The sequence below is a fragment of the Mesorhizobium australicum genome, assembly GCF_900177325.1.
GTDB lineage: Bacteria > Pseudomonadota > Alphaproteobacteria > Rhizobiales > Rhizobiaceae > Mesorhizobium_A > Mesorhizobium_A australicum_A.
The window spans coordinates 3,945,083-4,002,753 of sequence record NZ_FXBL01000004.1; the positions used below are offsets into that span (position 1 = coordinate 3,945,083).

At 65.2% G+C, this 57,671-nt stretch carries 46 protein-coding genes (2 of these 46 running past the window's edge); 26 read left to right on the top strand and 20 right to left on the bottom strand.

Annotated elements, in window-relative coordinates; genetic code table 11:
* Positions 1-233, bottom strand: the 5' portion of a protein-coding gene (locus B9Z03_RS22020) for a thiamine pyrophosphate-binding protein (RefSeq protein ID WP_085466173.1). It extends 1,396 nt beyond the left edge of the window; the window shows 233 of its 1,629 coding nt (coding positions 1-233); its start codon is at positions 231-233; the stop codon falls past the left edge of the window.
* 262 nt (positions 234-495) lie between these two features.
* On the opposite strand from B9Z03_RS22020, the gene B9Z03_RS22025 reads away from it, so the two are divergent.
* Together B9Z03_RS22025 and B9Z03_RS22030 are read left to right on the top strand one after the other, a co-directional pair.
* Positions 496-1,791, top strand: a complete 1,296-nt coding sequence (locus tag B9Z03_RS22025; RefSeq protein WP_244561812.1) for a C4-dicarboxylate TRAP transporter substrate-binding protein — start codon at positions 496-498, stop codon at positions 1,789-1,791.
* A 188-nt stretch (positions 1,792-1,979) separates the two neighbouring features.
* Positions 1,980-3,938, top strand: coding sequence for a TRAP transporter large permease subunit (locus B9Z03_RS22030; protein ID WP_210191380.1), 1,959 nt, complete (start codon positions 1,980-1,982; stop codon positions 3,936-3,938).
* A 36-nt stretch (positions 3,939-3,974) separates the two neighbouring features.
* Here the strand turns inward: B9Z03_RS22030 and B9Z03_RS22035 are convergent, their stop codons facing one another.
* The 4 genes from B9Z03_RS22035 to B9Z03_RS22050 are packed head-to-tail and all read right to left on the bottom strand — an operon-like array spanning position 3,975 to position 7,723.
* Entirely contained in the window at positions 3,975-4,778 is an 804-nt protein-coding gene (locus B9Z03_RS22035; protein WP_085466175.1) for an IclR family transcriptional regulator, read from the bottom strand.
* Positions 4,775-5,605 (bottom strand): SDR family NAD(P)-dependent oxidoreductase, encoded by an 831-nt coding sequence (locus B9Z03_RS22040; RefSeq protein WP_085466176.1) that lies wholly within the window; start codon positions 5,603-5,605, stop codon positions 4,775-4,777. The genes B9Z03_RS22035 and B9Z03_RS22040 overlap by 4 nt, the downstream gene beginning before the upstream one ends.
* A gap of 1 nt (position 5,606) precedes the next feature.
* Complete coding sequence (locus tag B9Z03_RS22045) at positions 5,607-6,596, bottom strand: acyl-CoA dehydrogenase family protein (protein WP_085466177.1); 990 nt, start codon at positions 6,594-6,596, stop codon at positions 5,607-5,609.
* Positions 6,593-7,723, bottom strand: a complete 1,131-nt coding sequence (locus B9Z03_RS22050) for an acyl-CoA dehydrogenase family protein (protein ID WP_085466178.1) — start codon at positions 7,721-7,723, stop codon at positions 6,593-6,595. The genes B9Z03_RS22045 and B9Z03_RS22050 overlap by 4 nt, the downstream gene beginning before the upstream one ends.
* Positions 7,724-7,982: 259 nt before the next feature.
* Between B9Z03_RS22050 and B9Z03_RS22055 the strand changes: the two genes are divergently transcribed.
* The 18 genes from B9Z03_RS22055 (at position 7,983) to B9Z03_RS22140 (ending at position 33,063) form a co-directional block, all read left to right on the top strand.
* On the top strand, positions 7,983-9,125 hold the full coding sequence (locus tag B9Z03_RS22055; protein WP_085466179.1) for an acyl-CoA dehydrogenase family protein: 1,143 nt from the start codon (positions 7,983-7,985) through the stop codon (positions 9,123-9,125).
* A gap of 1 nt (position 9,126) precedes the next feature.
* A complete protein-coding gene (locus tag B9Z03_RS22060; protein WP_085466180.1) occupies positions 9,127-10,050 on the top strand; it encodes an acyl-CoA dehydrogenase family protein in 924 nt (307 codons plus the stop codon).
* Positions 10,047-10,853, top strand: coding sequence for an enoyl-CoA hydratase/isomerase family protein (locus tag B9Z03_RS22065; protein WP_244561813.1), 807 nt, complete (start codon positions 10,047-10,049; stop codon positions 10,851-10,853). The genes B9Z03_RS22060 and B9Z03_RS22065 overlap by 4 nt, the downstream gene beginning before the upstream one ends.
* 23 nt (positions 10,854-10,876) lie before the next feature.
* Positions 10,877-12,490 (top strand): AMP-binding protein, encoded by a 1,614-nt coding sequence (locus B9Z03_RS22070; RefSeq protein ID WP_085466182.1) that lies wholly within the window; start codon positions 10,877-10,879, stop codon positions 12,488-12,490.
* Between the two features lie 235 nt (positions 12,491-12,725).
* Entirely contained in the window at positions 12,726-13,664 is a 939-nt protein-coding gene (locus tag B9Z03_RS22075) for a LysR family transcriptional regulator (RefSeq protein WP_085466183.1), read from the top strand.
* Between the two features lie 138 nt (positions 13,665-13,802).
* Complete coding sequence (locus B9Z03_RS22080) at positions 13,803-15,701, top strand: bifunctional sugar phosphate isomerase/epimerase/4-hydroxyphenylpyruvate dioxygenase family protein (protein ID WP_085466184.1); 1,899 nt, start codon at positions 13,803-13,805, stop codon at positions 15,699-15,701.
* Positions 15,702-15,879: 178 nt separating this feature from the next.
* Positions 15,880-18,261 carry a phosphoketolase family protein gene (locus B9Z03_RS22085; protein ID WP_085466185.1) on the top strand — a complete coding sequence of 794 codons (2,382 nt, stop codon included), beginning with the start codon at positions 15,880-15,882 and terminating at the stop codon, positions 18,259-18,261.
* A gap of 80 nt (positions 18,262-18,341) precedes the next feature.
* Complete coding sequence (locus B9Z03_RS22090) at positions 18,342-20,147, top strand: acetate/propionate family kinase (protein ID WP_085466186.1); 1,806 nt, start codon at positions 18,342-18,344, stop codon at positions 20,145-20,147.
* Positions 20,148-20,202: 55 nt separating this feature from the next.
* Positions 20,203-20,802 (top strand): ANTAR domain-containing response regulator, encoded by a 600-nt coding sequence (locus B9Z03_RS22095; RefSeq protein WP_085466187.1) that lies wholly within the window; start codon positions 20,203-20,205, stop codon positions 20,800-20,802.
* Between the two features lie 2 nt (positions 20,803-20,804).
* On the top strand, positions 20,805-22,043 hold the full coding sequence (locus B9Z03_RS22100; RefSeq protein ID WP_085466188.1) for a CmpA/NrtA family ABC transporter substrate-binding protein: 1,239 nt from the start codon (positions 20,805-20,807) through the stop codon (positions 22,041-22,043).
* Between the two features lie 384 nt (positions 22,044-22,427).
* Complete coding sequence (locus B9Z03_RS22105; protein ID WP_244561814.1) at positions 22,428-23,699, top strand: CmpA/NrtA family ABC transporter substrate-binding protein; 1,272 nt, start codon at positions 22,428-22,430, stop codon at positions 23,697-23,699.
* A gap of 68 nt (positions 23,700-23,767) precedes the next feature.
* Positions 23,768-24,664, top strand: a complete 897-nt coding sequence (ntrB, locus tag B9Z03_RS22110; RefSeq protein WP_085466190.1) for a nitrate ABC transporter permease — start codon at positions 23,768-23,770, stop codon at positions 24,662-24,664.
* 11 nt (positions 24,665-24,675) lie between these two features.
* Positions 24,676-25,476 carry an ABC transporter ATP-binding protein gene (locus B9Z03_RS22115; RefSeq protein WP_085466191.1) on the top strand — a complete coding sequence of 267 codons (801 nt, stop codon included), beginning with the start codon at positions 24,676-24,678 and terminating at the stop codon, positions 25,474-25,476.
* Between the two features lie 5 nt (positions 25,477-25,481).
* Positions 25,482-27,932: a nitrite reductase large subunit NirB gene (gene nirB / locus B9Z03_RS22120; RefSeq protein WP_085467811.1), complete on the top strand. Its 2,451-nt coding sequence runs from the start codon at positions 25,482-25,484 to the stop codon at positions 27,930-27,932.
* 3 nt (positions 27,933-27,935) lie between these two features.
* Positions 27,936-28,265, top strand: a complete 330-nt coding sequence (gene nirD / locus B9Z03_RS22125) for a nitrite reductase small subunit NirD (RefSeq protein ID WP_085466192.1) — start codon at positions 27,936-27,938, stop codon at positions 28,263-28,265.
* Entirely contained in the window at positions 28,262-30,943 is a 2,682-nt protein-coding gene (locus B9Z03_RS22130) for a nitrate reductase (protein WP_085466193.1), read from the top strand. Before nirD ends, B9Z03_RS22130 begins: the two co-directional genes overlap by 4 nt.
* Positions 30,915-32,387, top strand: a complete 1,473-nt coding sequence (gene cysG / locus B9Z03_RS22135) for a siroheme synthase CysG (RefSeq protein ID WP_085466194.1) — start codon at positions 30,915-30,917, stop codon at positions 32,385-32,387. The genes B9Z03_RS22130 and cysG overlap by 29 nt, the downstream gene beginning before the upstream one ends.
* A gap of 100 nt (positions 32,388-32,487) precedes the next feature.
* On the top strand, positions 32,488-33,063 hold the full coding sequence (locus tag B9Z03_RS22140; RefSeq protein WP_085466195.1) for a DoxX family protein: 576 nt from the start codon (positions 32,488-32,490) through the stop codon (positions 33,061-33,063).
* A gap of 65 nt (positions 33,064-33,128) precedes the next feature.
* Here the strand turns inward: B9Z03_RS22140 and B9Z03_RS22145 are convergent, their stop codons facing one another.
* Positions 33,129-34,112: a zinc-dependent alcohol dehydrogenase family protein gene (locus tag B9Z03_RS22145; RefSeq protein ID WP_085466196.1), complete on the bottom strand. Its 984-nt coding sequence runs from the start codon at positions 34,110-34,112 to the stop codon at positions 33,129-33,131.
* 148 nt (positions 34,113-34,260) lie between these two features.
* On the opposite strand from B9Z03_RS22145, the gene B9Z03_RS22150 reads away from it, so the two are divergent.
* Together B9Z03_RS22150 and B9Z03_RS22155 are read left to right on the top strand one after the other, a co-directional pair.
* Entirely contained in the window at positions 34,261-35,091 is an 831-nt protein-coding gene (locus B9Z03_RS22150) for a universal stress protein (RefSeq protein ID WP_085466197.1), read from the top strand.
* 100 nt (positions 35,092-35,191) lie between these two features.
* The gene (locus B9Z03_RS22155; RefSeq protein ID WP_085466198.1) at positions 35,192-36,733 is read left to right on the top strand and encodes a bifunctional aminoglycoside phosphotransferase/ATP-binding protein; all 1,542 of its coding nucleotides are present in this window, start codon (positions 35,192-35,194) and stop codon (positions 36,731-36,733) included.
* Between the two features lie 19 nt (positions 36,734-36,752).
* On the opposite strand, the gene B9Z03_RS22160 is transcribed toward B9Z03_RS22155, so the two are convergent.
* The 9 genes from B9Z03_RS22160 to B9Z03_RS22200 all read right to left on the bottom strand — a co-directional run bounded on the left by B9Z03_RS22160 (position 36,753) and on the right by B9Z03_RS22200 (position 46,591).
* Entirely contained in the window at positions 36,753-37,136 is a 384-nt protein-coding gene (locus tag B9Z03_RS22160; RefSeq protein WP_085466199.1) for a phasin family protein, read from the bottom strand.
* An 81-nt stretch (positions 37,137-37,217) separates the two neighbouring features.
* A complete protein-coding gene (locus B9Z03_RS22165; RefSeq protein ID WP_085467812.1) occupies positions 37,218-39,020 on the bottom strand; it encodes a PHA/PHB synthase family protein in 1,803 nt (600 codons plus the stop codon).
* A gap of 72 nt (positions 39,021-39,092) precedes the next feature.
* Positions 39,093-40,013: an NAD(P)H-dependent flavin oxidoreductase gene (locus tag B9Z03_RS22170; RefSeq protein WP_085466200.1), complete on the bottom strand. Its 921-nt coding sequence runs from the start codon at positions 40,011-40,013 to the stop codon at positions 39,093-39,095.
* A 63-nt stretch (positions 40,014-40,076) separates the two neighbouring features.
* On the bottom strand, positions 40,077-41,243 hold the full coding sequence (locus B9Z03_RS22175; RefSeq protein WP_176247594.1) for an ABC transporter substrate-binding protein: 1,167 nt from the start codon (positions 41,241-41,243) through the stop codon (positions 40,077-40,079).
* A gap of 27 nt (positions 41,244-41,270) precedes the next feature.
* Positions 41,271-42,317, bottom strand: coding sequence for a branched-chain amino acid ABC transporter permease (locus tag B9Z03_RS22180; protein WP_085466202.1), 1,047 nt, complete (start codon positions 42,315-42,317; stop codon positions 41,271-41,273).
* Positions 42,317-43,189 (bottom strand): branched-chain amino acid ABC transporter permease, encoded by an 873-nt coding sequence (locus B9Z03_RS22185; protein ID WP_085466203.1) that lies wholly within the window; start codon positions 43,187-43,189, stop codon positions 42,317-42,319. Before B9Z03_RS22185 ends, B9Z03_RS22180 begins: the two co-directional genes overlap by 1 nt.
* A complete protein-coding gene (locus B9Z03_RS22190; protein ID WP_085466204.1) occupies positions 43,189-45,033 on the bottom strand; it encodes an AMP-dependent synthetase/ligase in 1,845 nt (614 codons plus the stop codon). Before B9Z03_RS22190 ends, B9Z03_RS22185 begins: the two co-directional genes overlap by 1 nt.
* A complete protein-coding gene (locus tag B9Z03_RS22195) occupies positions 45,030-45,806 on the bottom strand; it encodes an ABC transporter ATP-binding protein (RefSeq protein ID WP_085467813.1) in 777 nt (258 codons plus the stop codon). The genes B9Z03_RS22190 and B9Z03_RS22195 overlap by 4 nt, the downstream gene beginning before the upstream one ends.
* Positions 45,803-46,591 carry an ABC transporter ATP-binding protein gene (locus B9Z03_RS22200; RefSeq protein ID WP_085466205.1) on the bottom strand — a complete coding sequence of 263 codons (789 nt, stop codon included), beginning with the start codon at positions 46,589-46,591 and terminating at the stop codon, positions 45,803-45,805. The genes B9Z03_RS22195 and B9Z03_RS22200 overlap by 4 nt, the downstream gene beginning before the upstream one ends.
* A gap of 292 nt (positions 46,592-46,883) precedes the next feature.
* Between B9Z03_RS22200 and B9Z03_RS22205 the strand changes: the two genes are divergently transcribed.
* Genes B9Z03_RS22205 through B9Z03_RS22215 form a run of 3 tightly spaced genes read left to right on the top strand, consistent with a single transcriptional unit; the run spans position 46,884 to position 49,972 of the window.
* On the top strand, positions 46,884-47,696 hold the full coding sequence (locus tag B9Z03_RS22205) for an enoyl-CoA hydratase/isomerase family protein (protein ID WP_176247595.1): 813 nt from the start codon (positions 46,884-46,886) through the stop codon (positions 47,694-47,696).
* Positions 47,693-48,394, top strand: a complete 702-nt coding sequence (locus B9Z03_RS22210) for a TetR/AcrR family transcriptional regulator (protein WP_085466207.1) — start codon at positions 47,693-47,695, stop codon at positions 48,392-48,394. The genes B9Z03_RS22205 and B9Z03_RS22210 overlap by 4 nt, the downstream gene beginning before the upstream one ends.
* A gap of 39 nt (positions 48,395-48,433) precedes the next feature.
* Positions 48,434-49,972, top strand: a complete 1,539-nt coding sequence (locus B9Z03_RS22215; RefSeq protein WP_085466208.1) for a class I adenylate-forming enzyme family protein — start codon at positions 48,434-48,436, stop codon at positions 49,970-49,972.
* A 381-nt stretch (positions 49,973-50,353) separates the two neighbouring features.
* On the opposite strand, the gene B9Z03_RS22220 is transcribed toward B9Z03_RS22215, so the two are convergent.
* Both B9Z03_RS22220 and B9Z03_RS22230 read right to left on the bottom strand, forming a co-directional pair.
* The gene (locus B9Z03_RS22220; protein ID WP_244561815.1) at positions 50,354-51,175 is read right to left on the bottom strand and encodes a hypothetical protein; all 822 of its coding nucleotides are present in this window, start codon (positions 51,173-51,175) and stop codon (positions 50,354-50,356) included.
* Positions 51,176-51,511: 336 nt separating this feature from the next.
* Positions 51,512-54,031 carry a DEAD/DEAH box helicase family protein gene (locus tag B9Z03_RS22230; protein ID WP_085466210.1) on the bottom strand — a complete coding sequence of 840 codons (2,520 nt, stop codon included), beginning with the start codon at positions 54,029-54,031 and terminating at the stop codon, positions 51,512-51,514.
* Between the two features lie 444 nt (positions 54,032-54,475).
* Between B9Z03_RS22230 and B9Z03_RS22235 the strand changes: the two genes are divergently transcribed.
* A complete protein-coding gene (locus tag B9Z03_RS22235) occupies positions 54,476-54,832 on the top strand; it encodes an endonuclease domain-containing protein (RefSeq protein WP_085466211.1) in 357 nt (118 codons plus the stop codon).
* A 181-nt stretch (positions 54,833-55,013) separates the two neighbouring features.
* On the opposite strand, the gene B9Z03_RS22240 is transcribed toward B9Z03_RS22235, so the two are convergent.
* The 3 genes in view from B9Z03_RS22240 to B9Z03_RS22250 are tightly spaced (each overlapping or abutting the next) and all read right to left on the bottom strand, a layout consistent with a single transcriptional unit that may run on beyond the window.
* Positions 55,014-56,513, bottom strand: coding sequence for a sugar ABC transporter ATP-binding protein (locus B9Z03_RS22240; protein WP_432417011.1), 1,500 nt, complete (start codon positions 56,511-56,513; stop codon positions 55,014-55,016).
* A complete protein-coding gene (locus B9Z03_RS22245; protein WP_085466213.1) occupies positions 56,510-57,610 on the bottom strand; it encodes an SMP-30/gluconolactonase/LRE family protein in 1,101 nt (366 codons plus the stop codon). Before B9Z03_RS22245 ends, B9Z03_RS22240 begins: the two co-directional genes overlap by 4 nt.
* Positions 57,607-57,671, bottom strand: the final stretch of a protein-coding gene (locus B9Z03_RS22250) for an ABC transporter permease (RefSeq protein ID WP_085466214.1). Its footprint extends 2,059 nt past the window's final position; only the last 65 of its 2,124 coding nucleotides appear in the window; its start codon lies off the right edge, out of view — the gene reads right to left on this strand; the stop codon is at positions 57,607-57,609. Before B9Z03_RS22250 ends, B9Z03_RS22245 begins: the two co-directional genes overlap by 4 nt.

Below are 57,671 nucleotides of genomic sequence, written 5' to 3' on the forward strand. Positions count from 1 at the left end.
GGGCCGTGCGTGACGGTGGCGAAGCCGACCTTGCCGGACACCGACGCGTAGCCCAGCGCCATGAGTGCAGCGCCGTTCTCGTTGGCGGCTGCGACGAAGCTGCCCGCGTGGGCGCGCACGAAACAGTCGATCAGATAGACGTTGGCGTCGCCGGTGACACCGAACAACGCTCCGACTTCAGCCTGAGCGAGGGCGCGCGCGAGCGCTTCGTAGACCTTTATCGTCGTAACCATGATCGAAAACCCTCTCGCTCTCCGGCCAATGCCCACGCAGATGGTTATCGGCACAACATAGTAGTCTCACTATATGGACATCTCACATCCATTCTCGACTGCCGGATACGAATGTCGCAAAGCCGCATTCTCTCCACCATTCCTGCTATATTGCGCGCGATGCCGTCCAGTCCAGCAAAAGAACCTGGCTGCAGGAGATGTCTGGTCAATGCGCGAGCGCATCCGATTGAACTGGGATTGTCCCACATCGTAGGAGATGATAGTGGAATACTTGTCGCGTATGGACGCGCGGCAGATTTTTGACGTTTGCCGTTTGTGTCGGCGGGAGGAACACATGATTGACAAGACATTCTGGACTGGCCTGTCGGCGTCCGCGCTTCTGGTGGGAGGCGTCCTTCTAGGTGGTTCGGCCGCGGCGGCCGACAAAGCGTGGCTGGAGAAGCTTGAACCGAGGGTCCTGAAACTGGCCGACTTCTCGGGCGATCAGAATGCCAATTTCGGCCGCGCGATGGTCGAATGGGAGCAGGCGGTGACCAAGTTCACGAATGGCAAGATTACGTTCGAGAACTACTGGTCGTCGTCGCTGTTGAACGCGGTCAATACGCTCGACGGCGTGGGCGACGGCGTTGCCGATATTGGCCTCATCATCCCCACCTATTACCCGCAGAAACTGCCGGTCGGCGCTTGGCTCTTTGGCCTCGGCGGCGCGCTCAGCGGTTCGACCGTTCATGACGTAGCAGCCGGCGGCGCCGCAGCACTGGAGACGGTCCTCACCCTTCAGCCCCTTACCGACGAATACGCCTCGCACAACCTCAAAGTCATGCAGGCCACCTCCACGCCGGCCTACAACCTGCTGTGCAACAAGCCCATCTCCTCGCCTGAGGAGGCTGCCGGCAAGCGTGCGCGCGCGATCGGCGCGGTATGGTCCGATACCGTCACGGCGCTTGGCATGACCCCGGTCAGCATCGCCTGGAACGAGTCTTACGAAGGCCTCCAGCGCGGCGTGTTTGACTGCATGGTCATCAACCCCAACCAATATGTCGACGGATTGATTCTCAAGGATGTGGCGCCGGAATACGTGCCTGTGACGATGGCGCAGCTGCAGGCCTCGACATGGGTGATGAATCTTGAGGCTTGGAACAGCTTCCCCGTCGAACTGCAGAACTTCATGACCGAGGAATCCGTCCGCGCCGCCGCCAACATCTGGAAGGGCTACCTCCAGATCGAGGCCAAGGCGGGCGACCTCATTGCCGCGGGCAAGGAAGTGCACACCAACGACGTTTCCAAGCTCGAGCCCCTCGCCAAGGCGCAGCGCGAGGCGGCCGTCGCGAAGCTCGCGAGCGTTGCACCGCCGACCGTCACCGACGCGCAAGGCGTCGTAGACAACTACCTGAAGCGCATCGCCTATTGGACCGACGCGCTCGTTGCTGAAGGCTACCCGGTCGCCGACCGCACGCCTGAAGCCATCCTGAAATCCTTTGCCGGCCTGCGCGACGTCGACCTTTCGGACTTTTCCAAGAAATTCAACGACGAGGTCACGCCCAAGCTGAAGAAGTAGTCGCGGCTTGTCCCGGTCGACCCCGCCTTGCAAATTGCGGGCGGGGCCGATCCACTTCGGCGCCTCGCGGCGCCGGATTCCTTACTTTGCATTGGAGGGCCGACCACGTGATGTCCGAGACCAAGCACCACATCAGTGAGCCGTCCTTGCCGACAAGGCTTCCTGTCGCCCTCCGGATCATCGACCGCATGAGCGGTCTGGCGTCGTTCGGCGCGGGCGTGGCGCTCGTATTGCTCGTTCTCAACATCTGTGTCGATGTCGTCGGCCGCACCTTTTTCCACACGCCATTCCCCGGCACGCTGGAATACACAGCCTACTGGTGGATGCCGGCGCTCACCCTGCTGGCTTTTGCCGTTACCGAGAGGGGACAGGAGCACATCAAGGTCACGATCATGCTCGATGCGCTTCCCTTGCGCATGCGACAGCTGGTGGAAGGATCGTTCGGCATTGTGGCCGTGCTGCTGACAGCCGCCCTCGCCTACTACACGCTGGTCGATGCCTTGCAGAGCGCCCGGGTCGGCCAGACGACTCCTTCAGCTCCGCCCGTCCCGATCTGGCCTTTTAAGTTTGTCGCGGTCGTCGGTCTCGCCCTGCTGACGCTCCAGGCCGCGGCCACCACCTATCGCTACTTCGCCCGCTACCTTGCGCGCGAGCGCGATGTTCACGAATTCTCCGACATCCAGGCGACCGGCGCGCCCGCTCCGCGCAAGCACAGGATCGGCGGTTTCGTTTTTTTCGCCGGGCTACTGGTCGCGGCTGCGGCCGTGCTGACAATGGCCTTCGGCGACCTGCCCAAGGAGATGATCGGCGCGATGGTCATCATCCTCAGCATCGTGCTCCTGCTGATGGGAATACCAGTCGGAATCGCGATCCTGGGGGCCGCGGTCGTCGGGCTGTGGTCGCTCAGTGGACTGCGCGTCGTGACTTCGACGCTGAAGGCGGTGGCCTTCGATGGCGCGGCATCCTGGTCATACAGCGTCATCCCGATGTTCATCCTGATGGGCATGATCCTGTGGAAGTCCGGCCTGACCACCTCGGCCTTCGAGACGGCGCGCCGCTGGCTCGGCTGGATGCCCGGCGGTCTCGCGGTAGCGACCAATTTTGCCGGCGCCATTCTGGCGGCAAGCAGCGGAAGCACGATCGGGATCACCTACGCGCTTGGCCGCGTCTCGATCCCCGAGATGCTGAGGTCCGGCTACAGCCCCCAGCTTGCCGTGGGCAGCGTCGCAGCGGCCGGCACACTGGGCCAGATCATCCCGCCCAGCCTCCTGCTCGTGGTCTATGCCGGCGCGGCGTCCGTTCCCGTCGGCCAGCAGTTGCTCGCCGGCGTGGTGCCAGGCCTGATCCTCGCGGCCGCCTTCGCGCTGCTAATCGTCGTGATGGTGATCCTGAAGCCGTCCATGGCGCCGCGCGCGGATATGACCGGCATCAGCTGGGGGATGCGGTTCGAGTCTCTCGGCAATCTTCTTCCGATCGCAGTCGTCGTGGCGATCATCATCGGAGGACTCTTCGCCGGTATCTTCACGGCGACCGAGTCCGGCGTCTTCGGCATGCTCGCCGCACTCGTCTTCGGAACGATCCATCAACTTCGCAGCGGTGATTCATGGCGGCAGATCGGGGTGACCCTGCGCGAATCGATTGTCGGGACGCTCACCGGGACCGCCTCGGTCTTCCTGCTGATTATCGGGGTCGTGGTTCTGACCCGGGCCATGGCGCTGAGCCAAGTGCCGAATACGCTCGCCACAGTCATCGTCGACATGGGGTTGGATCGTGTCGAACTGCTGCTGATCCTGATTGTCGTCTATCTCGTACTCGGCATGTTCATGGACACGCTGGCGATGATGCTCCTGACCATTCCAGTCCTGTTGGCCCCGCTCAAGGCAGTTGGGGTCGATCCGCTCTGGTTCGGCGTGTTCCTCGTGGTGATGGCCGAGGTCGGACTGCTGACGCCACCCCTCGGCATCCTTTCCTTCATCGTGCACCGGATTGCGTCCGATCCGGCCACGAATCTGGGAAGGCGCATCTCGCTCGCCACCGTCTTCGTGGGGGTGATGCCGTTTGCCCTTACATCGATCTTCGTGGTGCTGCTGCTGATCGCAATACCCGACATCGTGACTTGGCTGCCGGGCGCGAGCGCTTCGCAATAGGTCGGCGACCAGTCGAGAGGCAGCGCAAGAGAATTGTCAGGCGTCCTTCGAACGCACGGCGTTGATCTCCTGGCGCAGGATCTGCGCCCAGTGCGCGACTCCCTTCTCCTCAATCTGGTTGGCGAGGCCAGCAATGCTCAGGGCGAGGTAAGGCGCTTCCGGAACCACCATTCCGATGCCTATGACGTCCCTGGCGACGTTGCCACGGCTGACGGAGTATCCGGTCGCCAGCGTCTGATCGACGAGCTCGCGGACCTTGTCTTCCGTCAGTGTCGAATAGGCCGTCAGGTAGGGCGCGATCGTCTTGATCACGTTCTCGCGCAACTCCTCGTCCAACGCAGCAAGCAGAGCTGTCGCGCCGGCGCCAACCCCCAGGAAACGGCGCTGGCCGACTTCGACCGGGATAACCCTGACGACGGAGTTGCCCTCTGTCTTCAGAACGCAAGTCGCCTCGATGCCGCTGCGGCTCAGCAGATAAGCGGTGACGCCCGTCTTCTGGGCGACGCGATCGACCACCACGCGCCATTTGGCCAGATCGAGCGCGCTCTCGTTGAATGTCAGGCCGAGCTCATATGTCAGCTGGCCGATGAGATAGCGACGGCGCTCCGTATCGTGTTTTACCAGCCCTTCGTCGACCAGGCATTTCAGGATGCGATGGGTCGTGGAACGCGGCAACCCCAGCGCCTGCGTCACGTCTGCGAGGCTGGCGCCCTGCGTACCGCCGCGTCCGATGCGCCGCAGGATGGCGGCCGCGCGCCGGACCGCCTGTGTGCCGTCGGTATTGCCCTCTCCGGCCGACCTACCGGCGATGCCGGCAGCAGCGGGTGATCGTGATCTCATTCGAGTTCGCTCGCATGGCTCCGGGACCGTCCCGAATGCGTCCAGTCCGGTGTGACCGAACGGCGCTCTGCAGACAAGGCCTCCTCGGTCAGGAACTTCGTTGTGCTCCAACCGCCGTCCACCGCGAGAACCTGCCCGTTGATCCAGGATGACGCCGGCGACGATAGGAAAAAGATGGCTTGCGCGACGTCCTCGGGGGTGCCGAGACGCGTCGCGGGCGTCATGTCGACATTCATGCGCCGGAATCGTTCGTCCGCCATGCGGTGAGCCGTCATCGGCGTCGCGACCACGCCGGGTGCGACCGCGTTGGTGCGAATGCCCGAGGAGCCATACTGGCAGGCCAGGTGTGTGGTCAGGCCGTTTATGCCGGCTTTTGCCGCGGAATAGGCGCCGCCACGCAGACCGCCGACAAGGGCGTATGTCGAGCTGACATTGACGATCGTCGCCTCCCGGCCAAATATCTTGAGCGCCTCGCGGCAAAAGCGGAAGGGCGAACGGAGCATCACGTCGAGGAAGAGATCCAGTGTATCGTCGTCGGTCTCATGCACTGGCTTGGGGCTGCCGATTCCGGCGTTGTTGACCAAGTGATCGAGCCGGCCGAATCGTTCGATTGCGAGTTCGACAGCACGACGCGGCGTATCGTCGTCGCGCACGTCGGCCGACAGCGTGACGACCGGCACAGCGCCACCCGCTAGCTCCTTTTCCATCGCGGCGTTCTTTTCGGGGTCTCTCGCCACGCCGACGACCGCGATGCCGGCCTCGACGAACATTCGCGATGTCGCGAGACCGATGCCACTGGATGCTCCGGTGATGAGGGCCACGCGCATCTCAGTTCCTTTCCGGGACGACGGATAGAGGGGCAAGTGGTGCCGGCAGATCGAGGATGTCCGCGGCGGCGCCCAGTCGCGACAGCACATGCGCATGCTTCAGATAATGATGTGCGTCGGCCTCGGCCGAGAAGCCGATGCCGCCGTGAACCTGGATCGACAGCCTCGCATTCGTCAACGCGATGCCTGGCGCGAGCCGGCGCAGCGCCGCGACCTGGAACCCGGCGTCCTCACGTTCGTCGCGTAGCGCGATCGCGGCCATGTCGAGTTGGCATGACAGCATTTCCGCGCCAATGGCCATGTTGGCGCAATGATGCTTGATCGCCTGGAAGCCGCCGATCGGCTGGCCGAACTGCTGTCGAACCTGTGCGTAGGTTACGGCCAGATCGCGCGCGGCCTCGGCGATGCCGAGCAGCTGCGCGCTGACCAGCAGGTCGGCAATCGCAAGCAACGGCTGCTCCGCCGAGCCCGCGATCATGCCGTCTGCCCGACGCGGCATCCTGTGCGCAGCCGCGCCCTGGCCCGGTGTCGCCTCTTTACGCACTGCAACGGCATCTATTGCGCAGAGTTCCAGCTCGCGCGCTCCGAAGACAAGCGCGATTTCCGCCTCGCCGGGTTCCGGGAGAAGGACCGTGTCCCCGGACTGGATCCCCGCGCAAACGAAGGTCTCGCCCGCAATGATCTGGTCGGCGAGATCTCCCTGTCCGGCGGCGCGCGCCAGCCGGGCGCCGAGGGCCATGGCGAGCGATCCGGACGAGATTACATGCCGGCCGAACAGCACGTGGACGAGCGCCTCCTCGACGAGACTGAAACCCGCCCCACCCTCTTCTTCCGTGAGCGCGAGGCCGAAGGTCCCGAACGCCGCTGCCTCGCTGAGGTCATCCGGTTTCCCCTTTCGCCGCCGGGCGACGGGATAATGGGCGCGCAGCATGCCCACGGCCGCGTCGATGATCTGGCGCTGTTCCTCGCCGTGGTTCAGGTCGCACGTCATGGGTGCCTGGTCCTGGGCAGGCCGAGGATGCGTTCGGCGATGATGTTGCGCTGGATCTCCGCAGTGCCGCCGGCGATCGTCTCGCTGTAGGATTCGAGATAATCGTGAGTCCAAGAGCCCTCAACTAGTGCGTCCGGACCGAGAATGTCCATCGCCGCGCGATGGACGCGCTGCGCGAGTTCGGCGAAGCACAGGCGCACAAGCGAACCGTCGGAAGATGTCGCCGGGTCGCGAAGCATTGTCCGGTAGGTCATGGCGCGCATGGCGGCCGCTTCGGCCCGCAAGGTGGCGAGCCGGTCCGCCATTGACGAGCCGCGCGGCGGCGAGGCCAGATCGATCAGATCCTCAACCTTCACCGAAAGTTCGAGCTGGAGACCGATCGCGGCGATCTTGCGCTCGAAGGCAAGCGTGTTCATGGCGACCCGCCAGCCGTCGTGGAGATCGCCCACGACGTTCGACAAGGGGATGCGGACATTGTCGTAGAAAACCTCGGCGAAATGGACCGCGCCGGCCATGTTCTCGATCGGGCGAACGGTTATGCCCTCGCTCTTCATGTCGCAGATCACCCAGGACAGGCCCTGATGACGCTTCGATCCCGGCTCGGTGCGGATCAGCAGTTCCTGATAGTCGGCGATGTCGGCGAAGCTGGTCCAGATCTTGTGTCCGTTCACCACGAGATGATCGTCCTCAACCCGGCCGTTCGTCCCGAGCGAGGCGAGATCCGATCCGGATCCGGGCTCCGAGAACCCCTGGCACCAGATCGACTGGCCGGCCAGGATGCGCGGCAGGTGAAACGCCTTCTGCTCATCGGAACCGCAGGCAATGAGTGTCGGTCCGGCATGGTTCAGCGCGACGAAGGTGCAGTCGAGCACGGAAGGCGCCCGGGCTCGCGCATATTCCTCATACCATATGATCAGCCTTTCCTGAGAGAGGCCGCGGCCGCCATATTCGTCCGGCCAGCTGATGCCTGACCAGCCGGCCGCGTGGCATCGGGCGAGCCACGCGAGCGCGAAATCCCGCGCCGGCCGCCCACTGTGTGGCGCACGATCCCTCGGCACGTTGGCGAGCAGCCATTCCCGCGCCGTGCGGCGGAACGCGTGGTCCTGAGGGCTAAACGATATCTGCACGCCGATCTTTCCGTACGGGTCGTCTTCAAGCGGGCGCCGGCGAGTACTGGTCGGCGCGACAAGAAGGCTCAATGTCCCAATATGCGATACATATGTCAATCCAGGAGAGTTGCTTTCCCATTCGTTCAGTAGGCAATGAGGCTTAGAAAAGAGGGCCAATTTTCCACATTCCCTTGACACATCGACGCCAAATCGGCAATTTCCGCGCGGAGCGAACGCCAATCAAAACAGTCTCACTAAGTGGACACTTGGAAGCAGCATGGATATCGAATGGACTGCGGACGACCATGCATTCCGGGATCGAGTCCGCGCCTTTCTGAGGACCGAGTTGCCTTCGGATTGGGAGGAAATCTCCCGCCACGGCCCCGGCTCACGCGAGCAGACGGAGTTCAGCCTGAAGTTCTGCCCGAAATTGGCGGAGGCTGGTCTGCTCGTTCCTCATTGGCCGCGCGAATGGGGTGGCGATGACCGCACGACCTGGGAGCATTTCATCCTGGGCGAAGAGATGTGGGCGGCGGGAGAGCCACGCGGCGCGCAATACATGAACGTCAACTGGATCGGCCCGACACTGATGCGCTTCGGCTCGCCGGAGCAGAAGGCACGTTACGTGCCCGAGATGGCCGCCGGCCGCGCGATCTGGTGTCAGGGATTCTCCGAACCGGACGCCGGCTCGGACCTCGCCCGGCTGCGCACGCACGCCGTACGCGACGGCGATCATTACGTCATCAACGGTTCCAAGATCTGGACCTCCTATGCAGGCATGGCACAGAACTGTTTCCTGCTCGCCCGCACCGGTGCCGGCAAATCGGCAATCGCGATCTTCCTGATCGACATGTCGACGCCCGGTATCGAGGTTCGTTCCATCCCTAGCCTGATCGGCCACGGCGACATTCACGAGGTGTTTTTAAGCGACGTGCGGGTGCCAGTGGGCGCGCGGCTTGGTGAAGAGGGCGAGGCCTGGTCGATCATCAACTATTCGCTCGCCAACGAGCGCGTCGGCATCCCTCGCTATGAGTTGGCAAGCCGCGTCCTCGACCGGATGGTCGACGAACTGCGACGGCGAGGCATGGTCGAGGATCCAATCGTCCAGGCGAGGGCGGGGTCGGCGGCGGCGGCCTGCGAGGCGGCACGACTGCTCGTCTATCGCACCGTCGATATGCGTGCGCGCGGCGAGGCGGTGGGCGCCGAAGCCAGCATAGCCCGTGTGGCTGTAATCGAAGCGGATCACGTCGTGACCGACTTCGGAATGGAGTTCCTGCCGGATACCTTCTCCGGCAACGGCCACCCGGCTTTCCTCGCACATCACGAGCGCGCCATCGTCACCGGCATCGCAGCCGGCGCCGCCGAAATCCAACTCGGCCTCATCGCCCGGCGCTGGCTCGGCCTGCCCAAGGGTGACTAGAGTGCGCTTCGATCCGAATGCAGACCAGGCCGCTTTCCTCTCGGTTCTGGAACAGATGATGGCGTCTCCGGAAGCAGCCTGGCGGACGTCGCTGGACTGGTCGCGCCATGTATGGTCGGGCGAGCTCGATGCGATGCTGGAGAGCAGCGGCTTCCTGGACTGCGCACTCGAAGAGACGCTCGGATTGCCTGCGGCAACAGCGATGGTCTTTAGCGTGGCGGGCCTGCCGGTGCTGGTCGAATGTGCGGCCTCGTCGATGCTGCGCCCTCGGTGGGCGGCCGACCTGCCGCGTCCCATTGCCGTGCTGGAACAGGGACGCGACGGGTTGGCGCCGTTCATGCCAACGGCGCGATCGGTGATTTTGATCGGCGACGACACCGTTGAGGCAGCGACGCTTGAACACGGCGACGTCGAGACCGTCGAGAGCCTTTATGCCTATCCGATGGGACGCCTGCGGGACGGCGCGCGCCTCGACTGGCGCTGGCTGGACGACGACGCGGAGCGGATGAGGCGGATTTGGCGCGTGGCGCTCGCCGCCGAACTCGCCGGAGTTCTCAAGGGCGGGCTGGACGCGGTCGTGACCCATGTCTCCCACCGGCACCAGTTCGGCAGGCCGCTCGGCAGCTTCCAGGCGATACAGCATAGGCTGGCGGGCGCGGCGGTTAAGATCGACGCTGCCTATTGGCTTGCGCTGAAAGCGGCGCAGACGGTCGATGCCGCTGACGCCTCGATGGCCTTAGGCTTTATCCAGGAAGCCTCGACGAAGATCGTATTCGACCTGCATCAGTTCATGGGGGCAATGGGGCTGACACTCGAACATCCGTTGCACCGCTGGACCTATCGCGCCAGGCTCTTGCGAGCGAGCATGGGCGGCGGTGCGTCGAACATGCGGTCCCTATTCGACAAGCGATGGAGCGTGACGTGAGCGACGTACCCTATTTCGATACGCTCCTGTTGTCTCGTCGGGAACGCGTGCTGACACTTGCGCTGAATCGCCCGGCAGTCCTGAACGCGTTCAATGCCACGATGCACGTCGAGATTATCGAAGCGCTGCGGTTTGCGGATCGTGACGAGGCATCGGACGTCATTCTTCTGACGGGAGTCGGCCGAGCTTTCTCGGCCGGCGGCGATCTCTCGCGGATGGAAGAGTGTATTACCAATCCGGCCGAATTCGACCGCGACGCTTCGGACGCCAAGCGGCTCGTCTTCGCCCTACTGGACATCGAGAAGCCGGTCGTGGCGAAGGTAGGTGGCCACGCGGTCGGACTAGGTGCCACGATCGCGCTGCTGTGCGACGTGATCTTCGCCGCTGACAGCGCAAGGATCGGCGACCCCCATGTCGCTGTTGGACTGGTCGCCGGCGACGGCGGCTGCGTGATCTGGCCGCAATTAATCGGCTTCTCGCGCGCCAAGGAGTATCTGTTGACCGGCGACCTAATTCCCGCGGCGGAAGCAGCCGAAATGGGACTGATAAATCACTGCGTGCCACTTGCTGAACTTGACGGGCGCGTCGACCAATTCTGTGACAGGCTCGCCGCCGGTTCGGCCCAGGCGATCAGGGGCACCAAGGCCACCGTCAACCTCGAACTCAAGCGGATTGCCCACGGTATCATGGACGCCGGGATCGCATACGAGTCGATGTCGGTGCGTTCAGAAGACCACAAACGGGCGGTCGCCGCCATGAAGGCGAACCTCAACCGTCGGTCGGAACCGAGCGGCAGAGCCTGATGGATGCATCCGGAACTGCAAGAATGAACCTACTCGATAAAAGACATCAGGAGATCGGCAAAAATAGGCGGCTGGCGCCCTCTTCCGCTCGCCCCCTCGGTCAAATCGCCATCGAAAAGACGCGTCAGGATCCCGAACGTCTGGTGCTGGTGGAAGGGACCTGCCGGATATCTCGAGCGCAGATGTTGGACAGCGCGCTGCGGCTCGGCGGCGCCCTCTACGCGCGAGGCCTGCGCCCCGGCTCCGCCATCGCCTTCCAGTTGCCCAATTGGTGGGAAGCCAGCGTGATCAACCTGGCCGCGTCGCTGTTCGGATTGAGGCTCGTGCCCCTTCTCACCTTCTATCGCGAGGCAGAACTCTCAATCATGCTTGCGGCCTGCGGTGTCGAGGCAATATTCGTGCCTGCGTTCCACCGCGGAGTTGACTATCCCGCTCTCGTCGCACGCCTCGACGATCGGCCGGCCCATGTCCTGACGGTGCGCGGCGATCCCGCTTCGGCGGATGACTTCAAGCAGCTCATCCGGCATGAGGCAGGCGAGGTCTGCATTCCCGCGGCTGACGACATCAAGTTCGTGCTGTTCACCTCCGGAAGCACTGGACACCCGAAAGGTGTGATACACAGCCATGCGACGATTGACGGGACGATCCGCATGGCGTCCGAATTCTGGTCTATCGGAACAGCCGATATTCTTTTCGTCGCCTCGCCCATCGGCCATATCGGCGGGTCGATCTATGCGTTCGAGTTTCCGTGGATCACCGACTGCGTCGCGCTCCTGAGCGACAGCTGGAATCCCGACGAGGCAGTCAGCCTGATCGACGAAAACGGCATCACCTTCATGGCTGGTGCGACGCCGTTCCTCTCCGGACTGCTCGCGGCGGCGGAGCGTGCAGGCCGGCAGCTTGAAAGTCTCAGGCGCTTCATCTGTGGCGGCGCAAGTGTGCCGCCGGAGCTCGTCCGCAAGGGACTGGAGCGGTTTCCCAATGCCGTGGTCTCGCGGGCATACGGCTCGACCGAGGTGCCTTTGGCCTGCCCCGGCATCCGCACCCGCGAGGAAGCCCGGCTTCGCGCCGACACGGACGGCGAGGCTGCCTCCGAGATCCTGATCGTCTCGGATGAGGGCCTTGCTGTCGCTGAAGGGGAGCAAGGCGAGATTTTTGCCAGGGGACCTCAGATGTTCCTTGGCTATCTGAACCCTTCCGACGAGGAGGGTGCGTTCACCGAGGACGGCTTCTTCAGGATGGGCGACCTCGGACGACTCGTGGCGGGACGCTTCATCGAGATTACCGGGCGCAAGAAGGAAATTATCATCCGAAAGGGCGAGAACATCAGCCCGCTGGAGATTGAGAATGCGCTGCTGCGGCACGTCGGGGTCAGGCAGGTGGCGGTGGTAGGAGTGCCTGACCAGGAGCGTGGCGAGATGGTGGTGGCATTCGTCATCGCTGAAGACGGTCACACGTTCGGCTTCGCCGATATGATCGCGCATCTGACTACGCTTGGTCTTGCCCGGCAAAAATTCCCGGAGAAGCTGCACGTCGTGACTACCCTGCCGCTCAACGCGGTAGGCAAGGTGCAGAAGATGGAGCTCAGGAACTGGGCGCTGGCTGCCGACGCAAGATTCGCAGACCCTTCGCCATGAACACGAACCTCGTATAACTTCCCTCGCGAAGAAGGCTACGGCCTTTTCTGGATATCCCGCTCCACCTTCAGCTTCGCGACCTCCTTTCGCGGCCGATCGATCGATGCTCCGCCGCTGCCACTTCGAAGTTCGCCGAACCATCTCGCAATTGCTTCCCAGCTACGGGTTCATCGCTACGCCAGCACCTGATGCCGACCGGGTTGCATCGGCCGCAGCAATGATGGCAGCGTGAACCATGCTCACGCTTCGCCAGATCGAGGTCATCCGCGCCATCATGGTGACCGGCAGCATCGCGGGTGCTGCCCGCCTGCTCAACGTCGCCGCGCCCGGCATCAGTCGGCTGATGAAGTATTCCGAGGACAGTCTTGGGATCCGGCTGTTCGACCGCCGCGCCGGGCGCTACGTGCCGACGCCGCAGGCGCGCGACATCTTCGACCTGCTCGACACCGTCCACCGCAAGATCGAGGACCTGCAATCGGCCGTCGAGGCCCTGGGCCGCGGCGAGAGCCAGGAGCTCCGCATCGCCTCGGTGCCATCGATCGCCAATGTGATGCTGCCGCGCGCGATCGCGACGTTGCGCAAACGCTATCCCGACCTCGGCCTCGACATCGGCATTCTCAAGATCGAGGAGGCGATCGACTACCTGCTGCTCGGCCGCGGTGAGGCGGTGGCGATGTCGTCGCGCTTCGACCATCCGCTGATCGAGTTCGAGCCGCTTGCGAGCGGCCGTCTCGTCTGCATCGTTCCGGAAGGCAGCGCGCTCGCAGGGCGGTCCAGGATCACGCCAGCGGAGATGGCGCAGCATCCGCTGATCGGCATCAACCCGAAAGATCCTTACGGCGCGATAATGGCCGCGATGTTCGCCGACGCCGGCGTCCACTACCGCACGAACGTCAAGGCGCGCTTCGGCACCATCGTCTGCTCGCTGGTGGCCGCGGGCCTCGGCATCGCGATCATCGACGAGTTCACCGTCGCCCATGGCAGCGTACCTGGCCTGAGGAGCATCGAAATCGACGCCAAAAGCGCTTTCCAGACCTACGTTGCCCGTCGCCGCGACGTGCCCCTGTCCGCGTTCGCCGAGCGCTTCATCGAGCTTCTCCGCGCGGAAATGAATTCGGTCCGCCTCATTGCCGCGCCGGTGCCAAACGCTCGAAAGGCGGCAAGACGACCGTAACATCATGTTACGCTTCTTGCAGATATTGATACGCGAAGCATGAATCGTTGGGCGCTATGAATTCCATACCGCTTCGATGGAGGACGTTCTCAGCCCTTATGCCGAGCGGACGCACGGCTCGACGGGAGGGCGACGGCCATGAAGACATCCATCGCGACGGTATCCATCAGCGGCGACCTGCGGGAGAAGCTCGCGGCGATCGCGGCGGCGGGATTCGACGGCGTCGAGATCTTCGAGAACGATTTCCTCGCCTTCGACGGATCGCCCGCGGAGGTCGGACGCATGGTCCGCGATCACGGGCTCGAGATCACGCTGTTCCAGCCTTTCCGCGACTTCGAAGGCCTGCCCGAACCACAGCGCAGTCGCGCCTTCGACCGGGCCGAGCGCAAGTTCGACCTGATGCAGGAACTCGGCACAGATCTGATCCTCGTCTGCTCCTCAGTCTCGCAGGCCGCACTCGGCGGCATCGACCGGGCGGCGGCGGATTTCCGGGAACTCGGCGAGCGCGCGGCAAAACGCGGGCTGCGTGTCGGCTATGAAGCGCTCGCCTGGGGCCGGCATGTCAGCGACCATCGTGACGCGTGGGAGATCGTGCGCCGCGCCGACCATCCCAATGTCGGGCTCATCCTCGATTCCTTCCATACGCTGGCGCGCAAGATCGACGTTGGCTCGATCCGTTCGATTCCCGGCGATCGGATCTTCATCGTCCAGTTGGCTGACGCACCGCTGATCGAGATGGATCTGCTCTACTGGAGCCGGCATTTCCGCAACATGCCGGGCGAAGGCGACCTGCCAGTGGTCGACTTCATGCGCGCCGTTGCCGCCACCGGCTATGACGGGCCGATCTCGCTCGAGATCTTCAACGACCAGTTCCGCGGCGGCTCGCCTAAGTCGATCTCGATCGACGGCCGCCGCTCACTGGTCAACCTCATGGATCAGGTCCGCCGCGCCGAACCCGCCCTCCAGATCAGGGTTCCGGACATGCCGGACCGTATCGCGGTCGAAGGCGTCGAGTTCATCGAGTTCGCGGCAAACGAGCAGGAAGCCGCGGAACTCGGCCGCTCACTCGCTTCGATCGGCTTCAGCGCGGCCGCAAAGCACCATACGAAGGACGTGACGCTCTGGCGGCAGGGTCCGGCGGGCGCAGGCATCAACCTCGTCGTCAACACCGAGCACGAGGGCTTCGCGCACTCTTCCTACCTGATCCACGGAACGAATGCCTATGCGGTCGGACTGCGCGTCTCGGACGCGGCCGCGACGGTTGCCCGCGCACGGGCGCTGGGCGCCGAGACCTTCGAGCAGAAGCGCGGTCCCGGCGAACTGCCGATCCCGGCAATCCGCGGCGTTGGTGGCGGGGTGATCTACTTCATCGACGGTGCGCTGGCGAACGTCTGGGACGTCGAGTTCGAACCGGTCGCCTCTACGGCTGTCGCCGACGCCGGGCTGACCCGGATCGACCATGTCGCGCAGACGATGAACTACGAGGAGATGCTCACCTGGATCCTCTTCTACACGTCAATCTTCCGTGCCGCGAAGGCGCCGATGGTCGACGTGGTCGATCCCGCTGGACTGGTCCGCAGCCAGGCGATCGAGGGGGAAGGCGGTGCGCTGCGCCTCACACTCAACGGCGCAGAGAACCGCAGGACGCTCGCCGGCCATTTCATCGCGGAGAGCTTCGGCTCTTCTGTCCAGCATCTCGCCTTCGCCACCAACGACATCTTCGCCTCCTCGGCAAGGCTAGACGTCCTCGGCTTCTCCCGGCTCGAGATAACTCCCAACTATTACGACGATCTCGAAGCCCGCTTCGGCCTCGAACCCGACTTCGCCGACCGGCTCAAGGCGGCCAACATCCTCTACGACCGCGACGCGACCGGGGGCGAGTATTTCCAGCTCTATAGCCCGGCGATCGGCGAAGGCTTCTTCTTCGAGATCGTCGAGCGGCGTGGCGGCTATGGCGGCTACGGCGCGCCCAACGCTCCTTTCCGCATCGCCGCGCAGAAGCGCCATATCCGCCCTGCCGGCATGCCAAGGGTCTGATCGGCCGGCACGCGGTAAATAACTGGCATTCGGCGACCCCGGACGACCGGGTTTGATTTGCGTCATTGCCCTGTCACGCATGAGCGGCGATTTTCACGGACGCGACCGGACGACTCCGGTCGCGGATGCGAAGGGTTGCCGTCGGCCCCTCCTGCCCTATCGTCGGCAGAGGGGTCGCATGCACAGGGAGACGCTGGTGGCGCTGGACAGGACAACACTTGAGCTCATCGACCGCTACTGGCGGGCCGCGAACTATGTCTCAGTCGGCCAGATTTACCTGCTCGACAATCCGCTGCTGCGCGAGCCGCTGGCCGCCTGGGACGTCAAGCCGCGACTGCTCGGCCACTGGGGCACGACGCCCGGCCTCAACTTCATCTACGTCCACCTCAACCGCATCATCAAGGAACGCGACCTCGACGTGCTCTATGTCTGCGGCCCGGGCCATGGCGGGCCGGCGATGGTCGCGAATACCTATCTCGAAGGCACCTACAGCGAGATCTATCCTGACATCGGCCAGAACGAGGAAGGGTTGCGCCGGCTGTTCAAGCAATTCTCGTTCCCCGGCGGCGTGCCGAGCCATGTTGCGCCCGAAACGCCCGGCTCGATCCATGAGGGCGGTGAACTCGGCTACGCGCTCGTTCACGCCTATGGCGCAGCCTTCGACAATCCCGATCTCGTGGTCGCCTGCGTCGTCGGCGACGGCGAGGCCGAGACCGGGCCTCTGGCGGCTGCCTGGCATTCGAACAAGTTTCTCAACCCGAAGGTAGACGGCGCGGTGCTGCCGATCCTGCACCTGAACGGCTACAAGATCGCCAACCCGACGCTGCTCGCCCGTATGGACGACGAGGAGTTGCGCGAGCTCTTCTCCGGCTACGGCTACGAACCGTTCTTCGTCGAGGGCTACGAGCCCTTCCCCATGCACGAAGCGATGGCGGCCACCTTCGACACTGCCTTCGACCGGATCAGGGAGATCCAGAGCGCGGCACGCCGGCCGGGCGCGGAAGCGAAGCGGCCGCGCTGGCCGATGATCGTGCTGCGCAGCCCCAAGGGCTGGACCGGCCCGAAGGAGGTCGACGGCAAGAAGGTCGAGGATTTCTGGCGCTCGCACCAGGTACCCGTCGCAAATGCGCGCGGCGACGCGGCGCATCGCAGGGTTTTGGAAGAGTGGATGCTGAGCTACCGACCGGGCGAGTTGTTCGACGGCGCCGGCCGGTTGCTGCCGGAGATCGCTGCACTCGCGCCCGAGGGCGACAAGCGCATGGGCGCCCTGCCCCACGCCAATGGCGGGCTCCTGAAGCAGGACCTCGTCCTGCCGGACTGGAAGAGCCTCGCGATCGACGTGCCGCGGCCTGGCAGCCCGACCGCCGAGACGACCCGCTACATGGGCGCCTATCTACGCGAGGTGATCCGTCTCAACGCGGAAACGAAGAACTTCCGCCTGATGGGGCCGGACGAGACGGCCTCGAACAGGCTGGACGCCGTTTTCGAGGTCACGAACCGGGTCTGGATGGAGCGCATCGAGCCTTACGACGTGCAGCTCGCGCCGGAAGGTCGCGTGATGGAGGTTCTGTCGGAGCATCTGTGCCAGGGCTGGCTGGAAGGCTATCTGCTCACCGGCAGGCATGGCCTGTTCTCCTGCTACGAGGCCTTCATCCACATCGTCGATTCGATGGTGAACCAGCACGCGAAATGGCTGAAGACATCGGCGGAGCTGCCCTGGCGCAAGCCGATCGCCTCGCTCAACTACCTGCTCACCTCGCATGTCTGGCGGCAAGACCACAACGGCTTCAGCCACCAGGACCCGGGCTTCGCCGACTTCGTCGCCAACAAGAAAGCCGACACGGTGCGGCTCTATTTCCCGCCCGACGCCAATACGCTTCTGTGGGTGACCGATCACTGCCTGCGCACCTGGAACCGCATCAACGTCATCACCGCCGGCAAGCAGCCGCAGCCGCAATGGCTGACAGCGGCCGAGGCGGAATCGCATTGCCGGGCCGGCGCCGGCGCCTGGGACTGGGCCTGCACCTGCCCCGTCGGTGAGGAACCGGACGTCGTGATGGCCTGCGCGGGCGACGTGCCGACGCTGGAGACGCTTGCCGCGGTGGACCTGCTGCGCACCGCCCTGCCCGAGCTGAAGATCCGCGTCGTCAACGTCGTCGACCTGATGACGCTACAATCCCATACGGAACACCCGCACGGCTTCACCGACGCGAAATTCGACGCGCTGTTCACCAGGGATCGTCCGGTGATCTTCGCCTATCACGGCTATCCTTATCTCATCCATCGCCTCACCTACCGGCGGACCAACCACCACAATCTCCACGTCCACGGCTTTCGTGAGGAAGGAACGACGACGACGCCCTTCGACATGGCGGTGATGAACGAGCTTGACCGCTACCATCTGGCGCTCGCCGCGATCCGCCGCCTCCCCGGCCTTGCCGGGCGCGCGGAGACGGCCGTCGCTGCGATCGAGCGCAAGCTTGCCGCGCACCACGCCTATGTGCGCCAGAACGGCGAGGACATGCCCGAGATACGCGACTGGCAGTGGGCGTCGAAATGAGCTGACGCGCCTGGGCTTGACGCGTCGCCCCGTGTCGAGGACATCGGGATGGCCGATCCCTCGACCCGAAGCGGAGCCTCATGAACATCCTCGTTTTCAACGCCGGCAGTTCGAGCCTGAAGTTCAGCGTCTTCCGCGCCGGGCACGAGGACGCGGAGGAGCTGTTCAAGGGCTCCTACGAGCGCTTTCGCGACGGCAAGTGCGAGTTCCGCTTCCGGCACGGCGAGACGGACGAGCGCGGCACTGCCTCGATCGCCGGCATCGATCAGGCGGTGGAAGCGATCCCCGCCGTCCTCGAACGCTTTGGCCTGACGGTGCTCGACGCGGTGGGCCATCGTGTCGTGCACGGCGGCGCGCGCTTTTCGGCCGCTATCGTTCTCGACGATGCGATCGTCGCCGAGATCGATACCCTCACCCCGCTCGCCCCGCTGCACAACCCTGCCAATCTTGGCGCGATCCGTCTCTGCCGCAGGCTGTGGCCGGACGTGCCGCAGGTTGCCGTCTTCGACACCGCCTTCCACGCCACCAACCCGCCCTTCGCGACCACCTATGCTGTGCCGAAGGAATGGCGCGACGCGGGGCTGCGGCGCTACGGCTTCCATGGCACCTCGCACAAATACGTCGCCATGCGGGCCGCGCAGGAGATCGGCGTCCCTGCTTCCGACCTCCAGATCGTCAGCGTGCATCTCGGCAACGGCGCCAGCGTCTGCGCTGTGAATCGCGGCAAGAGCATGGACTCGTCGATGGGCATGACGCCGCTCGAAGGCCTTGTCATGGGCACCCGCTCCGGTGACGTCGACCCCGGGGCCTTCGGCTTCCTCGGCCGCCGGTTCGGCCTGTCGACGCAGGAGATAGAGACCGCGCTGAACAACGACAGCGGGCTGAAAGGCCTCACCGGCTCGTCCGACATGCGCGACCTGGAGGATCGGGCCGCCAAAAGCGACCTCGACGCGCAGCTCGCCATCGAGATCTTTGCCTACCGCGCGCGCAAATATGTCGGCGCTTACGCGGCGGCGATGGGCGGCATCGACGCCGTCGTGTTTACAGGCGGTATCGGAGAGAACTCGCCCTCGATGCGGCGGCGCATCTGCGACGGCCTGGAGTTCATGGGGCTGAGGCTCGACCACGACCGCAACCAGTCGGTCCACCTCGCCAACCGCGCAGCACCCCAGATACAGGCCTACGGCTCGCGCGTGCGCGTCTTCGTCACGGAGACGGCCGAACAGTTGATGATCGCGCGCGAAACGGCCGCGGCACTGACGCTGCCCGCGCCCGTTAACGAGGAGATTCCTGTCGCTGTCTCCGCCCGCCACGTCCACCTGTCGGCTTCCGCGGTCGAGACCCTGTTCGGGCCCGGCTACCAGCTCACCCCGGCCAAGCCGCTGAGGCAACCGGGCCAGTGGGCGGCGGCCGAACGCGTCGCGCTCGCGGGACCGAAGGGCCGGCTGGAACGGGTCGCGATCCTCGGCCCCGTGCGTCCGCGCACGCAGATCGAAGTATCACGCACCGACAGCTTCGCGCTCGGCATCGACGCACCCGTGCGAGAGAGCGGCAAGCTCGACGGCACGCCGGTCGTAACCATCGCCGGCCCAGCGGGCAATCTGGTCACCGACGGCCTGATCATCGCAGCGCGCCACATCCACACCAATCCGACAGATGCGGCTCGCCTTGGCCTGGAGGACGGCGAATATGTAGACGTGCGCATCGGCGACGCGGATCGCGGCCTCACCTTCGCGCGCACGCTGATACGGGTCGGTGCCAACTCCTTCACCGAGATGCACATCGACACGGACGAGGGCAACGCCGCGGGAATAGGCGTCGGCGACGGAGAAGAAGGCGAGATCCTCCAGGAGGCCGCGACGGTCCGTAGCCACTCTGCCGGTTGATCCGCCCTCCAGTTTGCCGCATTGCACAAATCGCTGCGCCGGTCAGAATGCCGCCATGAGTTCCGACACGCTCCAGATCCTGGTCATCGACGAGAACCGCATCCGCGCGGCGATCATCGAGGAAGGCCTGCGCGAGGCGGGCTATGCTCATGTGACGATCGTCCACGACGTCAACGGCATCGCGCGCCGGATCGCCGAGGTCGAGCCGGACGTGATCGTGATCGATCTCGAAAACCCAAACCGCGACATGCTGGAGAACATGTTCCAGCTCTCGCGCATGGTGAAGCGGCCGATCGCCATGTTCGTCGACCGCTCCGACACGGCTTCCATCGAGGCCGCCGTGGATGCCGGCGTCTCCGCCTACATCATCGACGGGCTGCGTAAGGAGCGCGTCAAGCCGATCCTCCAGATGGCGATCAGCCGCTTCAATGCCTTTTCACGCATGGCGCGTGAGCTGGAAGAGGCGCGCGGCGAACTCGAAGGCCGCAAGGTGATCGATCGAGCGAAGGGAATACTGATGAAGTCGCGGGGGCTCTCCGAGGAGGAGGCCTACACGCTCCTGCGCAAGACGGCGATGAACCAGAACCGCAAGCTGGCCGACGTGGCGCAGAGCCTTGTCACCGCGGCCGATCTGCTCGGGCCGGGAGGCCTCTAAGAATGGCGGACTACGAGATCAATGCCGGTTTCATGCCGCTGTTCGACAGCGCCGTGCTGGTGAGCGCCCGCGAGATAGGCTTCGCCGCGCGGGAAGGCATCGACCTGAAGCTGTCGCGAGAAACCTCCTGGGCCAACATCCGCGACCGCATTGCGATCGGTCATTTCGACGTGGCGCACATGCTGGGGCCGATGCCGCTCGCCTGCAATCTCGGCCTCACGCCGCTGGCGTCCGACACGATCGTGCCTTTCTCGCTGGGACTCGGAGGCAATTGCGTCACGGTCTCCAACGCCGTCTGGGACGGTATGACGGCGCATGACGCGCATCCAGACCTCGACCCGACCCGCAACGGAACGGCGCTGCGCGACCTGATCCGCGCGCGCGCGGCAGCCGGCGAGGCGCCGTTGCGCTTTGCGGTCACTCACCCGCATTCGGGTCACAATTACGAGCTGCGCTACTGGCTCGCCGGCTGCGGCATCGATCCGTCGCGCGAGGTCGAGATCGTCATCGTACCGCCGCCCTTCATGGCCGACGCGCTGGCAGCCGGCCATATCGACGGCTACTGCGTCGGCGAGCCCTGGAACAGCGTCTCGGTCGTCGCCGGCAAGGGCCATATCGCCACGGTGAAGGCGTCCATCTGGCGCGCCAGCCCGGAAAAGGTGCTCGGCGTGCGCAAGTCCTGGGCGCGCGACCATCCGGACGCCCTGTCCGCCCTGCTGCGCGCGCTGCATCACGCGGCGCGCTGGTGCCAGAATCCCGCCAATCACCGCGAACTGACGGCGCTGATGGCTCAGCCCGCCTTCCTCGGCCAGCCCGCCGAGATCCAGACGCGTGCACTGACGGGTCGTCTCGATGTCGGCGACGGCGTGCTGCGGCGGGTCGACGACTTCTTCCTTCCCTTCGACAAGGCGGCGAACTTTCCGTGGAAGAGCCATGCATTGTGGTTCTACACACAGATGGTGCGTTGGGGCGATGTCAGGCACACACCGGCCAACGCTGCGATCGCACGCGACTGCTACCGGCCCGACCTATACCGCGCCGCCCTGAAGCCGCTGGGCGTCGCCCTCCCCGGCGCCAACGCCAAGGTGGAAGGCGCGCTGACCTCAGCGACGCCCGTCGGCTCCGCCGGCGCCAGCCTCGTGCTTGGTCCGGACGGCTTCTTCGACGGGCGTATCTTCGATCCCGACATGCTTGACGCCTATATCGAGGCGCAGGCATCCGGCCTGCAGGCGGCCGATTGACACCGTCCGAACCGGAGCGCACTGCACACGATTTGTGCAACGCAAAATGACTGATTGCCGATCAGGCAGTCAGTCCTTCGGCGCCCGCTTCCGGTGCGACCACGCGCAAGTCATTGAAATTCCAGCACAAGCACTCGAATAGCCAAACTGGCACGCTTCGTGCTTCCTATTTTGCGAGGCCGAAAGGCCACGAAATCGGCGTCCAAGGACGGGCGCCCCGCAGGCAAAGCTGCCGATCAGAGATTCGCGCTCCCGGATGTACGGACGCGAGGTTCTGGCCGGCAGCTTTTTTCGTTTCAATCAAAGTCATTCGACGGGTCTCCCACCCGTCTCAAACCGGAGTGCGACATGATAGACAGGCCAGCATCCAAATCTCATCTCCGCATGGACCGCCGCAGCTTCCTCAAACGGGCCGCTGCCACTTCGGCCGTGCTTGCCGCGGCGCGCCAGCTCCTTCCATCGGGCGCGTATGCGGCCGCCGCCGGCCCCGAAGTGTCGGGAGCCAAACTTGGCTATATCGCACTCACGGATGCCGGCCCCCTGTTCGTCGCCAAGGAAAAGGGTTTCTTCGAGAAGCATGGGATGCCCGATGTCGAGGTGCTCAAGCAATCTTCCTGGGGAACGACGCGCGACAACATCGTCCTTGGGTCGGCCGGGAACGGCATCGACGGCGGTCATATCCTGACTCCGATGCCTTACCTCATCACCTCGGGCGCGATGACGCAGAACAACCAGCCTACCCCCGTCATGATCCTCGCGCGCCTCAACGTCGCGGGTCAGTGCATTTCGGTTGGTCAGGAGTATGCCGATCTCAAGCTGGGCGTCGATGCCACACCGTTCAAGGCCGCGCTGGAAGCCAAGAAGGCCTCCGGCAAGGAGGTAAAGGCAGCGATGACCTTCCCGGGCGGAACGCACGACCTGTGGATTCGCTACTGGCTGGCCGCCGGCGGCATCGACCCGAACAGCGACATCTCGACGATTGTCGTTCCGCCGGCTCAGATGGTCGCCAACATGAAAGTCGGCACCATGGATTGCTTCTGCGTCTGCGAGCCGTGGAATGAACAGCTCAAGAACCAACAGATCGGCTACACGGCCCTGACGACAGGCGAACTCTGGGACAAGCATCCCGAAAAGGCGTTCGCGCTGCGCGCCGATTACGTCGAGAACTATCCGAACGCCACCAAGGCGCTGCTGATGGCCGTCATGGAAGCCCAGCAGTGGTGCGAGGACATGGCCAACAAGGAGGAGCTGGCTCAAATCTGCGCCAAGCGCAACTGGATCAACGCCCCCTTCAAGGACGTCGTCGATCGGATGAAGGGAACCTTCGACTACGGCAACGGCAAGGTGGTCGAGAACAGCCCGTTCATCATGCACTACTGGGCGAACCACGCCTCCTATCCGTTCCGCAGCCACGATCTCTGGTTCCTGACCGAGGACATTCGCTGGGGCTACCTTCCGGAAAGCACCGACACGAAGGCGCTCATCGACAAGGTCAACCGCGAAGATCTGTGGCGGGAGGCTGCCGGGGAACTCGGCGTCACGGACATTCCGACCTCGACCTCGCGCGGCAAGGAGACCTTCTTCGACGGCAAGGTGTTCGATCCGGAGAATCCCGGCGCCTACCTGGAGAGCCTTTCGATCAAGCGAATGGCCTGAAGTCCGACAGCCGCCGGCTCACCGGCCGGCGGCCCCTGACCTGGATCGAAATCATCAAGGAGTCCGATATGACAGCCTCGGCTGCAAAGACGATCATCTCGCCGGTCAGGCCGTTACGGCCGGCGGCGAGCGTCCACGCTCTACCGATCGCCCGCAAGGCCCTCTCTCGCAAGCTGGTTGATGGCGCACTGTCAATCGCGGGTCAGGTGGTGCCGCCGCTCGTCACCCTGGCGCTGCTTGTCGGACTATGGCAGGCACTCTGTTCCGGGCCGACCTCCGCCCTGCCGCCCCCCTCGCAGGTCATCAGCGATACATGGGATCTCATCGTCCACCCGTTCTATGACAACGGCGGCAACGACAAGGGCATGGGCTGGCAGTTGCTCGCGAGCCTTCAGCGCGTGGCACTCGGCTACGCGTTGGCAGCCGTCGCGGGAATAGCTCTGGGCGTCCTCGTCGGTCAGTCGAGCCTGGCGATGCGAGGGCTCGACCCGATATTCCAGGTCCTGCGCACGGTACCGCCCCTGGCCTGGCTTCCTCTCTCCCTCGCGGCATTCAGGGACGGCGAGCCTTCCGCCATCTTCGTGATCTTCATCACGGCCATCTGGCCGATCATCATCAATACGGCTGTCGGCGTCCGCAATATCCCCTCGGATTATCGAAACGTCGCCCGTGTCCTTCGGCTCAACGGGCAGGAGTATTTCCGCAAGATCATGCTGCCGGCGGCGGCGCCTTACATCTTCACCGGCCTTCGTATCGGCATCGGTCTCTCGTGGCTGGCCATCGTGGCTGCGGAGATGCTCATCGGCGGGGTCGGCATCGGCTTCTTCATCTGGGACGCATGGAACTCGTCCCTCATCAGCGACATCATCCTGGCCCTCATCTATGTGGGGCTCGTCGGGTTCGTCCTCGACCGGATCGTCGCCTTCATCGGCAACCGCGTGACACGCGGCACCTCTGCGTCCTGAGGAGCACGACCATGGCGAACCACTATCTGTCGATCGAAGGCATCGGCAAGACGTTCTCGCGCGGCAACTCCACGACGGAAGTTCTCCGCGACGTGACGCTCGGCGTCGCGAAGGGTGAATACGTTTCGATCATCGGCCACTCCGGCTGCGGCAAGTCCACGCTTCTCAACATCGTAGCGGGCCTCACACGATCGACGGTGGGGGCCGTCTTCCTCGATGGCAGCGTCGTCGATGACCCAGGCCCAGACCGCGCGGTCGTCTTCCAGAACCACTCGCTCCTGCCCTGGCTTACGGTTCAGGAGAACGTCGCTCTTGCCGTCGACAAGGTTTTCAGCGGCAAGAAGTCCGCCGCCGAACGCAGCGAATGGACGATGCACAACCTCGACCTGGTCCATATGGGACATGCCAGGGACAAGCGCCCGGCCGAGATCTCGGGCGGGATGAAGCAGCGTGTCGGCATCGCGCGGGCGCTTGCGATGGAGCCGAAGCTGCTCCTTCTCGACGAGCCGTTCGGTGCGCTCGACGCCCTGACCCGAGCGCACCTGCAAGACCAGGTCATGCAGATTCACCAGTCGCTCGGCAACACAGTGATCATGATCACGCATGACGTCGACGAAGCAGTCCTCCTGTCGGACCGGATCGTGATGATGACCAATGGCCCGGCGGCGCGCATTGGTGAAGTACTCGACGTAACCCTCGAGCGCCCGCGCAACCGCATCGCGCTTGCATCGGACCGGACCTACCTCAAATGCCGCGAGGCGGTGCTGAAATTCCTCTACGAACGGCACCGCTTCGTGGAAGCTGCGGAGTGACGGCGATGACAGAGAAGCTTGTCATCGTCGGCAACGGCATGGCGCCGGGCAGGATGCTGGAGCACCTGTTCGAGGCCGCCCCCGGTCGCTACCAGGTCACCATCTTCAACGCGGAACCACGGGTCAACTATGACCGCATCATGCTCTCGCCCGTGCTCTCCGGCGAGAAGAGCTACGACGACATCGTCATCCACGGCGACGGCTGGTACATCCAGAACGGCGTGACGCTCTACAAGGGCCACAGGATCGTCGCGATCGACCGCGCCGCCAAGACCGTGACCTCGGACATGGGGGGCACCGAGAGCTACGACAAGCTGGTCATCGCCACCGGCTCGGTGCCGTTCATCATCCCAGTGCCCGGCAAGGACCTGCCCGGCGTCATCACCTATCGCGACCTGGATGACGTCAATGCCATGCTGCTCGCGGCGCAATCGCGCGCGAAGGCGGTCGTCATCGGCGGCGGGCTGCTCGGCCTGGAAGCGGCCGCCGGCCTGAAGGCGCGCGGCATGGAGGTAACGCTGATCCACGTCATGCCGACGCTGATGGAGCGCCAGCTCGACCCGGCCGCCGGCTACCTGCTGCAGAAGGCGATCGAGGCCCGCGGCATCGAGGTGCTGACCAAGGCCAACACCAAGGCCATCATCGGCGACGCTAAGGTCGAGGGGGTCGAGCTCGCCGACGGCACGTTCATCCCGGCAAGCTTGGTCGTGATGGCGGTCGGCATCCGCCCGAACGTCGCGCTCGCCAAGGAGGCCGGACTGGAGGTCAACCGCGGCATCGTCACCGACGCCCGCATGGCAACGTCCGATCCCGACATCCTGTCGATCGGCGAATGCGCCGAGGTCGGCGGCCATGTCTATGGCCTCGTCGCCCCCCTCTACCAGATGGCGCGCGTCGCTGCCGCCAGCCTGACCGGTGGCACGGAGGAGCGGTTTGCCCACTCCGACACGCCGACCAAGCTCAAGGTCACCGGCATCGACCTCTACTCGGTCGGCGACTTCGCCGATGGCGACGACCGCGAGGAGATCATTCTGCGCGATGCTTCTGCCGGCATCTACAAGCGCGTCATCCTGCGCGACAACAAGATTATCGGAACCGTGCTGTTCGGCGAGACCGCCGACGGTTCCTGGTTCGCCGACCTGCAGAAGAAGCAGGCCGACATTTCGGAGATGCGCGACACGCTGATCTTCGGCCAGGCCTTCCAGGGAGGCGCCTCCGCGGACCCTCTGGCGGCCGTTGCGGCCCTCTCGGATGATGCCGAGATCTGCGGCTGCAACGGCGTCTGCAAGGGCAAGATCACCGGCGCGATCACGTCGAAAGGCCTGACCGGCCTGGACGACGTACGCGCCCACACCAAGGCATCCGCCTCCTGCGGTACCTGCACGCCACTGGTCGAGAAGCTGATGGTGCTCACTCTCGGCGACAGCTACAACCCCGCTGCGATCCAGCCGATGTGCACCTGCACCACGCTCGGCCACGACGAGGTACGCCGACTGATCAAGGCGAAAGGGCTGAAGACCATCCCCGCGGTGATGCAGGAGCTGGAGTGGAAGACCTCCTGCGGCTGCGCCAAGTGCCGCCCTGCCCTCAACTACTACCTCGTCTGCGATTGGCCTGACGAATATGCCGACGACTACCAGTCGCGCTTCATCAACGAGCGCGTCCACGCCAATATCCAGAAGGACGGCACCTATTCGGTGGTGCCGCGCATGTGGGGCGGCGTCACCTCGGCGCAGGAGTTGCGGGCGATCGCCGACGTGGTCGACAAGTTCGCGATTCCCACGGTCAAGGTCACCGGCGGCCAGCGCATCGACATGCTGGGCGTGAAGAAGGAGGATCTGCCGGCTGTCTGGTCCGATCTCGGCAAGGCCGGCTTCGTTTCGGGTCACGCCTATGCCAAGGGCCTGCGCACGGTGAAGACCTGCGTCGGCACCGATTGGTGCCGCTTCGGCACGCAGGACTCGACCAGGCTCGGCATCCGTATCGAGAAGTTCATGTGGGGTTCCTGGACGCCGGCCAAGGTCAAGATGGGCGTGTCCGGCTGTCCGCGAAACTGCGCCGAGGCGACCTGCAAGGACGTGGGCGTCATCTGCGTGGATTCCGGCTACGAGATCCATTTCGCTGGCGCGGCCGGCCTCGACATCAAGGGCACCGAGGTGCTCGGCCAGGTCCGCACCGAGGACGAGGCGCTCGAGGTCATCGTCGCTCTCACCCAGATGTATCGCGAGCAGGCCCGCTATCTCGAGCGCATCTACAAATGGGCCAAGCGTATCGGCTTGGACGAGATCCGCCGCCAGATCATGGGCGATCCGGAGCGACGGAAGGCCTATTTCGACCGCTTCGTCTTCTCGCAGAAGTTCGCGCAGGTCGACCCCTGGTCGGAGCGGGTCTCCGGCAAGGACAAGCACGAGTTCCGCCCGATGGCGGCCGTGCCGTTCCAGCAGGCAGCGGAGTAGACGATGGACTGGCTCCAGATCGGACATATCGACGACATCCCCCGCCGCGGCGCGCGCTGCGTGACGACGCCGCAAGGCAGGATCGGCGTCTTCCGCACCGCGGATGACCAGGTCTTCGCCATCGAGGACCACTGCCCGCACAAGGGCGGGCCGCTCAGCCAGGGCATCGTCCACGGCACGTCGGTGACATGTCCGCTGCACAACTGGGTGATCTCGCTGGAGACCGGCCAGGCACAGGGGGCGGACGAAGGTTCGGTCAGGACGATCCCGCTCAGGCTGGTCGACGGCCAGATCCAGATAGCGCTCGCCGCGCAGCTGATGGCGGCCGAATGAACATTCCAGGAGATCCCACAGCCGCCGCGGTGAGGACGACCTGCCCCTATTGCGGGGTGGGGTGCGGCGTGATGGCGGACGTCGCCGCGGACGGCTCGGTGTCCGTCCGCGGCGACCCGGATCATCCGGCGAATTTCGGCAAGCTCTGCTCCAAGGGCAGCGCGCTCGGCGAGACGACCGGCCTCGACGGCCGGATGCTGTATCCCGAGATCGCGGGCCGGCAGGCGTGCTGGGACGACGCGCTCGATCTCGTCGCGAAACGCTTCACGGATACGATCGCCGCGCACGGGCCGGATTCGGTCGCCTTCTACGTCTCTGGCCAGCTTCTCACCGAGGACTACTACGTCGCCAACAAGCTGATGAAGGGCTTCATCGGCTCGGGCAACATCGACACGAATTCCCGCCTCTGCATGGCCTCGTCCGTCGCCGGCCACCGTCGCGCCTTCGGCGAGGACGTGGTGCCGGGCACCTACGAGGATTTCGAGGAGGCCGACCTCGTCGTCCTGACCGGGTCCAACACCGCCTGGTGCCACCCGATCCTCTACCAACGCCTGCTCGCGGCCCGGCGAACGAGAGGGACGAAAATTATCGTCATCGATCCGCGCCGCACAGCGACAGCGCAGGAGTGCGACCTTCATCTCGCAATCGACCCCGGCACCGATGTGCTGCTGTTCAACGGCGTGTTAGCGCACCTTGCCCGCTCGAACGTGATCGACCAGAACTATGTCGGCGCGGCGACCTCCGGCTTCGCCGAAGCCCTGTCCGCCGCGCTGGCCGATGCGCCCTCGTCGGCGAGTGTTGCCACCGGCTGTGGCCTCGCCGAGGCCGACGTGCAGCTGTTCTTCCAGCTCTTCGCCGGCACCGAGCGCACGGTCACCGTCTACAGCCAGGGCGTCAACCAGTCCTCGCGCGGCACCGACAAGGTCAACGCGATCGTCAACTGCCACCTCGCCACCGGCCGGATCGGCAGGCCGGGCATGGGACCGTTCTCGGTCACCGGCCAGCCCAACGCGATGGGCGGCCGTGAGGTTGGCGGGCTCGCCAACCAGCTGGCGGCCCATATGGGCTTCGAGAGCCCGGAAGACATCGACCGCGTCGCCCGCTTCTGGCGCGCGCCCAACATTGCCAGTAGGCCGGGCCTAAAGGCGGTCGATCTGTTCCGCGCCGTCGGCGAGGGGCGTATCAAGGCGTTGTGGGTGATGGGCACCAATCCGGCGGTGTCGATGCCCGACGCCGGCCGCGTGCGCGCCGCGCTGAAGAGCTGCGAATTCGTCGTCGTCTCCGACATCACCCGCACCGACACCACCCGCTATGCCGACGTCTACCTTCCCGCCGCCGGCTGGGGCGAGAAGGACGGCACGGTCACCAATTCCGAGCGCCGAATCTCGCGTCAGCGCGCTTTCCTGCCGCCGCCGGGCGAGGCGCGGCCGGACTGGCGCATCGTCTGCGACGTTGCCCGCCGCATGGGCTTCGGCGACGCCTTCGCCTATGACGGTCCCGCCGCGATCTTCCGCGAACACGCCGCGCTGTCGACTTACGAGAACGGCGGCCGACGCGTCTTCGACATCGGCGCGATGGCCATGGATGAAGCTGCCTACGACGCCATGCCCCCCCGGCATTGGCCTGTTGCGGAGGAAAGCGTCTCCCATCACCGCCTCTTTGCCGACGGCCGCTTCCCGACTCCCGACGGGCGCGCCCGCTTCGTCGCCGTCAGGCAGGATCGCCTCGCGCGGACGGTCGATGCGACCTTCCCGATCGCGCTGAACACCGGCCGTCTGCGGGACCAGTGGCACACTATGACCCGCACCGGCCGCGTGCCGAGGCTTGCCGCCAACACGCCGGAAGCGATGATCGATATAAGCGCGGCCGACGCCGGCGCCTACGGCCTGGCCGACGGCGATCTCGCCCGCGTGACCAGCGCGCAGGGAACCGCCCGCGCCAAGGCGCGCATCACCGATACGGTCCGCCCAGGGCAAGCTTTCCTGCCGATGCACTGGAGCGGCTCCTTTGCCACCAACGCAGCGGCGGGCTCCATCTCGACGCCCGATGTCGACCCGATCTCCGGCCAGCCGGAGCTGAAGCACACGCCTGTCCACATCGCGCGCGAGGAAATCAACTGGACCGCGGTACTGCTGACCCGGCGCGACCTGCGCCCCACCGGCTTCGTGCACTGGAGCCGCCACGCTATCGAGGGCGGCTGGGCGTACGATCTGTGCGGCACGGAATCGCCCGACCAGGGCATCCTGCTCGCGCGTTCCCTTCTGCCCGACGTCCGCCCGGAGCATCTGGTGGAATATCGCGACCGCCACGGCCGCACCTACCGCGCCGCCTCACTGGACGAGGCCGGGACGTTGGCCGAGGTTATGTTCGTCGCCCCCACAGGCGAACTGCCGCCGCGCGACTGGCTGCAACTCCTGATCGGCTCGCGCCAGCCGCTTTCCGCCGCCGAGCGCATGGCGCTTCTGTCCGGCCGCTCGCCGGTGCCGATGGCATCCACGGGCCGGATTGTCTGCTCCTGCTTCAATGTCGGCGTCAACCAGATCGCCTCGGCAGTGGCAGCGGGCTGCTCGACCGTCGAAGAGGTCGGCCAAAGCCTGCGCGCCGGCACCAACTGCGGTTCCTGCCGCTCAGAGATAAGGACCATCATCGATGCAGGTCGTCTCCAGGCAGCCGAGTGAAGAAGCCCCGGCGCGGATCCGACCGCTGTCGGTCCTGCCGGTCTTTCTCGACCTCGCGGGAAAACGCACCGTCGTCGCGGGTGGCACGGACGCGGCCGCCTGGAAGGCCGAGCTGCTCGCGGCGGCCGGCGCCACGGTCGAGGTCTTCTCGCCCGAGGACGAACTCTCCGACGAAATGCGCCGCATCGCGGAGCGCGAGCCGAAACTGACCATCCATCCCCGGCGCTGGGAGCCGGCCAGCCTGCGCGGCGCGGCTGTCGCCCTGGCGGACGCGGGAAGCGACGACGAGGCCACCGCCTTCCGCGATGCCGCCCGGCACGCAGGCACGGCGTGCAACGTCATCGACAGGCCGGCCTTCTGCGACTTCCAGTTCGGCACAATCGTCAACCGTTCGCCCGTGGTCATGGGCATCTCGACCTCCGGCGCGGCCCCCATTCTCGGCCAGGCAGTGCGCCGCCGCATCGAGACGTTGCTGCCACCCTCACTGGCTAACTGGGCCGCTTTGGCCCGCACGGCCCGAGAGCGGGTGGCGGAGACGCTAACGCCCGGTCCGGCCCGCCGCGCGTTCTGGGAGACGTTCGTCGACCTCGCCTTCGGCCCAGCTCCGTCCGAAGCAATTGCCCAGAACATTTCCACCGCGCTCCGTTCCTCTCGCGAGGCCCCGCGCGGCAAGGTCATCTTCGTCGGCGCGGGACCGGGCGACGCCGAACTACTGACGCTCAAGGCGGTGCGCGCGCTGCAGGCGGCCGACGTGATCTTGTTCGACGACCTGGTCTCCGACGACGTGCTCGAACTCGCCCGCCGCGAGGCAAAGCGCATCCTCGTCGGCAAGCGCGCCGGCCGGCCGAGCTGCAAGCAGAGCGAGATCAACGCCCTGATGGTGAAGCTTGCCCGCGCCGACCGACATGTGGTCCGGCTCAAATCAGGCGATCCGATGATCTTCGGCCGCGCCGGCGAGGAGATCGCCGCGCTGGAGGCGGCCGGCATCGGCTACGAAGTCGTTCCGGGCGTCACCGCAGGCCTCGCACTCGCCGCAACGCTCGGGGTTTCCCTCACCCACCGGGACATGGCGAAATCCGTCCGCTTCATCACCGGCCATTCCAAGTCGGGCGGCCTGCCACAGGATGTCGACTGGCGGGCAGCCGCGGACATGTCCGCCACGACGATCTTCTACATGGGTGCCCGCACCGCCGGGCTCATTTCGGAGCGCCTGATCGCCGAGGGCCTGTCGGCGCAGACGCCCGCGTGCGTCGCCGCCAATGTGGGACGGCCGGGCATGCGTTGCGAGAGGACTGCCCTGCACGACCTCGCCCAGGTAACCGCCAACTTTGACCGCGCGACGCCCATCCTCATCGGCGTCGGACAGGTCTTCGCGCCAAGGCTCGTCACTGCGCAGACAGAGGCTGGCGGCGGCCTCGGTGCTGGCCTTCATGCAATTGGTTGACGCTGTGTTCAAGACGCGGGTTTGACCCGCGTCAATGCGATGGAGGGTGCATCTGGAGCCAATGGGGACGGTCTTTCACACCGAAACAGGAGTCCCTCACATGTCCACGCAAACCACGGAAGCGTCCACGCCACGCCTTTTCATCCCCTTCCTCGGCGGCTTCTACGACACGGTCGCGCAGCCGCTGAGCTGGCTCATCCTGCGCGTCTTCGTCGGCGGCGCTCTCGCCATTGAAGGCTGGGCGAAGATCCTGGCACCATTCGCACAGACCGGCTTCGTGGAAAGCATCGGCTTCTATCCCGGCTGGTTCTGGTCGCCTTTGCTCGCGGCTATGCAGTTCTTCGGCGGCATCGCCATCGCGCTCGGCTTCCTGACGCGGCCCGTCGCGCTCGCCAATGCCGTGATGCTCGCCATCACCTGGTGGTTCCATTACAGCCACTCGTATGGCGACGCGTTGCTGACCCAGGCCGGCATCGACATCGTGAAGGCCGGGGGCAACGACCTCTTCACCGCCAACGGCCTGCAGCGCCTGGCCGATGGCGGCGCCGCTTTCCTGCACCAGGTACAGGACAAGGCGACCTTCCTTTCTGCGATCTGGACCGTAGGCGTGCTGTTCTTCGCTGGTCATGGAGGCGGCCCATTGTCGGTCGACCGCGCCATTGGCAAGGAATTCTGAGCCGCTCGATCGTTCCGTGCTAAAAGGGTGCCGCTTGCGGCGCCCTTTTCATGCGCAAGCCGCCTCTACGGCACGAGTACCGCCGCGCCGCTGAGGCGGCCCTGCCGCAGGTCGTCGAGCGCCTCGTTGGCGCGCTCGAGCGGATAGGTGGTCGTATGCGTGCGGACTTGCGCCGCCCGCGCCACCGGGAAGAACTCCTCGGCGTCACGGCGCGTCAGGTTGGCGACCGACACCAGTTCCCGCTCCTCCCACAGGATCGCATATGGCATCGAGGGTATGTCGCTCATGTGAATGCCGCCGCAGACGACACGACCGCCTTTGCGGACGGCCTTCAGCGCAGCGGGAACGAGATCGCCGACCGGCGCGAAGATGATCGCGGCATCAAGCGGCACCGGCGGCGCCTCATCCGACCCGCCTGCCCAGTTCACGCCGAGGCTGCGCGCGAAGCGCTGGGCTTCGGCATCGCCCGGCCGCGTGAAGGCGTAGACCTCGCGACCCTGCCAGGCGCAGACCTGGGCGATGATGTGGGCGGCCGCGCCGAAGCCATAGAGGCCGATACGCCTGCCCTCTCCCGCGCGCTTGAGCGACCGCCAACCGATGAGCCCGGCGCAGAGAAGCGGGGCAGATGCACCCGGATCGGCATCCGCGTCCAGGTCGAAGGCGAAATCCGAATCTGCCACGACATGCGTCGCGAAACCGCCATCGCGGGTATAGCCGGTGAACAGAGGCGCATCGCAGAGATTTTCCGAGCCGGAGCGACAATAGGGGCACGCGCCGCAAGTGTGGCCGAGCCACGGGACGCCGACCCTCCGCCCCAACCTCGCCGGCTCGACGTCCGGGCCCACGGCATCGACGATCCCGACGATCTCGTGCCCAGGCACCAGCGGCAGCTTTGGATGTGTCAGGTCGCCGTCGACGACGTGGAGGTCGGTCCGGCACACTGCGCACGCTTCGACCCTGAGCCGGATCTCGCCGACGCCAGGCATCGGATCGGGCCGTTCGACCGGCACGAGCGGCATGCCAGGCTTTTCGAGCACCATTGCCTTCATTGCGACACCCTCACAGAGCCGGTCGACCGGACCCAAGGCTGACATTTTCGCGCGTCACACTTCCCCGATCTTTGATCCTGCTCAAGGGAAGAGGGCACCGTCGTCCGTAGATTGACGGCATCTGCCACCAGATGGGAGCGCCCTGCCCATGAAGACGATCCTCACCGTCACCAGCCCGGACCTCGACGACACGGACCTGAAGCTCGCCGCCACGCTGTGCGAGGAACACGGCGCGCATCTCGCCGTCCTCGTCGTCAAGCTCGCAGCTGCCCCGCCGATCGGCGGCTATGCCGCGATCGTATCGGACGCATGGCTCCAGGAGCGGGAGGCCGACAAAGCAAGCCTGAAAGAGCGGACCGCGGCGGTATCCGACCTGCTCGCGACCCTGTCGATATCGGCCGACGTGTCGAGCGACTATCCCGAGGAACCGTGGGTGGACGACATCGTCGGCCGGCGCGCCCGCTATGCCGACCTCACGCTCGTCGGCCCTCAGCTTCTGCGCGGCGGCATCCTGAAGAGCAAAGTGATCGCCGGCGCCCTGTTCTCGTCCGGCAAGCCGCTGCTGCTCGTGCCGCGCGGCTCGAGCCCGACGCTCAGGCCGAGGCGCGTGGTGGTCGGGTGGGATTCGAGCCTGGAGGCGTCCAACGCGGTCGCCAGTGCGCTCGACATCCTGTCCACGGCGGAGGACGTCCGCCTGCTGCTGGTCGATCCCGTCGAGGGAGAGAGCGGCCAGGGCGCTGAACCCGGCGCCGATGCCGCCGCCTATCTCGCGCGACACGGCGTCAGGGTCACCGTCGACCGCCGTCCGAGCCAGGGCCGTTCGATCGCCGCTGTTTTGCGCCAGCACGCTGTCGACACCGCGGCCGAGCTGCTGGTGATAGGTGCCTACGGTCATTCCAGACTGGAGGAACGGATCTTCGGCGGGGTGACGAAATCGATGATCGACGAGCCGCCGCTGCCGATCCTGATGGCGCGCTAGTACATTGGGACGAACCACCTCGCGGCAGGCGCGTTTCCATCGATAGCGCCCGCCACGGGATTTTTCGGCCCTTTGGACCGACAAGCGGAAGGAGCCAGCATTGATCACCGACGAGCAGACCGATGCGATTGCATTCCTCACCGATCCCTCGACGCACGGGGTGACCGGCCCGGTCGAGACCATCGAAACCCACATCTCGCACATCGTTCTCGCCGGAGAGCGCGCCTTCAAGATGAAGCGCGCGGTGAAGCTCCCCTATGTCGATTTCTCAACCCCGGCCCTGCGGCTCGCCGCATGCGAGAAGGAGGTCGAGTTCAATTCCGAAACGGCCCCCGGCCTCTATCTCGGCGTGCGGCGCCTGACGCGAGACGCCGGCGGACGTCTCGACTTAGACGGCGAAGGCGAGATGGTCGACGCGGCCATCGAGATGAGACGTTTCGACCAATCCGCCCTGCTCGACCGGATGGCCGGAGCGGGCAGGCTGACGCCGGCCCTGATGACCGACACCGCGCGGATGATCGTCCGTTTCCACCGTGGCGCGCCGGTCGTCCATGCGGGCGGCGGCGCGGCCAATCTGGCGGGCGTGCTCGACATCAACCGGGCCGGCTTCGCGACAAGCCATGTCTTCTCGACGGACGAGGTCGAGCGCTTCGACGCTGCTTTCCGCGTAGCACTTGCGCATCATGCCGCCCTGCTCGACCGGCGGGAGCAGGCGGGCAAGGTGCGGCGCTGCCATGGAGATCTCCACCTGCGCAACCTCTTCCTCGACCAGGGCGAGCCGCGCCTGTTCGACTGCATCGAGTTCAACGATCAGATCGCCACCGTGGACGTGCTTTACGATCTCGCCTTCCTGCTGATGGACCTATGGCACCGCGACCTGGACGAGCTCGCCAATCTGGTGATGAACCGCTACCTGGACGAGGCGGACGATGAAGACGGCTTCGTGCTCCTCCCCTTCCTCATGGCTGTCCGGGCCGCCGTGCGGGCGCATGTCACTGCGACGCAGGTCGAGGAAGGCGCGGACCCGTCCGGCAAATTGGAAAGAGAAGCGCGCGCCTATTTCGACCTCGCTACCCGCCTGCTACCCCCCCATCCGCCACGCCTCCTCGCCATTGGCGGGTTGAGCGGCACGGGCAAGACGACGGTGGCCGAGGCGCTGGCGCCGCATGTCGGACCGCCGCCCGGCGCGCGCATTGTCGAGAGCGACCGCATCCGCAAGGCGCTGCACGGCGTCGCAGCCGAAACGCGCCTGCCGGACAAGGCCTATCGGCCGGAAGTGTCCGATCGCGTCTATCGCGAGATGGCCTGGCGGGCCGGTCTCATCCTGTCCGAGGGCGGCTCGGTGGTAGCGGACGCCGTCTTCGAACGGCCGAATGACCGCGCCCGGATCAAGCAGGTCGCCGACGAGCGGGATGTCCCCTTCGACGGCATATGGCTGGAGGCGCCGGCCGACGTGCTCTGGCAGAGGGTCGGGCAGCGCTCCGGCGGCCCTTCCGACGCAACCGTCGACGTCCTGTCCCGCCAGTTGCAGCGGGACGCGGGCGAGATCGGCTGGCGGAGGCTCGACGCCGCGCGCCAGCCGGCCCGCATCGTCGCCGACATTCTGGCATTCACGAAAAAGGGCGAGCCCTCGGCCGCATGACCGGGGCTCGCGTCGCCGTTCAGGCGGCCGTCTGCGCGGCCATGTCCCCGGCGATTGTCGCGGCGTCCTTGCGTGCTTGCTTCGCCGCCTCGGACGCGAGCTTCGAACCGAGGGAAGCGAGCCGGCTGGCTTCGCCCGCATAGTCGGACGCGGCGTTCTGGGCAAAGGTGCTGAGGATGTCGAAGGCGTCCTTCATCTCCTCGCTCGCGGCGAGTTCCTCGGCAAGTTTCGCATCCTGCTCGTAGCGGCGTTTCAGGAAGGCGAGGCCCTCGATCTGATAGCGCAGCAACGCGCCGAATGCCTGCGCCTGGATCTGCATTCCCGCCTGGATCGCGTTGCGTCCCTCAGCCAGGAACGGTACGGACGGCGCTTCAATGGTGGAAGTCGTCTTCTTCGTCGCCATGTTCGATCTCCGCTTGCGTATCGCTTGCAGCAAAAACGCTAGCCGAGAAAGCCGGAGGCGCATTGACTTCGATCAAGCGCCCTATCGCTGCAGCACAAAGACGCCCGGCGCATCGTCGAGTGGCGGAAGGCTATGATCCGGCGCGCCCATCGGCGGCGGCGCGACCCTCGCGGCCTCGGAATGTAGTGCGAGCCAGTCAGTCCACGCCTCCCACCACGAGCCCTGCCGTGCGTCGGCCGACGCCGTCCACTCGTCCGGGCCGATCGACACGCCATCGGCGTGTTTCGTCGCGATGCGATAACGGCGGCGCGGCCTGCCGGGCTCGCTGACGATGCCGGCATTGTGACCGCCGCTGGTGAGCACGAAGGTGAGCTCCGTGTCGGTCAGGTCGTGGATCTTGTAGACCGACCGCCACGGCGCGACATGGTCCCGCTCCGTGCCGACCACGAACATCGGCGCCCTGATGTTCTGAATCGCCGCCGCCCTGCCCTCCACCATCAACCGTCCAGCCGCCAGGTCGTTGTCGAGATAGAGCTTGCGCAGATATTCGGCATGCATCCTGTAGGGCATGCGGGTCGTGTCGGCGTTCCACGCCATCAGGTCGAACATCGGCTCGCGCTCGCCCATCAGATAATTGCGCACCATGCGCGACCAGACGAGGTCGTTGGTCCGCAGCATCTGGAAAGCGCCGGACATCTGGTCGGCGGAGAGATAGCCGCGGTCCCACATCATGCTTTCGAGCAGGTGCAACTGGTCGTGGTCGATGAACAGCGCCAGTTCGCCGGGCTCGGAAAAGTCCGTCTGAGCGGCAAGCAGCGTGACGGTGGCGAGCCGGTCGTCACGCGCGCGCGCCATCGCCGCGGCGCCGATCGCGAGCAGCGTCCCGCCGAGGCAGTATCCCGCCGCATGGATCCGTCTGTCCGGAACGATCGCCGAGACGGCATCGACGGCGGCCATGAGGCCCAAACGGCGGTAGTCGTCCAGACCGAGGTCCCGGTCCTCGGCGGTCGGATTGCGCCACGAAATGCAGAAGACCGTATGGCCCTTCCCGACCAGGTAGCGGATCAGCGAATTGGCCGGCGACAGGTCGAGGATGTAGTATTTCATGATCCAGGCCGGCACGATCAGCACCGGATCGGCGAACACGTCCGGCGTCGTTGGCGCGTACTGGATCAGCTCGATCAGGTGATTGCGGAACACCACCTTGCCGGGCGTGACGGCCACATCCTTGCCGACGGCGAATTCCTCCGCGCCGACCCGCGGCTGCCCGTTTACCCTCCGCGTCTGGTCCTCGATCCAGTTGGCGAAGCCCTTCACAAAGTTCATGGCGCCCGTCTCGATCGTGCGGGAGATGATTTCCGGATTCATGAACGGCACGTTGGACGGAGAGAACAGGTCAAGCATCTGCCGCGCCATGAAGGACACGACATCCTCGTGGTGCGGCGACACGCCCGGCACCTCATGCGTGACGTTGTGCCACCATTGCTGGGTGAGCAGGAAGGATTGCGCCCATATGCTGAAGGGCGGTTTCCGCCACGCCTCGCCCGAGAACCGGTCGTCCCCCGGCAGCGGCTCTATCGTCGGCGGCGCGTCAGGATCGGAGTCGAGCGCAGCGACATGCGCCAGAAGCCGTGCGGACTTGCGGGCCGCCTTGTCGGCGAGCTCCAGCCGCTTGCCGGGCGCCGCCATCAGATGCGTCCACCAATCGAACTGCGCCATCGCCAGCGCCGTCGGCGACAGGCCTGCGCTCATGCGCGCCGTCATCGCCTCCCGCATCCTGTCGATGGCGCGAAACGCCTCGCTGCCCAGTTCCTCGCGGGCCGGCACCGGCGGGATCTCTGGAGCCTGAACGGTGGGCCTGGAAGTCTGTCTCGCGTCTTTCATGCCGCTGACGATAGCAGGCCGGACACGCAGGTGGATTGATTTCACTCAATCCGCCGGACACCGGCGCGAGGGTCAGACGAGAAGCGTCGCCGCCGAACGGTATTCGGCCTCCAGCCGGTCGACCAGGGCGGCGACATGCGGCAGATCGTCGATCGCGCCCACGCCCTGCCCCGCAGCCCACAGGTCGCGCCAGGCCTTGGCGTCCGTCGTGCCGAAGTTCAGCTTGTCGGGCGGCGTGAGATCGTCGGGATTCTTGCCCGCCGCGGCGAGGCTGGCGCGCAGGAAATTGCCGGGCACGCCGCTGACAGCCGGCGTGTAGACGATGTCGGCGGCCTTGGCGTCGAGGATCATCTGCCGCTGCCGCTCCACCGCCATGCTCTCGGCCGTCGCCATGAAGCGGGTGCCCATGTAGACCATGTCCGCGCCCATCAGCCGTGCCGCCGCCACCTGGCGCCCGGTCGAGATCGCGCCGCCGAGCAGGAGCGTACCGTCGAAGATCTGCCGGATCTCGTGCAGCGCCGCGAACGGGCTGATCAGCCCCGCGTGGCCGCCCGCGCCATAGGTTACGGCAATCAGCCCGTCGACGCCCGCCTCGGCGGCCTTCGCCGCAAATCTCAGGTTCGTCACGTCGTGGAACACCAGCCCGCCATAGCCGTGCACCGCCGCGATCAGGTCGCGGTTCAACCCAAGCGACGTGATGACCAGCGGCACCTTGTGATCGATCGTGATGGCGAGATCAGCCTCCAGACGCGGATTGGACTTGTGCACGACCAGATTGACGCCAAAGGGCGCAGCACCCGGCTCCAGCCTTCCGGCGATTTCGTCGAGCCAGTCGCGATAGCCGTCACTGGTCCGCTGGTTGAGCGCCGGGAAGGAACCGACCGCGCCCGCATTGCATGTCCCGACGACGAGGTCGGGGCCGGAGATCAGGAACATCGGCGCGGCGACGACCGGAAGTCGAAGACGCCCGGCCCAGGAAACAGGTGTCGGCATGCGGAAAGATCCCGAAAGGAAAAATGGCCCGCCGGGGAACGGCGGGCCAAGGCTGGGTGTGTCTCAGTACTGGGTGAAATCCTGCAGCGTCTTGAAGGTCTTGTCCTTCGAATTGAGCTGGTAGATCTTCAGCGCCGTGCCGGAGAGCTGCTTGTCGTTGTCGAAGCTGATCGGCGCCGATACGCCCTGCGTGTCGAAATCCTTCAGCCCGCGCAGCTGTTTGACCGTGCAGGCCCGCGTCAGTTCCTTGCCGCAGCGCTTCATGCCTTCCGCCAGCGAATGCAGGCCGACATAGCTGAGATAGGTGTAGCGATTGATCGCGGCGATCTCTTCGGCCGAGACGTATTTCTTCGCCTTTTCCATGAACGCGTCGATCGCCGGGCCGTTCAGCGCCACGTAGTCGGCGATGAGGTAGTCGTAACCGGCCGGCGCCGCCAGGTTGACCGACGGAGGCATATCCTCCGACCAGACGCCCGCGACCTGCAGGTCCAGCGACAGCTTGCGCGCCTCGCCCAGGATGTTCGCCGCGCCGGCGATGATGCCGCCGTTGGCGAGCACATTGACGCCGGCCTGCTTCATCTGCGCCATCTCGGCGGCGAAATTGGCAGTGCCCTTCTTGAAGCGCACCTTCAGCCCGTCGGTGCCGCCGAACTCCTTGATCGCGCGGTCGTAGCCGTGTTCGATCGCCGCGCCGAAATCGTCGTCCTGACGGATCAGTCCGTAGACCGGCTTCTCCACCTTCATGTTCTCGTGGATGTATTTCAGCTGGCCGTAGAACGCGTCGGAATAGCTCGCGCCGATGGTGAACACGGACGGTCGCACCGGAGTGTAGACCAGCTCGTTCGGCGCGGTGGTGACGATGGTCGGCAGGTTGTTCTCCTCGATCAGCGGCAGCATTGCGAGGATGTTGGCCGACCCGGACGTGCCGTTCAGCGCGAAGATGCCGTCGACTTCGAGAAGCTTGGTCAGCGCCTGGAACGAACGCGCCGGCACATAGCCGTCGTCCTCGGTGATGACCGTGATCTTGCGGCCGTTGACGCCGCCGGCCTCGTTGATCTCGGACGCCGCGATCTTCGAGCCGACGGAGACGGCCTTGCCGATGAAGGACGCCGGCCCCGTCATGATGTTCACGTCGCCGATCTTGATCTCGGTGTCGGTGACGCCGGTCTCCTGTGCGTATGCCGTCGACGCGAGCAGCGTCGCGGCCAGTGCAAGCAATGTCTTCCTCATGTTCATTCCTCCCATTGCGGTCGCGCGTCAGTAAGCGAGCGGCCAGTTGCTCCAGTATTTGCGGATGTCACGCCAAAGCCCGATCAGTCCTTCCGGCTTCAGCCGCAGGAAGGCGATGATGACGACGCCGTAGGTGATGCCGCGGATCTCGTAGACATAGGTCGTGTAGAAGCTCGAATTCGTGTCGGCGAAGGTCTCGAAGAACAGCCGGATCGCCTCGGGCAGCAGTGACAGGAAAATCGCCCCGAGAATGGCGCCGGCGATGGAGCCGAGTCCCCCGAGGATCACGATCGCCAGTGCCTCGATCGACAGGATCAGCGCGAACACGTCGATGTTGACGAAGCGGATCTGCAGCGAGATCAGCGCGCCGGCGATGCCGACGATGAAGGACGACACCATGAAGGCCAAAAGCTTGTAGCGCACGAGATCGACGCCCATGACCCGCGCGGCGATGTCGTGGTCGCGGATCGCCATCCAGGCGCGGCCGATCCGCGAGCGCTGGATGTTGAGCGCTGCGAAGACGACGATCGCAGCGATGCCGAGCGTCGTGTAGTAGAGCGGTTTGCCCTTCTGGATATCAAAGCCGAACAGCTTCGCGCCCGACACGAAGATGCCGTTCGGACCATGCGTCAGACCCTCGGCATAGAGGATGATATGATTGATGATGAAGGCGAAGGCGAGCGTGGTGATCGCGAGATAGAGGCCCTTCAGCCTGAGTGAGGGCACGCCGACCAGGATGCTGATCAGCGCCGCCATCACCCCGCCCGCCGGCAGCGACAGCCAGACCGGCCAGCCATAGTCCATCATCAGGATCGCATTGGTATAGGCGCCGACGGCGAGGAAGCCCGCCTGCCCGAGCGAGATCAGCCCGGTCGTGCCGGTCAGCATGTTGAGGCCCACCGCGCCGACGATCGCGATCAACGTCGAGACGACCAGTGTCACTTGGTAGTTGCCGAGCACGAAGGGTGCGACCAGCGCCAGCGCGAACAGCAGCGCGACGAAGGACCAGACCACCTTGCTGTCGCTCAATGCGACCAGCTGTCCGGTACGTTCCTTGAAATGTCCTGTCCGCATCAGACGCGCTCGATGTCCTTGGAGCCGAACAGTCCGTAGGGGCGGACCATCAGCACGATGATGATGACGATGAAGCCAGAGATCTCGCGCAGTCCCTGGCCGATATAGCCCTGGAACAGGTTCTCGATCAGGCCGATGACGAGGCCGGCCGCGGCCGAGCCGATGACCGAGTCGAGACCGCCGAGGATGACCGCCGGGAACGACTTCAGCCCCTGGAACCACAGGTCCGGCGCCAGCTTGAAGTTCGCCGCGAACAGCACGCCCGCAACCGACGCGATCGCCGCCGACAGCATCCATGCGACCGCGTGGATGCGGCTGACGCTGATGCCGACCAGCAATGCCGCCGTCTCGTTGGTCGCCACGGCGCGCATCGCGATGCCCATACGGCTGAAGCGCAGGAAGGCCCAGCCTGCGAAAGTCAGCACCGCCAGCGCGCCAATGAGATAGAGTTGTGCCGGATAGAACGGCACCGAGCCGACATAGACCACCTCAGTCGAGATGCCGGCGGTGAAGTTGAACGGGTCCGGCCCCCAGATCATGATGGTGATGCCGCGCAGGATGACCGCAAGGCCGACCGTCACCATGACGATGGCGAAGATCGGCTCGCCGAGCATCGGCCGGATGAATAGCCGCTCCAGCACCAGCCCGATCAGCATCGAGATCGGGATCGTCACCAGCATCAGCGGGAAGAACGACAGGTCGAAGGTCGAGTAGAGCGTGAACGAGATATAGGCGGTGAGCATCACCAGCTCGCCTTGGGCGAAATTCACCACGCCGGTCGACTTGAAGATGAGCGCGAAGCCCATCGCGATCAGGCCGTAGGCGGCACCGGAGACGAGGCCGGTGGCGATGAGGAGGAGGAAGAAGTCCATCAGGCCGCGCCTCCGTAGATCGACTGGATTTCGGTGCGGAACTTGTCCTCTATGATCCGCCGACGCACCTTCATCGTCGCGGTCAGCTCGCCGTCGTCATGGTCGAGCTCCTTGGCGAGGATGACGAACTTGCGCACGTTCTCGACGCGAGCGAAGCGGTCGTTGACGCGCCTGACCTCTCCCGAGATCAGCTCGTTGACCTTCTCGTTCTGCGCCAGCGTCCGGTAGGTGGTGTACTGGATGTTCTGCTGCTGTGCCCACTTGCCGGTGGTCTCGAGATCGATCTGGATCAGCGCCGACAGGAAGTTGCGGCCGTCGCCGAGCAGGATCGCCTCGCGGATGTAGGGCGAATCCTTCAGCGCGTTCTCGATCAGCGACGGCGTGATGTTCTTGCCGCCGGACGTGATCAGGATGTCCTTCTTGCGATCGAGCACATGGACCTCGCCGCTCTTCTCGATCTCGACGATGTCGCCCGTGTGCAACCAGCCATCGCTGAAGGCGCGCGAGGTCGCCGTATCGTCGAAAAGATAGCCTTTGAAGATGCTGGCGCCCCTGAGCAGCAGTTCGCCGTCCTCGTCCACCTTCTGCTCGACGCCGGGGATGAGCGGACCGGAGCGGCCGAGCGTTGTGGCGCCGGGACGCTGCGTGTGCGAGACGCCGGCGCTCTCCGTCATGCCGTAAATCTGGTAGACCGGCACGCCGAGGATCCAGAAGAACAAGAGCACCTCCGGCGAAACGGTCGCCCCGCCGCAGAAGCCGTTCTTCACCCGGTTGACGCCCAGGAAGGTGCGCAGGCTGCGGAAGCAGACGAGCGACAGCAGCGCGAACATCGCCCGGTCGCCGAGGCTGGCCAAGGTGCCGCCATTGGCGAGCCGCCGCTCCGCGATCGGTCGGCCACGCTTCATGCAGGCCTCATAGACGCGGCGCTGGAAGGCGGTCGTGTCCTTGACGCGGTAGAGCACGCTCTGCTGCATCTTCTCCCAGATGCGCGGCACGCCGAGGAAACCCTTCGGCGCGATCTCGCGCAGGTTCACAACGACAGTGTCGACCGACTCGGCGAAGGACACGGTGCAACCGGTGACGAGCTGCATCACGGTCGAGAAGCTGCGTTCCGCGACGTGGCAGAGCGGCAAGTAACAGAGCACCGAATAGGTCTCGCGGGTGAGCCCGTGGATCTGCACCACCTGCGAGGCCGAGTGCAGCATGTTGCGATGGGTCAGCATCGCGCCCTTCGGCATGCCGGTCGTGCCCGAGGTGTAGACGATGATCGCGACATCGTCAGGCTTGCCGGCGGCGAGCTGCGCGTCCACCACCTGACCGAGCTTCGCCTCGTTCTTCCGACCAAGTTCGAGAAGGTCGGCGAAGGAGATCAGGCCTGGCTCGCGGTAGTGGCGCATGCCCTTCATGTCGACGCAGACGATATGCTCGAGATCCGGCAGGCCGCCGTCCTTGGCCCGCGCCTCCAGCACTTTGTCCGTCTGTTCCTGGTCGCCGCAGACGACGATCCGCGCCTTCGAATGGCGCACGATATATTGCAGCTCCGGCCAGGGATTGGTCGGGTAGATGCCGAGGCAGGCCCCGCCTGCCATCTGCACGCCGAGGTCGGAGAACAGCCATTCGGGACTGTCGTCGCCGGCAACGGCGATCCGCTCGCCCTGCTTCAGGCCCAAAGCATGCAGGCCGATTGCGACAAGACGTGCATGGTCGAAATAGTCCTGCCAGCTGTAGCGGCGCCACAGCCCCTTTTCCTTGACGCGCAGCGCGAGATCGGAACCGCGTGTCTGCGCGTGGTGCTGCAGCACTTGCGGCATCGTCACGCGCGCGAAATCGATCGCCCCGCTCATGCCGCGCTCCTCTTGGCGCCGAGATAGGCGTCGATCACCGCCGGATTGGCCGCGACTTGCGCCGGCGTACCTTCGGCGATCTTGCGGCCGTAGTTGACGACGCAGACATGATCGGAGATGTCCATCACGATTCCCATGTCGTGCTCGACCATGAACACGGTCATGCCGAGCTCGTCCTTCAGGTCGAGGATGAAGCGGGCGATGTCCTCGCGCTCTTCCTGGTTCATGCCGGACACCATCTCGTCGAGCAGCAGGAGCTTCGGCGACACGGCGAGCGCCCGGCCGAGCTCGACGCGCTTCTGCTGGCCGTAGGACAGCGTGCCGACCGGATGGTCGCGAATGTCCTCGATCTCCAGGAAGTCGATGATCTCCTCCACCCGGTCGCGCGCCTTCATTTCCTCGCGGCGCGTCCGGCCCCAGAAGATCGCGGCAGAGATGGGGTCGGACTTGAGATGGGTGTGCATGCCGACGAGCAGGTTGTTCACCACAGTCTCGTGCTTGAAAACGGCGAGGTTCTGGAAGGTGCGCGCGATGCCGAGGCCGGCGAGCGCATGGGTGGGCAGCCGCGTCAGGTCCTTGCCCTCGAACAGGATGCTGCCGGAGGTGGGCCGGAAGACCGCGCTGATGAGGTTGAACAGCGTCGTCTTGCCCGCACCATTGGGTCCAATCAGCGAATAGATCTGCCCCTGCTCGACGGTGAGCCCGACATCGTTGACCGCGACGAGGCCGCCGAACCGCTTCGTCACTCCGTTGAGTTCGAGAAAGGCGCTCACGACAGCCACCTCTTGCGCCGCTTGTAGTGCTTCACGTCGCGCATGCTCTTCCGTTCCCCGCCGGAGAAGCCGAGGTAGAATTCCTGGACGTCGTCATTGGCGCGCAGCTTCTCCGCCGCGCCGTCGAGCACGATGCGCCCGTTCTCGATGATGTAGCCGTAGGACGCGGTCTGGAGCGCAAGCTGGGCGTTCTGCTCGACCAGGAGCACGGTCATGCCGTTGTCGCGGTTGAGCGACATGACCGCCTCGAAAATGGTGTCGACGATCTGCGGTGCAAGCCCCAGCGAGGGTTCGTCGAGCATCAAAAGCCGCGGCCTGCCCATCAGCGCGCGGCCGATCGCGACCATCTGCTGCTCGCCGCCGGAGAGATAGCCGGAAATCTGCGTCCGCCGCTCCTTGACCCGCGGGAACATCTGGTAGACCCGCTCCAGCCCCTCCGCCGCCTCGGCGCGGCTGCGGGTGAAGCCGCCCATCAAAAGGTTCTCCTCGACGGTGAGCGTCGCGAACAGCGCCCGCCCCTCCGGCACCTGCAGGATGCCCTTCTCGACGATCGCGCGCGGCGAGCGTCCGGAGATCGGCTCACCCTCCAGATGGATCGATCCGCTCATGATCTCCCCATCCTCCTGGTAGAGGACGCCCGAGATCGCCTTGAGGATGGTCGACTTGCCCGCGCCGTTCGAGCCGAGCAGCGCCACGATCTTCCCCGTCGGCACTTCGAGCGAGACGTCGCGCACCGCCTCGATGGCGCGGTCATAGAGGATCTGGATGTTCTTCAGAGCCAGCATGCGTCAGGACCGGGCAGCAAATGAACAAGGCTTATCAATCGGCGCTCCGTCACAGCGGGCGCAGCTCCAGTCTCGGGCAACACGACAGGCCGAGTCACCGCAGCCAACCGGATTCGGCGTCATCAGGCATGGAAACCCAAGCATTGAAACTCATCTTGCCCCTCCCGACATCGTCGCCCGTGCTTGTTGTCTCGTCTTGCACTTGGCTGCGAAATGATGAATTGTGTTCATTAAGAGGATGAACGATCCGGTTTGTCAACGGGGCAATTTCGGAATTGCGTGGAGGGGTGGAATGAAGGGAACGGACATGGCGGCGGAGCTTTCCTGGCCGGCGGCGGGCGTGGCGCGCATCACACTGACCAGGGGTGACACGCACAACACGCTGACGAGCGAGCTCCTTGAGACGCTCGACCGGCTGTTCGACGAGGCCGCCTCTGCCAAGGCGCGGGTGCTGATCGTCACCGGGTCCGGCAAGACCTTCTGCGGCGGCGCCCATATCAAGCTCTTCACCGACCCCGCCTCGCCGCTCTACCGCAACGCCCGTGCGATCCGCGACGACTATGTCAAGCCGATCATCAGGGTGTTCAGACGCCTGCGCGAGGCGCCGTTCGTCACGGTCGCGGCGATCAACGGCTTCGCGCTCGGCGGCGGTTGCGAGCTGGCGCTGTCGTGCGACTTCCGGCTGATGGCGGACACGGCGCGCATCGGCCTGACCGAGACCCGGCTCGGCGCGCTGGCGGGTGCCGGCGGGGTTCAATCGCTCGCCCATGTCGTCGGCCGCGCCAAGGCGCTGGAGATGGCGCTGCTCGGCGACCAGCTGACCGCGGCGGACGCGAAGGCGGCGGGCCTCGCCACGGCTGTCCACCCGGCGGCGGAACTGAGCGACGCGGCGCTCGCCTTCGCCAAAAGGCTATTGCTGTGCAGCCCCATTTCCGTTGCGGAGACCAAACGCGCATTGTACCGCTGCGAAACGGCAGCTCCGGACGAGGCCGACCGAATCGCCCTCGATGCCGTTCTGGCCGCGTCCGCCGGCGCCGAGTGGTGGGAAGGCATGGCCGCGTTCGCCGAGAGGCGGCCGGCGAGCTTCCGGATGGAGGACGGATGAAGAACGGACCAGCACGCCGCCAGGTTTTCAGGCTTTCGCGCGAGCGCCGGGTCGCCGACATCATGGCGGCCGCCCGCGACGTCTTCCGCGAGAAGGGCTACGAGGACGCGCCGATGTCCGACATCGCCGTGCGGGCGAATGTCGTCGAAGGCTCGATCTACCGCTATTTCGAGAACAAGCGCGACCTGCTCGTGAAGGTGATCGAGGACTGGTACGAGGCGATGCTGGCCGACTACGACCAGCAGCTCTCCGGCATCCGCGGCACCCGCAACCGGCTGCGCTTCATGATCTGGCGGCACCTGAAGACGATCCACGAGGAGCCGGCGCTCTGCGACCTGATGTTCCAGTTCCTGCGCACCGGCCGCGACTACAGCCACACCACGGTCTACGAGCTCAACAAGCAGTACACCCGCCGCACGCTCGACATCATCAAGGAAGGCATCGCCGCCGGCGAATTGCGCGGGGACGTGGCGCTGAGACTGGTGCGCGACATGATCTACGGCTGCATCGAGCACCATACCTGGGCCTATCTGCGCGGCGAGGGACAGTTCGATCCGGACGCGACGGCGGACGCCATCGTCGACCTCGTGCTGAGCGGCCTGCAGGTCCGCCGACTGCCCCAGACGCCGGACCTCGCCGACCGGCTGGAGCGAGCGATCGACAGACTGGAGGGCCTGGCCGGCAAGCCGGCCGGCTAAGGCCTGAGACATCACGCGTTGCGCCAGGGAGGAGACCCGATGCAATCGACGAACGAAAGCTGGCGCGACGACGTCGCGGCCGCGGGAAAGCTGACCGTGCACGGTCTGTTCCGCGCCTGCGTGCGGCGCGACCCGGAGGCCGTGGCGCTGAACACGGCGACGGCGACGGTCACCTATCGCGAGCTGGACCAGCGCGTGCTGCGGCTGGCCGCGGCGCTTGCAGGCCTCGGCATCGCGCGCGGCGAGCGCGTGGCGCTGATCTCCGAGAACCGGCAGGAATATGCCGAGATCGAGCTGGCCGCGGCCTGCCTCGGCGCGATCGTCGCCTGCCAGAACTGGCGGCTGGCACTGAGCGAATTGCAGCACTGCATCGACCTGGTCGAGCCACGGCTCGTCATCGCCTCGCAGCGCTATGCCGCGACGGCGCGGGGACTGGAGCTTCGCGGGCGAAAGCTGCTGGTGCTGGAGGAGGACTACGACCGGCTGGTCGCCGACACCCCTCCCCTTGGCGAGCTTCCGCATGTCGACCCGGAAGACGGGCTCGTCATCCTCTATACCAGCGGCACGACGGGCCTGCCCAAGGGCGCGCTGATCAGCCACCGCGCCGAGATGGCGCGCAACATGGTGCTTCGCGTCGACATGCATGCGTGCGAGAGCGACGGCTTCGTCGCCTGGGCGCCGATGTTCCACATGGGCTCGACCGACCAGGTGCTGGGCGCGCTGATGTCCGGCGCGACGGTGCACATCGTCGACGGCTTCGATGCGGAACGGATCGTCGACCTGATGGAGGCAAACGAGCTGGGCTGGATGCTTTTGATGCCGGGCTCGATCGAGCCGGTGGTCGAGATTCTTCAGAAGACCGGACGCAGGCCGAAGAGCATTCGCGCGGTGGGCGCGATGGCGGACCTGGTGCCGAACCACCTGATCGCCGACCTGTCGCGGCTCGCCGGCGCGCCCTATCTCAACTCGTTCGGCTCCACCGAGACCGGCCTTGCGCCGGCCTCCTCCTGCCTGCTTAGGCCCGGCGTGGTTCCCGAAAAACTGTCGAAGCGCAAGAGCTCGTTCTGCGATGTCAGGCTGGTCGATCCGAACGGCGACGAGGTGCCGGACGGCGAGCCGGGCGAGGCCTCGGTGCGCGGGCCGACCGTCTTTTCCGGCTACTGGAACGCGCCCGAGACCAATGCGCGCGACTTCAAGGGCGGCTGGTTCCGCATGGGCGACCTGTTCCGCCGCAATCCGGACGGCAGCTTCGATTTCGTCGACCGGGCCAAATACATGATCAAGTCGGGCGGCGAGAACATCTATCCGGCCGAGGTCGAGCGCGTGCTGCTCTCCGACCCGCGCGTCAGCGACGCGATCGTGGTGCGGCAGAAGGACGACCGCTGGGGCGAGGTCCCGGTCGCCTTCATCTCGCGCAGCGACGACAGCCTGTCGGAAGGCGATGTCGAGGCGCTCTGCCGCCGGGAACTCGCCGGCTACAAGCGACCCAAGGCGGTGCACTTCATCGGCTTCGACGATTTCCCGCGCTCGACCACGGGGAAGATCTTGAGGCACGAGATGGAAGCGAAGCTGAAGTAGGGGAGTAGGGCAGTAAGGCAGTAGGCAGTAGGCAGTAGGCAGTAGGCAGTAGGGAATGGCCTCCGTGCTGTGTGCGTTGGAGTCGAGATTTAAGTAGAGCGTGCGGCTGGAGCGGCTGCGCTGCTTTTTTTGGACGCGGCCGCCCCTCGCCGCCGTCATCCTCGGCCTTGTGCCGAGGATCTTCGCAGACTCGTGGTTTGGCGCAACGGCGAGGCTGACGATCCGGCGACAGCAGATCCTCGGCACAAGGCCGAGGATGACGATGGTTCTGAGGCGTATCGGCCGGGTAAGTGCCTGGGAAGGTTTACTTTTTTCCGCGCGAAGGCGTCGCCCGTGCGAGGGTTCGCGCGGGCGGAAAAGAGTAAACTGTAGCCTGTGCCATCACGACGTATCCCACCGCTCCTGCGCCTCGTAGGCGAAATAGTGCAGGTCGCGCAGGACGTCGTCGACCGCGTGAAGACGGCGCGGCGAGCCGGGGCGGTGCAGGCCGTAGGCGCGGCCGGGGCGCAGCGTGGTGAGCCGGTGAATCCGCCCGGCCTTGCGGAAGGCATCGCGACGCGCGCGCCAGCGGGCGAGGCGCCTGGCCTGTCCCGGCAGGTCTTCGAGCGCACGGCTGAGCGCTGCGACGCGCCGGCGCAGATATCCGGCCTCGAGCGGATCGTTGCGCGACGGTTCCTGCCTGGGCGCGACGGGAAAAGGTGTCGTCCAGCCGGGAATGAAGACGCGCGGCACGCCCGAGGCGCGGATGCGGAACGGCGGCGCGGTCGGGTCGGGCAAGGGGTCGAGGAGCGGGAAGGAGAGCCGGCCGGGTGCCGCCGGCACGGCGGCGGGCGCGTCGGCCGCGGCGGGGGCCAGAGCCAGGCCGAGGCTGACGGGAATGTGCGCGACCAGCGGCCCGCCCTTGCGCGCGACCGCGGGCAGCACCGGCATCGGCGCCACCATGTCGCGGGCGGCGACGATCACCAGCCGCCGCACCGCGGCCTCGGCCGGCCGCAGCAGGCGGAACACGGCGCGATGGACCCAGCGCGGCAGCGTCGGACGGAGCAGATAGGCTTGGCCGGGTCCGGCCAGCGTGCCGCCGCGCCCAGCCGAGCCATGCTCTGCCGCAAGGGACAGGTCGAGCCCGGCCATGGCGGCGAGCGTGGCGACGATCTCCCGCAAGAGCCTGACATTCCGTTCGATCACCCCGTCCCAATCGATCACCGCCACCTCCTTCGCGGGACCAGTGTCGCCGCGACGCGCGGGGTGGTGGATGGAAAATTGAGTGGCGGATGGCGAATGCCGAGCGGGGCAACGGGTTGGTGGGAGAGCAGGCGGAAATCGATGCACAGGGTGCGCGCATCTCCTCCCTTGCGGGGGAGCGCGATCGCCGCGGCTGCGGAACGGCGCGCCCGAGCGCGTGGGGCGTGGATGGCGGTAGTGGGGTGGAAAGTGGACTGGCGCTTGTCGCTATCATTCGCTGAAAGCGGACAGACAAGACAGTGGACAATCCGATCACTCGTCAGAGCAATACCGCCTGAAGATAACAGACCCCTCGGATCATTTCATGTCTTTGAGCTTGCGGGAGTATTTCGAGAGAAGGTCAGGAACCGACAATCCGTGCACGTTGAGGACCTTCTGGATATGGGTCGCTGTGAGATCGTCAAGGTTCTGATTCTCGAACGACTTGAAGAACTCCCGCGTGGCTTTAACCAGACTCTTGAGGTCCCATTCTCGGACGCCTTCCACGTAATGGGTGAACGCCGCTGCGCTTTCGATCTTTCCGGCCGGATGGATAATGAGACGCTTGACCTTCATTTCCTTGTAGTGCTTGTCGAACCACGCGCTCGACCGGTTCATTTGCTCGGCTTCCGCCTTGTTTATCTCGGCGCGGGTCACGCCGACTTCGCTCTTGCATTCGAACAGGATGTACTGGCTGTCGTCCAAGGCCCAGAGGTTATCGGGGCCCTCTTTCCACTCTGTGTCCGGCCGTTCCCCGACGAAACCGAGAGCGAAGCTCAACTCGTTAAGCGCGGCCTCGAATTTGTCTGCCTTGGTTCCGAAAACCAGTCTGCCCAACATTTCGGTGACACCGACATTGAGGTCTGCATAATCGTTGTGGTTTCCGATCCATTTCTTAACGCGTTCGGCGCGGCCCTGGCTCACTACTGTGAGTTTGGTGACAGTGACACCCGACGCTGGTTTCAGAAGGAGCCGGTTGCGCTTGTGGGCAGCGATCTGCAGAATATCGGCTTCGGCGCGATTGGACACGAAGTTGTAGCGTGCCTGGTTTTGCAGGTGCCAACCCTTCTCGTCGTCGTCCAGAGCGCCCTCGTCGACGATGGCTTGAACTAGTTTGACAGCCCCGGCGTAATCGCCCCTCATATAGGCCAGTTCGGCGTCCAGCTCCGATTTATAGAGCTTCAAAGCCGCCTGATCGGAGCCGGAAACGGAAACTTTTTCCATTTGCTCGGCATAGAACGCCTTCCAATCATCGTCGCGCTTGAGGCATTTGTTGGCAAGATCAACGAAGGCCTGCAAGGGCTCTATGCCGTCCTCGATATCCTGCTTGGCCATATCGGTGATTTCCAGGCCGATCTCGATCTGCGTTGCCATTTGCGACGACAGAAACCGACGCGAAGACTTGTCCCGAAGCAGTCGGACGAGGTCCGAACCAATGACAACGACGACCGAATAGTCTTTCTCTCCGCGCACGCTTCTACCCATTCCCTGCTCCACGGTGCGGACTGCACGCATCAGGGTCGCGGCGCTATGCGGTCGGCATTGCTCTTCGTAGAGGTCCGTGAGGCTCTCGGCGTAAGGTTTCGAGTCGAAGACCAGGACGCGGCATGTCTTATCGGGCAGATCGATCCCGTCATAGCGGTTTACGAGGACGACGGTGTTGTCGAACTCTCCCCTAGAAAGTGCGTCAATCACCGTACCGATGGTCTCTGTCGTTGGGACTAACGCGCCATTGCTTTCCCAGGGCTTCGCCTTTTCAAAGCTGGGCACGAGAGCCACCAATCCGAAGTTTCGCTTCTTCGCGCTCTTCGAAAACTTCTCAACGATCAAGCCGTGGTCCAGATCCTCGTGGATGAGCGAGGGCAACAGGACCATCTTTTCACCCGACCACTTTTCCCCGTCGTACGTCAAAGGTTTGGCGATCGTTTCGGGCGAAAGCCGTAAGCCTTTGACGAGGAAAGCGTCGTCGGTAACGGTGGCGGACATGAAGATGCGATGCGTGGCCTTATCGAAGGAACCGAAGGCGTCAAGGGGCGCGATATATGGTTCGATCTCGACCGCATTCCCTGAGATGATGCATTGGCAATGTGGCAGTAGATTCTTGAGCAAAGGCCAGGCAAACTTGATCGACTTGCGGTCGGAATTTTTCGAAAGGATTCCTGCCACCTCGGCTTCCCGGGGGATCCACGCCCAGTAAGGCACCGGCAGGAACGCATCTCGTTTCTCGTTCTCGATGTCGGCGTAGGTGCCCATACCCTGCTGTTCCAGATCGGCGGAAAACAGCGCCTTCAGAAGGCTATAGGCTTCCTCCTGGCGGGGGATATGGATTCGGCACTGGTTGCGGATCGTGTCGGAACAGGCATGGGCGTCGTCCATCAGCATCGTGTCGACCGGTATCGACTGCTTGTTGAGTCCGAACTTAGTCAGGCCATTGAAGACCTTCTGCACTGACGTGACGAAGATGGACCGGCCATCGATGAAATCTTCCGGCAGATCGCCTTCCGAAGTACATGTTCGTATCCCGAACTGGCGCGCCTGCTCGCATGTCTGGTCGACCAGGAAGTTGTTTGGACAAATATAGACCACCGGCCCATGGCCAGCGTTCAGACGCGATTGCAGCATGAGTAGGCCGATGAGGGTCTTGCCCTGGCCCGTATGCAGCTTGACGATCCAGTCGCGCTTAGCAGTGTCGGACTCGAACCATTTGGTGAGCACCGCAATCTGGGCCGGACGCAAGGGCCCTTTGTCTGCCTCGCGATCCAAGGTGTCGTAAAGCTTGACGGGGTCCGTCTGTTTCTCGACGACTTTGCCACCAAGCTTTTTCTTAAAGTCGACCATTTGCAATCACAAAAAGAGAAGACACATCTATATCTCGGACGGGATTACACTCGGAAACGAGGATCGTAAACAGCCCATCCGAGTTCTGGAGCTAAAGTAATCTCTCGCTCGAACGTCCGCTTGGGAAATTGGCCGGCCCGGCCGGGAACGACCAGCTTGGGGTCGTAACCAGACACGCTGCCGTTCAGGCGACGGTCCGCCGCCGCTGCCGGGCGTGGCCCCGTCCACTCGGCAGTTCCCGCCCCCTCCACCACGCTTCGCGTGGTCCCCCTCCCCCGTAAACGGGGGAGGATCAGGCGCCTCCGCGTCCTCATGCTGCGGCCTTCATCCAGGGTTAGAAAACGTGACATCCGAGCGCGTTGATCCTCCCCCGTTTACGGGGGAGGGGGACCATGCGTAGCATGGTGGAGGGGGCGCTCCCCGGACCAAAGCGCAGGGCGAGCGATGCGGGCCGAGAAACGGACATTTCAGCGTGCCAGGCAGTTGCGTGGCGACCTGAGCCTGCCCGAGGTGATCCTGTGGGACTGCCTTCGCGGGCGGCGACTGGACGGGCTGCGGTTCCGGCGCCAGCATCCGGTGGGGCCGTATGTGCTGGACTTCTACCATGCCGAGGGAAAGCTGGCGGTGGAGGTCGACGGGGCGCATCACGACCTGCAGGAGCAGATCAGCCATGAGCTGCGTCGTGACGGCTGGCTGGCCGAGCACGGGGTGCGGGTGATGCGGATCGCGGCACGGGATGTGCTGGACGAGAAGGCGCTGGAGGGGATTCTGGTGATGATCGCGGAGGCGGCGAGGAGGTGAGGCGGGGTGCGCACGCCCCCCATGAATATGTCGCGCCCGCCCCCTCCACCGCCTTCGGCGGTCCCCCTCCCCCGCTTCGCAGGGGAGGATATACCGGCCGCATGGCCGCGCCTGATCCTCCCCCGTTTACGGGGGTCCGCAGGACGACTGCCGAAGGCGGTGGAGGGGGCGCTGGGCCCCCCTAATGCACCGCGGCGTACATGATCTTCTCCTCGGTCGCTTCCGACGGCGCGAATTCCTCCACCACGCGGCCGGAGCGGCAGACGAGGATGCGGTCGGAGAGGTTCATGACTTCGGGGAGGTAGGAGGAGATGACGACGATGGCGAGGCCTTCGTCGGCCAGCTTGTTGATGAAGGCGTGGATCTCGGCAATGGCGCCGACGTCGACGCCGCGGGTGGGCTCGTCGAAGATGATGACCTTCGGCTTCTGCACCAGCGACTTCGAGATCACGACTTTCTGCTGGTTGCCGCCCGACAGCTCGATGACGCGGGCGTTCGAGTTGATCGCCTTGATGTTGAGGGTCTTGGTCCAGTCGGCGGCGAGCGCGCGCATCTCGGCCATGTTGACGACCTGGCCGCTGGTGAGGCCGGCGGCAAGCGCGCCCATGTAGAGGTTTTCGGGGATCGTCATCGTCTCGAAGAAGCCTTCGATCTTGCGGTCCTCGGTGACGTAGACGATGCCGTCCTGCACCGCCTGGCGCGGCACGCGGTAGCGCACCGAGCGGTCGCGCAGCCGGATCTCGCCGCCATTGAAGAAGTTGCGCTTGACCACGCCGGAAATGATCTTGGCGACCTCGGTGCGGCCGGAGCCGATCAGGCCGAACATGCCGGTGATCTGGCCGCTGTAGATCGAGAAGGAGGTGTTGCGCACGATCGCGCCCATCGACACGTTCTGGACGGACAGCACCTTCTCGCCGACGGGACGCGGCTCCTCGCCGGCCTCGTGGCGGTAGAGCGAATTGGACAGCGAGCGGCCGACCATGGCGCGGATGATCTTGTCGCGGTCGAAGTTCTTCGCCGCGTCGCTGGCGACCAGCTCGCCGTCGCGCAGCACCGTGATGCGGTCGGCGATCGCCAGCGCCTCTTCCAGCGCGTGGCTGATGAAAATGATCGACACGCCCGACTTCTTCAGCCGCTCGACCAGCGAGAAGAAGTGGCGCTTCTCCTCCGGCGTCAGCGAGGCGGTGGGCTCGTCGAAGATGATGACCTGCACGTTCTTGCGCACCGCGCGCGCGATCTCGACCATCTGCTTGTGCGCGGCGCCGAGGGAGGAGACCAGCGCGGTCGGGTTCACGTTGAAGTTCAGCGACTGCAGGAAGGTCTGGGCGGCGATGTTGAGGCCGCGGATGCGGTTGAACAGGCTCTCGTCGCCGAGATAGAGGTTCTGCGCCACCGTCATCGAGGGCACGAGGCTGGTTTCCTGGAAGACCATGACGACGCCGTGGTCGAGCGCCTGCGCCGGGGTGTGGAAGGAGACCGGCGTGCCGTTGAGCAGCATCTCGCCGCTGGTGGCCTGCGTGACGCCGCACATCATCTTGGTCAGCGTCGACTTGCCGGCGCCGTTCTCGCCGAGCAGCGCGTGGATCTCGCCCTTCTGGAGCACGAAGTCGACCTTCGTCACGGCGGGAACGCCGCGATACTCCTTCGTCACCTGCTTCATCTCGATGAGCGGTTGCATCATGCGGCTCCCGAAGACGGTTTCGAACCGGGGCGGATCTCGACGATGGCGTCGCCGCCCTTGCTGGCGACGAGCAGCCTGTCGCCGTCGGGCAGGCAGGTCAACACGCCGTGGCGCGTGCCGTCGGCGCGGCTGTGCCAGGAGGCGACGGGGCGGAACGCTTGGTCCAGCCTGACGACAAGGCCGTAGGAGCGCGTCGGCGCCCAGGGCTTCAGCATGCCGAGATGCTTCTGCGCGCCGCCCTGCAGCGGCTCGAGGAAGGTGGCCGAGGGCTTGAGCGAGGGGGCGGCCCAGTAGGCCTCGTCGATCTCCTCGATCATGCGCGCGAGGAAGGCCGGCTCGCGCTGCACGAACTCGATGATCTGGTTGCGCGGCGCAAACAGCGCCAGCCAGTAACCGCCGGCGGGATCGCGGTGGATGCGCGCCGGATAGCCCGGCAGGTCGGCGAGAACGGGCTGCGGCCCGCGGCCCTCGGCAAGCACGACCAGCCGATGCTTCCAGCTCTCCGAGATAACCAGGCGGCCGTCCGGCGCGACGACGATGCCGAGCGGCCAGCCGAGGCCGGAGGCGATGCGGGTCTGGCGCGAGCCGTCGGTGGAGATGCGCCACACGGACCCGTCGGTCCGCCGCTCCATCAGGTCGCGCTTCCATTCGGCATGGCTGCGCTTCGAGGAACCCTGCGCGACGAGCAGTTCGTCGGAGGAGGAGAATGTCAACGCGGTGACGCAGCGCATCGGCCCGTCGCCGAGCTCGTCCACCAGCGCGCGGCGGCCGTCGGGTTCGATGATGGCGAGGCCACCATCGACAAGCGCGGCGGCGATGCGGCCCTTGGGCGAGGCGGCAAGCGCCGTGATGTTCGAGCCGAGGTCGGCCACCGGTTCCGAGCCCTTCGGGGTGAGGCGGCGGATTTCTCCGCCGGCGCTGAAGATCACGCCCTTGTCGTCCTGCGCCAGATCGTCCGGCGCGGTGACTGAAAGAACCAGCCCGGCCTCTTCGAGCAGGCGGTTCGGCCTGAGCGCGCCGTCCATCGGCGGCACGGTAACGGCGGCCTCGCCGCTGCCGCGGAAATTGTCCCAGACACGTCTGACGGCGCCGATCACGACTTCGCCCCCCAGTAGTCCTGGAGCGATGTCCAGGTCGGATCGGCGTCCGGGATTTTGT

Excerpts from the sequence above, each read along its gene's own strand:
- B9Z03_RS22030 (WP_210191380.1), top strand. The coding sequence starts at position 1,980 with ATGAGCGGTCTGGCGTCGTTCGGCGCGGGCGTGGCGCTCGTATTGCTC.
- B9Z03_RS22035 (WP_085466175.1), bottom strand. The coding sequence starts at position 4,778 with ATGAGATCACGATCACCCGCTGCTGCCGGCATCGCCGGTAGGTCGGCC.
- B9Z03_RS22040 (WP_085466176.1), bottom strand. The coding sequence starts at position 5,605 with ATGCGCGTGGCCCTCATCACCGGAGCATCCAGTGGCATCGGTCTCGCG.
- B9Z03_RS22045 (WP_085466177.1), bottom strand. The coding sequence starts at position 6,596 with ATGACGTGCGACCTGAACCACGGCGAGGAACAGCGCCAGATCATCGAC.
- B9Z03_RS22055 (WP_085466179.1), top strand. The coding sequence starts at position 7,983 with ATGGATATCGAATGGACTGCGGACGACCATGCATTCCGGGATCGAGTC.
- B9Z03_RS22070 (WP_085466182.1), top strand. The coding sequence starts at position 10,877 with ATGAACCTACTCGATAAAAGACATCAGGAGATCGGCAAAAATAGGCGG.
- B9Z03_RS22075 (WP_085466183.1), top strand. The coding sequence starts at position 12,726 with ATGCTCACGCTTCGCCAGATCGAGGTCATCCGCGCCATCATGGTGACC.
- B9Z03_RS22080 (WP_085466184.1), top strand. The coding sequence starts at position 13,803 with ATGAAGACATCCATCGCGACGGTATCCATCAGCGGCGACCTGCGGGAG.
- B9Z03_RS22085 (WP_085466185.1), top strand. The coding sequence starts at position 15,880 with ATGCACAGGGAGACGCTGGTGGCGCTGGACAGGACAACACTTGAGCTC.
- B9Z03_RS22090 (WP_085466186.1), top strand. The coding sequence starts at position 18,342 with ATGAACATCCTCGTTTTCAACGCCGGCAGTTCGAGCCTGAAGTTCAGC.
- B9Z03_RS22095 (WP_085466187.1), top strand. The coding sequence starts at position 20,203 with ATGAGTTCCGACACGCTCCAGATCCTGGTCATCGACGAGAACCGCATC.
- B9Z03_RS22100 (WP_085466188.1), top strand. The coding sequence starts at position 20,805 with ATGGCGGACTACGAGATCAATGCCGGTTTCATGCCGCTGTTCGACAGC.
- B9Z03_RS22105 (WP_244561814.1), top strand. The coding sequence starts at position 22,428 with ATGGACCGCCGCAGCTTCCTCAAACGGGCCGCTGCCACTTCGGCCGTG.
- ntrB (WP_085466190.1), top strand. The coding sequence starts at position 23,768 with ATGACAGCCTCGGCTGCAAAGACGATCATCTCGCCGGTCAGGCCGTTA.
- B9Z03_RS22115 (WP_085466191.1), top strand. The coding sequence starts at position 24,676 with ATGGCGAACCACTATCTGTCGATCGAAGGCATCGGCAAGACGTTCTCG.
- nirB (WP_085467811.1), top strand. The coding sequence starts at position 25,482 with ATGACAGAGAAGCTTGTCATCGTCGGCAACGGCATGGCGCCGGGCAGG.
- nirD (WP_085466192.1), top strand. The coding sequence starts at position 27,936 with ATGGACTGGCTCCAGATCGGACATATCGACGACATCCCCCGCCGCGGC.
- B9Z03_RS22130 (WP_085466193.1), top strand. The coding sequence starts at position 28,262 with ATGAACATTCCAGGAGATCCCACAGCCGCCGCGGTGAGGACGACCTGC.
- cysG (WP_085466194.1), top strand. The coding sequence starts at position 30,915 with ATGCAGGTCGTCTCCAGGCAGCCGAGTGAAGAAGCCCCGGCGCGGATC.
- B9Z03_RS22140 (WP_085466195.1), top strand. The coding sequence starts at position 32,488 with ATGTCCACGCAAACCACGGAAGCGTCCACGCCACGCCTTTTCATCCCC.
- B9Z03_RS22145 (WP_085466196.1), bottom strand. The coding sequence starts at position 34,112 with ATGAAGGCAATGGTGCTCGAAAAGCCTGGCATGCCGCTCGTGCCGGTC.
- B9Z03_RS22150 (WP_085466197.1), top strand. The coding sequence starts at position 34,261 with ATGAAGACGATCCTCACCGTCACCAGCCCGGACCTCGACGACACGGAC.
- B9Z03_RS22160 (WP_085466199.1), bottom strand. The coding sequence starts at position 37,136 with ATGGCGACGAAGAAGACGACTTCCACCATTGAAGCGCCGTCCGTACCG.
- B9Z03_RS22165 (WP_085467812.1), bottom strand. The coding sequence starts at position 39,020 with ATGAAAGACGCGAGACAGACTTCCAGGCCCACCGTTCAGGCTCCAGAG.
- B9Z03_RS22170 (WP_085466200.1), bottom strand. The coding sequence starts at position 40,013 with ATGCCGACACCTGTTTCCTGGGCCGGGCGTCTTCGACTTCCGGTCGTC.
- B9Z03_RS22175 (WP_176247594.1), bottom strand. The coding sequence starts at position 41,243 with ATGAGGAAGACATTGCTTGCACTGGCCGCGACGCTGCTCGCGTCGACG.
- B9Z03_RS22180 (WP_085466202.1), bottom strand. The coding sequence starts at position 42,317 with ATGCGGACAGGACATTTCAAGGAACGTACCGGACAGCTGGTCGCATTG.
- B9Z03_RS22185 (WP_085466203.1), bottom strand. The coding sequence starts at position 43,189 with ATGGACTTCTTCCTCCTCCTCATCGCCACCGGCCTCGTCTCCGGTGCC.
- B9Z03_RS22190 (WP_085466204.1), bottom strand. The coding sequence starts at position 45,033 with ATGAGCGGGGCGATCGATTTCGCGCGCGTGACGATGCCGCAAGTGCTG.
- B9Z03_RS22200 (WP_085466205.1), bottom strand. The coding sequence starts at position 46,591 with ATGCTGGCTCTGAAGAACATCCAGATCCTCTATGACCGCGCCATCGAG.
- B9Z03_RS22205 (WP_176247595.1), top strand. The coding sequence starts at position 46,884 with ATGAAGGGAACGGACATGGCGGCGGAGCTTTCCTGGCCGGCGGCGGGC.
- B9Z03_RS22210 (WP_085466207.1), top strand. The coding sequence starts at position 47,693 with ATGAAGAACGGACCAGCACGCCGCCAGGTTTTCAGGCTTTCGCGCGAG.
- B9Z03_RS22215 (WP_085466208.1), top strand. The coding sequence starts at position 48,434 with ATGCAATCGACGAACGAAAGCTGGCGCGACGACGTCGCGGCCGCGGGA.
- B9Z03_RS22230 (WP_085466210.1), bottom strand. The coding sequence starts at position 54,031 with ATGGTCGACTTTAAGAAAAAGCTTGGTGGCAAAGTCGTCGAGAAACAG.
- B9Z03_RS22235 (WP_085466211.1), top strand. The coding sequence starts at position 54,476 with ATGCGGGCCGAGAAACGGACATTTCAGCGTGCCAGGCAGTTGCGTGGC.
- B9Z03_RS22240 (WP_432417011.1), bottom strand. The coding sequence starts at position 56,513 with ATGATGCAACCGCTCATCGAGATGAAGCAGGTGACGAAGGAGTATCGC.